Here is a 57,671-nt window from a genome sequence, read left to right on the forward strand (position 1 = left end):
TTCATTGAGCTGAACTACAAGCACCTATTGGGGCGTGCTCCCTATGATCAAATTGAGATCAGCTCTCATCTAGATCTGTATGAGAGCAAGGGCTACGAAGCAGAGATCAGCTCCTATATTGATTCACCTGAATATCAGCAAAGCTTTGGTGAAAATGTAGTTCCCTATTACCGGGATCTAGTAACCACAGGATCTGGTCAGAAAACCCTTGGCTTTACCCGCCTTTTCCAACTATATCGGGGCTATGCCAACAGCGATCGCTCCCAATTGCCAAGTAAACCCCGCCTGACATGGGATCTCGCTAAAAATCTAGCTTCTCCCATCTCGCCGCCCAGCACTGGAGCTTTGAGTGGAGCAGTGGGTGGCCGTCGGGGCGATGTCTATCGAGTCCGGGTCGTTCAAGGGGCTGCTGCATCTGTGCCAGCTTTGATCCGGCGCAGCACAATTGAAGTGCTCGTCTCCTATGATCAGTTGTCGAATAAACTTCAGCAGCTGAATCGGGTGGGCAGTAAGGTTATTAGTATTCAGCCTGTGTAGGCAGGCAAAGGGGAATCTGAGATTGGTCATACCGGTAGAGAAGCATTCCCGTAACTGATAACCACTCTCAGGTTTCTATCTTCATTTCTAACACACTGACTAAAGGAGAGTATTTCGGTGCCTATTACAGCACAAGCATCCCGGTTAGGGACTTCGGCGTTTAGTAATGCTGCTTTGGTTGAACTGCGTCCACATTCAACCCAGGATGATGTTAAAGCCGTTATCCGTGCGGTGTATCGTCAGCTGTTAGGAAATGCCCATTTGATGGCTTCTGACAGTCTGGTCATTCCAGAATCGCTATTGCGGGACGGCAAAATTACCGTTAAAGAGTTTGTGCGGCTGGTGGCTAAATCGGAATTGTATAAAACAAGGTTTTTCTACAATAACTTCCATAGCCGAGTTACTGAGCTTAACTACAAGCACCTGCTGGGGCGGGCTCCCTATGATCAGGCTGAGATCCGGTATCACATGGATCTGTACGAGACCAAGGGCTACGATGCCGATATTGACTCTTACATTGATTCGCCGGAATATGATGCTCACTTCGGCGAAAACATCGTACCCTACTATAACGAGCTGGTGACTACCGGGATAGGTCAGCGAACCGTAGGTTTTGCGCGCTTCTTCTCCCTGTACCGGGGGTATGCCTCCAGTAGTTCCCAATCCCAAGGGGGTTATCCTCGTCTGGTGACTGAAGTGGCCCGTGGTACAGCATCAACAATTGTTGCTCCTGGGAGTGTTTATACTCGTCCATCCCTCCGGGGCGTTCCCGTCAACAGTGCCTTTGGTGGCTCAAAAGCCTTTGGCTCTGGGCGTCTTTATCGGGTAGAAGTAGCAGCTATTGCTGGACCTGGTTATCCAAAAGTTCGCCGTTCCAATAAGGCTGTGATTATTCCTTTCGAAGAGCTGACGAACCACATGCAGCGGGTTCAACGTCAGGGTGGCAAAATTGCCAGTGTTACACCTCTCTAATTGTTAGTGAAGCAGCCCGAACTGCAACTTCTAAGTGTTTAGTTCGGGTTTAAGGATTTCACTTTTATTTCCTTCTCACTCAATCCTTTGGAGCAAGAAGCGCCTATGTTAGGGACTCGATACTTTCGGTATGAAGTGGTTGGTCTGCGCCAGAATGAAGAGACTGACCGGGGGGGGATTTCCCATTCGTTCCAGTGCCAGCGTCTTTTTCACCGTTCCCTATAGCCGGATGAGTGAAGAGATGCAGCGCATTACCCGTTTGGGTGCCCAGATCGTCAACATTACTCCTGTGGAATAAGGTTAAGAATTTTTGCTGATAGTAAAGATAGATTAGTTGAGTTAATGCGATCGATGCAAGAGTCCAGTTTCAAGGATTCTCTAGTCTTGTCACCGGCGGGAGATGCTGTCGGTGATGAGTCTTTTCTCACTGTAGAACAGGCGATCGCGAATTTACGCGGTTCAGATTTGGGTCTGCGTTATTATGCAGCTTGGTGGTTGGGTCGGTTTCGGGTTACCACCCCGGAGGCAATTGATGTCTTGATTGACAGTCTGGGCGATGAGTCAGATCGGACGACGGAAGGTGGATATCCGCTACGGCGTAATGCCGCTCGTGCCTTGGGAAAGTTGGGAGCGACTCGGGCAGTTCCGGCATTGATCCAGTGCTTGGAGTGTGACGATTTTTATGTGCGGGAAGCAGCGGTGCAGTCCCTTGGAATGTTGGGCGATCGCAGTTGTGTGCCCGTGCTGATGAGCTTCTTGGCAAGTGGCTTGGAGTCAGCCCAAGCCGAGTCCGGCGGTATTCGCTTACCTCATCCCTACAATGCCATTCTGGAAACCTTGGGAGCACTGGGAGCACCGGAAGCGATTCCTCTAATCGAGCCATTTCTCAATCATCCCTTCGAGATATTGCAGTATGCTGCTGCCCGATCAATGTATGAATTAACCCAGGATCCAACCTACGCTGATTACCTGGTGCAGGCGTTGTCCGGTGAAAAACTGACATTGCGCCGTGCCGCCCTTGCTGATCTGGGAGCAATTGGCTATCTACCCGCAGCAGAGGCGATCGCCCACACCCTGGCAGAAAACAGCCTCAAGCTTATTGCGCTCAAAGGTTTGTTAGAGAAACAAGTGCAGCGAACAACTCCACCATCCCTCTCTGAAGGTGCAATTCAGGTGATGACCCTAATGGATGAACTACTGTAAGCGTGACAGCTGAGAATGTAGGTAGAAACCAAGCCTCAATCCTCCTCATCCCTCATTCTTCCTCACCTATGTCTGATACTCTTTCTTCCCTCATTCGTGCAGTAGAGCTAGCTAATTCTTCCGGCGAACTAGTCAAAGCGGTTCGGAATTTAGCTGCAACTCGATTGGAAGGAGCGGTTCCTTCGCTGATTGCCGTGCTCAACTACAACAATCCGGGTGCAGCTGTGGCGGCAGTTGATGGCTTGGTGCAGATTGGAGAGCCTGCTGTATCCGCATTGCTGGAGCAACTTGATCAGAACAACTATACTGCTCGCTCCTGGGCAATCCGGGCCTTGGCAGGAATTGGGGATCCCAGAGGATTGCTCACCCTGTTCGGGGGTAGCAACCGCTGATTTTTTCCCTGAGTGTCCGTCGGGCTGCTACCCGAGGTCTGGGGGCAATGAAATGGCATTGGTTCCCAGAACATCTCCTAGAAATTGCCCAGGAAGAAGCCTTGGAAGCGTTGCTGTTTGTGGCGCAACAGGATGAAGAGTGGGTGGTGCGGTACTCAGCCATTTTTGGCTTACAGTCCCTGGCCGCAGACATTGCTATCGCTCATCCCGATTGGAGATCGCGCATTCAGTCCCAATTCGAGGAGATAGCGGTGAACGATGTAAGCTGGGCTGTGCGTGCCCGGGTTTGGATGGCGCAGCAGTATCTCCAGACCGAGAAGAAGGTGAGTTCACCGGAAGTTGAAGCGCAAGCCTCACCGCTGTCGGCAACGGACTGGCAGATGATTCTAGACAAGTTGTACGCACGCAAGGAGCAGGAGCGGGTTGTTTTAGCGGAAGGCGATCCACGCCGATATCGTGACCTGGCAGTCTCAGTCGCTCCCACGACTGCCAGTACTTAGCCAGCCTCTTCCCTGTCATCTGACTCCTGACCAGATACAACCCGCCGTTGCACCCTAAAATAAGTTTCCACCATTGGTTGATAGATTGTGGTTGATTCTTTGATCATCACAGCCAGCAAGGATCCATTTACCCGTGGCTTGGACTATCTATATGGCGTTCGGAGTCTTGCTTTAGATCCTGAGATGGTCAAGCAGGTTCACGACCTCGAGCACCGGAGTCCCATCTGTATCTGGATCAGTGAGCATATTGAAGCGGTCAACACCTACCTCCAAGCTTGCCTCCAAGCTTGCCAGAATTGTTTTGATCCATGGGAGCAACCTACCCTTCAAATTTTTGCGACTCCCCTCGCTCAGTCCTTTGGAGTGGATGGGCTTTGCAATCTTCAGACTCAGCCAATTTCGATCCTGATCGATGTCGGGCGGGTAATGCCTCAGGACTGGCTAAGGGTGGTTGTTCACGAATATGCCCATGCCCATGCGGGTTCTCCCGGACACCATCAACAGTTTGCTCAATCCCTGGGTCACCTATGTTTGGGTTTAGAGATCGCGCCTCCGTTCTATCAACCTGGCATGGAAGATAGCCTCCGATATTATCCTAGCTATCTTCCAACCCAAGATCCGCTGGCATTTTGGCGAGGGGAAGGGGAAGATTGGCGATCGATGATTACAAATTCTTACTTTCCACCTCAGTTTATAAGCTAAAGTACCTATCCAGACGTATTCAGAAGACCCGGTTACCTCGTAGGACTCGCGCACATCGGCGGATAAAAGACAGATTCACCCCACCCTCCTCTCATTGCACCGCCTGGGCGATCGCCTGAAGCGCTTCATCGCACCAAGCAACCCATTCCTCTTGATAGCGAATAGCCCGACGAATGATTAAATGCATATAGAGGTCTTTGAGTTCGAGCGATTTCAGGTGTTGGATAAAATGTTCATCCATCTTTGTCACCTGTTGCACCATCTCTGCATGGAGTTTCCGTCGCCGTTCAATTTCACCCATCACCTCCTGATGAGAAATCAGATGACCCGCTAGACCCATGACACCTAGATCTTCACGAATAGCCGTGGGTTCGCAGGGTTGGGTTAACCAGTCAGTCAGATCCTTCATTCCTTGTGCCGTAATCGAATAAATTTTTTTATCTAGCCGCCCCGGTTGGGGAATCGCCTCATAGGTAACGCTGCCTTGCTGCTCTAGCTTGGTGAGTTCAGCATAAATTTGTTGCTGACTGGCTTTCCAAAAGCAACTGCCAAACCCTTCAGCAAATTCTTTGGCCACCTCATAGCCGCTGAGAGACTGTCTGGACAGAAACGCCAGAATGGTATGTTTGAGAGCCATAACTGATCGCGGGGGTCGTCCAAAAAATGCTTGACGAATTCTCAAGGTTGAGTATACCGTAATTATTGTATTCAAAAATTTGAATACAATTAATGGAATTAAAAATGCTCAACATCAATTTAGGCGCAATCTGGCGATGTCGGGAGAGTTGGCAACAACGGTTGTATACCCGATATGGATCTTGGGCTGTGGTTACGGGTGCTTCCTCAGGTATTGGTGCAGCGATGGTTCGCAAGCTGGCGGAGGCCGGGCTCAATTTGGTTCTGATCGGGCGCAGCCAAACCGTACTGGAGGAGATGGCAGCAGATCTGACCACTCACTACGGTATCGAGGTTCGGGTGATTAGACTCGACTTGGCACTAGAGACGGGGGTAGAAACAATTGGAGCTGCGACGCGTGCTTTGGATGTGGGATTGCTGGTCGCGGCAGCTGGTTTTGGGACATCGGGATCGTTTCTTGACGCCTGCCTGGAAGAAGAAATGGCAATGCTCAATGTCAACTGCCGTGCCCTCTTGGGTTTGAGCTGGTACTTCGGGCGTCGGTTCGCACAGCAGGGTCGGGGGGGCTTGGTGCTAATGAGTTCCATCGTAGGTTTTCAGGGGATGCCGTTTGCCGCCCACTATGCAGCGACCAAAGCCTATGTGCAGGCACTGGCTGAAGCGTTGGATGTGGAACTTGCACCTCTGGGCGTCGATGTTTTAGCTGCTGCTCCCGGCCCAACTCAATCCGGCTTTGCCACTCGCGCTGGGATGCGGATGGGGATGGCTCTGAAACCTGGTGACATCGCTCTGCCAATCCTGAATGCCTTAGGTCGTCGGGCTACGGCACTGCCTGGTTTCCTGTCAAAACTGCTGACATACTCGTTGGTGCTGCTGCCACGTTGGCTGCGAGTACGAATTATGGGGGAGGTGATGAAGGGCATGACGAAGCACAGACTTGGGAAACAAGATCTTGACGCTGACCGAAAATAACCCTGTCAAGACGGAACGACTGGAAACAGCCAACCGCGGTAAGCCATCCATGCCCTTGCGGTTGTGGGGCACCACTACACATACATCTTACTGACATTCATCTCACTGACATTCATCCTTGGAGGCTGTCATGACAAAGTTTGAGGATCATCCTACGGTTCAGTGGTGGCACCAGCAGGCAGCGGGCAAACACCAACCTAGCGCTGCTGTGCCGTTAAACGCAGACAGATTGCGAGAGCTTTGTATGCAGGCAGGTGCCGATGATGTGGGATTTGTGGAGATTGAACGACCCGCGATCGCCAATCAACAAGCTGATATTCTGACAGCTTTCCCGGCGACCAAAACCTTGATCAGCGTCGTCTGCCGGATGAATCGGGAGAATATACGAACCACCTTGCGGTCAATTGCCAATGTTGAATTTCATGCCACTGCTGAGCATATTGATCAGGTGGCGAGAAGCATTGTGAAAACCCTAGAAGAAATTGGTATCCGCGCCTTGAATCCAGCGGCGGGATTTCCTCAAGAAATGGATCAATTTCCTGGAAAAATCTGGTCTGTTTCCCATAAACCGGTTGCAGTTGCCGCCGGATTAGGTCACATGGGAATTCACCGGAATGTGATCCACCCTCAGTTTGGCAACTACATTTTACTGGCAACCGTGCTGATGAATGCGGAGGTTACAGCCTACACCCACCCTATCGACTATAACCCCTGTATTGAGTGCAAACTATGTGTGGCAGCATGTCCAGTTGGAGCGATCGCCGCGGATGGTCACTTCAATTTTTCAGCCTGTTATACCCATAATTATCGTGAATTCATGGGGGGATTTACAGATTGGGCGGAAACGATTGCTGAAAGCAAAAATGCCAATGATTATCGCAAAAATGTCAGTGCTTCTGAATCTGCTTCAATGTGGCAAAGCCTATCATTTAAGGCGAACTATAAAGCAGCCTACTGTATCGCTGCCTGTCCGGCGGGAGAAGATGTAATTGCACCATTTCTGAGCGATCGCAAAGCCTTTATTCAAGATGTAGTCAAGCCATTGCAGGACAAAACCGAAACTATCTATGTGGTGCCAGGATCGGATGCTGAGACCTATGTTGCGAGACGATTTCCCCATAAAACAGTCAAGCTAGTGAGTAATGGTATTCGTCCTCAATCAATTCAAGGCTTTCTCTTTGGGCTGCAATTGCTCTTCCAACGCAATCAATCAGAGGGATTAAATGCAATTTATCACTTCACTTTCACTGGCTCTGAATCCCGTCGTGCAACGGTAACCATTCAAAATAAAACCGTACAAGTTGAAGCAGGTCACATAGGGATTGCCAATCTTTCAGTGACGGCAGATAGCAAAACCTGGTTAGGTTTTCTTAGTAAGCAAGAAAACCTGATTTGGGCGCTGTTGCGACGCAAGATTCGCATTCAGGGTTCTCCCAAATTACTTCAAGCATTTGGCAAGTGTTTCCCTGCCTGAAATCCTCAGTCAGCGCTCATTCATCAACAGAATCTCCAGAGGATTCGGCTGGAATAGGTTCAGGTTTAAAGCCCCATCCAATGATTGGCTATTGATTCTTACCATGGCAAGTGATTAGCAGCTTTAGCTTTCATGTAAATCAGATCAGTAGTTATAGCTACATTCTCTACCGTATTTATTTGACCAGTTTCAGAGGCTAGAGGAACCATAACTGATATCAAGCCTAGGATTGAATCTTAGCCTAGGCTTATTTGGGCTATCTGATTACTTAAAAGACTAGATGTACTTCTTATTAAGAATCGTAAATTTCTAGTTCAACTTATACAATTCTGACAATGTTCAAACCCATTAATATACTTGATTTCAAGCACTCTCATGCCATGCTTAAAAAGTAAGTATCAATCTAATATCCACATGGAGAGAAGCTAAAATTATGAACGCCAGCGATCGCGAAAATTCTGCTCGGGTGATCTATCGAGAGTATAAAGATACTCAAGGGAATATCCGAACCGAGTATAAAGATGCCCAAGGGAACATCCACTCTTATGAAAATAGTTACATGGATAGTCAAGTAGCAGAGGAAAAAATCCAAGATATACGAGTCGAGCGTACGGAAAGAAACCTTTATAAAGGAATACTGATTGGTGTAATTGTCACCTGTGTATCAGGTCTCACTGCGGGGACAATTTACTTTTTAACTCAAGTGAACAAACCCCTGCCTACAACTTTCATCAGTCTGCCAGTTCATCAAAGTACTTCATCCCCTAGCCCTGCTCCTCAACAAGTCCGGTTGGTTCAGAAACCTATTGTTACCATCGTACCAGTACCCCAAGCTCAGGCACCTAGATCAACGGTAAATATCACGACTCAACCTTCTGCAACCAATCCATCTTCTAATCCAGGGAATGTTAGCGCCACTAACCCATCTCAGAACTCTGGCGCAACGGACAGTAACCTCAAAAATGAAATCATGAAGAAGTTTCAAAACAACCTACCAAACAATCAATTGATAGTTGAAGTAAAAAATGGTGAAGTGACGATATCAGGTACTGCCGCATCACCAGAGCAACTGCAACAGATTCAACCATTACTAAGATCAATTCAGGGGATTAGAAAGGTCAATATGGTAGCAACTGCTCCATCAAAAATGTAATGCTTTTAGGCATTTCTGAATCAATAAATAAATCATTGCTAAACTGGGATATCCTGAAATTTGAGATAGTCAAATATCTGGCAGTCGGGCTTGAAATGAATTCAAAATAAGGACTAAAACCCTTATAGAACCGAGCTGATAGTTGATTATGACAAATCAAGAGGCCACTGCCGGAAGTTACAACCTTAAATCATAGAAATAAAGCGATTCTCACTCGCATCCAATACATTCTGAATGAAGAATTCAGGAGTCAGATTCCGGAAGGTTTTTAAAAACTGACTCCTGAATTCTCACCAAGGAGCTGCACCTGGCTCATTGATAAATTGCTACGAGGTAATCCCAAACCTTCCTTTATTTAAATCAGAAAATATTGATTCTGAGGTCTAATAATGAGTCACGATCAGAATGATGAAACCAATCTTGAGCGGCGACAAGAACTGCGACATGATGAAGAAGCCTTTCGACTTCATCAAGAGGAGAAACGCCTGGAATCTGCTAGACGCGGTAATACTTTTATTTGGATAACTAATAGTATTTATTGGCTGTCAGGGATGCTAGAAATACTACTTTTATTGAGGTTTATGCTGCGTTTATTTGGCGCTAACCCCCAAAATGAGTTTGCTCAGTTGATCAATCATCTATCTGCACCTTTTATTGCTCCATTTTCTACCTTGTTTGTTAGTCCCACCTCAGCTGGTGCAGCAAATGTATTTGATATCAACATTGTGATTGCAATATTAGCTTATGCTCTCTTATGCTATTTGGTTGTTTCGCTGGTGAGATTCATCTTCTATCACGAACCTTAAATTCCTACCAAAACTTATACAACTCAGACAATGTTCAAACCCTTTAATATACTTGATTTCACGCACTCAGATGCCATACTTAAAAAGTAGATACCATTAATCGAGAGAAAAGAAAATTATGAACGCAAGAGATCGCGAACAATCCACTCGGGTCATCCATAGACAGTATAAAGATACTCAAGGGAATATCCACACAGAGTATAAAGACTCTCAAGGAAATATTTACACAGAGTACAAGGACTCTCAAGGAAATATCCATCCCTATGAAAATGGGTATGCTGATGGTCAATTGGCAGAGGAAAGAACCCAAGATGCGCGAGTAGATCGTGCTGACAAAAACATATCTAAAGGAGTACTGATTGGTGTAATTGTTACCTGTGTACTAGGTCTAAGTGCGGGAACCATTTACTTTTTGACTCAGCTGAACAATCCACAGTCATTAACTGTCATGAATGTGCCAGCAAATGACAGTACTCAATCCCCTAGTCCTCCTCCTCAGCAAGTCCGGATCGTTGAGCAACCCGTGGTCACCATCGTACCGGTACCCCAAGCTCAGTCAACTGGATCAACGGTAAACATTACTCAGCCTGCTGCATCCAATTCGTCCACTAAGCCTAGAAGTGTTAGCCCTGCTAAGCCGCTCTCTCAGAATTCTGGCACATCGGTTCCAAGATCTATAGTACTTTACCCCCCCTAATAGCAGTGAAACCAGTCCTAATCTGAGTAGAACCGATAGCAATCTTAAAAATGAAATCGTGAAGCAGTTTCAAACCAAATTTCCTAACAATCAATTACAGGTCGAGGTGAAAAATGGGGACGTGACAGTATCAGGAACTGCTACGTCACAGGAGCAATTTCAGGAGATTCAGCCATTGTTGAGAACAATTCAGGGGGTTAAAAAAGTTGAGATGACAGCAACTGTACAGTAGTTTATTAGGCATTAATGAATCAAGCGATGAATCATTCTGTAACCTGAAATATCCTGACATTATTAAGCGTCAAAATCTCCCGTTCAGCTGAACATATTTCGATCTCTGCTCCCCTTGCTTTAGGGGGATTTTGTTGATGGGGGAATTGTGGAAAGGTTCATTGCCAGAGCGTAACTCCTGAAGGCATGATTGACTGCTTTCCCTAAAACTTGCGTCTAAAATTAGCGATCTTAGGTCAGTATTCAAGATCGCCCTAGGTTTTGTTGAGTGTCAGACCCGCAGCACCTCAACCCCATCCTCCAGATGAAAACATTTACGCGGCGCAGTTTTTTCACCACTGTCACGCTGGCAAGGGGTTTTGCCTTAGCAGTGCATCCCATTTCCGTCAATGTCATCCGTACTGATTTACACGAACTCATAGCAGGTGCTGTCCAGATCTCGGTTGCGGACGGGGTAATTCCTGCCTACCGAGCCATGCCCAACACTGGAAACTTCTCCAGTCATGGTTTCATCAACATGGGGTCTAAAGTGATTGCCATCAAGTCATGAAGGTGGTAGAGAAGATCGACGGCGAGAATTATGAGCGACTCGGGAAAATTGTTACATTCCGCTATACTCTCTAACTGGCGAAACCAGCTAAATTGCCTGTTTACATCGATTGGATCAGCCCATCCGCTACCGTTTGTCCCAGGGTAGCCGCTGACCACACCCGCTACTACAGGGAATTTTGAGTCATTTATTCTCAAGGGAACCAGGGAGCCTGACTAGGGAATGACCCAAAGCCACTCCTCAGTCCTGAATTTTATGAAAAATTAAGATTTATCAAAAATAATCTATTAATTTTCCTGCTTATTTGGATGCCATGAGGGTCTTAACCCTTTCCTGTTAAGGCATCCAGTAATTGTATCAATGAGTTAAAAGAAGTTGAATTTTTGAGCCCAACTGGATATACTTGCGACGGTTTTTGTAACTACCACTACATTCAGTCGCTAGGAAAGGAGGTAAAAAGTTTGGCAAGAAGACGTAAACGTAAAAGCCGTCGTCGTCAAGAAGGGCGCAGAATTCTTGAACAAGTGCCTCAGTATAGTATCGAAAGTGGTGAAGATAAGCCGGTCACGGCAGCTCGAAAGTTTATTCAAGCTGAAGGCATTCTTCCCCCTGCTCTCCTGTTAGTGAGACGGAATGAGCACACCACTGATCGCTATTTTTGGGCAGAGAAGGGGTTATTTGGTGCTCAGTATGTCGAAGAAAACCATTTTCTATTTCCTAGCCTGAGAACGTCAGAGGAAGAAGAGGAATGTTTTGTGATGGCTACTCACAGTCGCTAAATTGCCTAAATACCTCTACCTAGATCAAAAATTTATCCCTATCTCGTCCTCCGGGATGTCTAAGGATCTTTTCAGTTGTACTGCCAGTGGTTGGTGAGGAGAGGTCGGTAAAATTATTCGCTTAAAGCATCTATTTTTGGTTCTTAGAGAGGGGTGTCGTTATCGATGCCCCTCTTTTTCAGTGGCAACCCTGTACCTCCTGAACAGAATTGTCATCCATTAGCTGATAATAAAAAGTCAGTTGTCTCAAATAACGCAAAAACGCATGGGTCGCGCCAACAGAGTTGTGCTGGCATATTCCGGGGGAGTTGATACCTCCGTCTGCATTCCCTACCTCAAGCATGAGTGGGGCGTCAAAGAAGTCATTACCCTGGCTGCTGATCTGGGGCAGGGCGAAGAATTAGAACCAGTCCGGGAAAAAGCGCTCAAATCTGGGGCAGAGCAGTCCCTCGTGGCAAACGCAACTGCAAGTTTTGTCACGGACTACGCCTTTCCGGCAATTCAGGCGAATGCCCTCTACGAAAATCGCTACCCCCTCTCGACGGCACTTGCCCGACCCTTGATTGCCAAGCTCTTAGTTGAAGCCGCTGCTGAGTACGGGGCCGATGCCGTAGCCCACGGCTGCACTGGCAAGGGGAATGATCAGGTACGGTTTGATGTCTCGATTACCGCCTTGAACCCAGATTTAAAAGTTCTAGCCCCTGCCCGTGAGTGGGGTATGAGTCGGGAGGAAACCATTGCCTATGGGGAACGCTACGGCATTGCCTCCCCTGTAAAAAAGTCCTCACCCTACAGTATTGACCGGAATCTCTTGGGACGGAGCATTGAGGCCGGCCCCTTAGAAGATCCCAATACAGAACCACCAGAAGAGATCTACGCCCTCACAAAGGCGATCGCCGATACACCCGACCAACCGGCCTATGTAGAAATTAGCTTTGAACAGGGTATCCCCACCCGCCTTAACGGTGAAACCCTAGCTCCTGTGACGCTGATCCAGCAACTCAACGAGGTTGTAGGCAATCACGGCGTCGGTCGCATTGACATGATCGAGAACCGCCTCGTCGGGATTAAGTCGCGGGAAATCTACGAAACCCCAGCACTGCTGGTGTTGATTCAAGCCCATCGGGACTTAGAAAGTCTCACCCTGACGGCGGATGTAACGCATTACAAGCGGGGCATCGAAGAGACCTATTCCCAAATGATCTACAACGGTCTCTGGTATAGCCCGCTGAAAGCAGCCCTTGACAGCTTTATCCAAAAAACCCAGGAACACGTTTCTGGGACAGTGCGGGTGAAGCTGTTTAAGGGTAATGCAACCATTGTGGGGCGAACGTCTGAGTACTCCCTTTACACCCCGGATCTGGCCACCTACGGAGCCGAAGATCAATTTGATCATAAGGCCGCTGAGGGCTTTATCTACGTCTGGGGCTTGCCCACACGAGTCTGGTCACAGAAACGCCGGGGTTAGCCCTCCCTGAGGCTGCTAGCTACCTTAGCTGGAGGGAGAGGGGTGTCGTCGTCTCCCTCTCGTTTCTCCCTCCAGCGAAACGAGATTACTAGCCAACCACGAAGTTCACCAATTTTCCAGGTACCACAATTACCTTCTTGATCTCTTTTCCGGCAATGTGGCGCTGAGCCGCTTCCGATTCCCGAGCATAGCGTTCCAGTGCTTCACGATCGGCATTAGCGGGCACCTGAAGGGTACCTCTGGTTTTACCCAAAACCTGGATCACCAAGGTAATTTCATCAGCAACCAAGGCGGCGGGATCAAGAATCGGCCAGCTTTGCGAGTGAATTGATTCGGTATGTCCCAGGCTGTGCCAGAGTTCTTCGGTGATATGGGGGGCAAAGGGAGCCATCAATATTAACAGCGTCTGCATTCCCTCGGTGAACACCTGCGATCGCTTACAATCGGCATCCGCCAGTGCATTGCTGAGTTTCATCAATTCAGAGACAGCGGTGTTGAACTGATAGTCTCCCTCTAAATCTTCAGAAACGGCCTTGATAGCGGTGTGAATGGCACGGCGCAGGGCTTGCTCCCCTGGGCTTAGAGGGGAGGCGGAGGGCTTGGAGGGCGGGGGGGTAAACTCAGCCACCATCCGCCAAACTCGATTTAAGAAGCGGAATTGCCCCTCCACATCAGCCTCATCCCACTCTAGATCCTTCTCCGGCGGGGCTTTGAACAGAATAAACATCCGCGCCGTATCCGCGCCGTACTTCTCAATTACCTGTTGGGGGCAACGCCGTTGTGCTTGGACTTCGACATGGTTTTGTAGGAAACTTCTAGGGCTTCCCCCGTCTCCGGATCCTTCGGGTGAGCTACATCGACTTGGGCTGAGGGAATCCAGCGTCCCGTCCTAGGGTTGAGATAGGTTTTACCCTGAACCATGCCCTGGGTGAGCAACCGCAGAAACGGTTCATCAAAGTTCAATAGGCCGCGATCGCGCAGCACCTTGGTAAAAAATCGCGAATACAGCAAATGGAGAATGGCATGTTCAATGCCCCCCCACATACTGATCGACAGGCATCCAGTTGTTCGTCTGCGTCGAGTCAAAAACCTCCTGGCTATTCTTGGCATCCGGGTAGCGTAAAAAATACCACGATGAATCAATAAACGTATCCATCGTATCCGTCTCCCGCTGGGCAGAGATCCCGCAGCAGGGACAGGGTACCTTGACCCAAGATGCCAACTTCCCCAGGGGAGAAGGACCTCGACCCGACAGGTCAACAGCATCAGGCAGCACCACGGGTAAATCAGCTTCAGGTACCGGCACAATCCCGCAGACAGGGCAATGGATCACGGGAATCGGTGCCCCCCGAATACCGTTGGCGGGAAATCAACCAATCTCGCAGACGATACTGCACCCTTGCTTTGCCATACCCCCCGGCCTCAGCCTTCTGGATAATCCCCTGTTTGGCTACTTGAGATGCCATGCCATCAAATTCACCTGAATTCACCAACATACCCGGTTCAACATAGGCGGCGGTTAAGGTTGCGGCGGCATTGCCCCCCTCGGGAACAATTACCGTTTTGATCGGTAAATGATACTGGTGGGCAAAGACAAAATCTCGGGCATCGTGAGCTGGAACCCCCATCACAGCCCCCGTACCGTATTCATAGATCACATAGTTGGCAATCCAGACAGGCAGAGCATCTCCCGTAAAGGGATTGACCACCGCAGCCCCGGTCGGAATCCCCCGCTTCGGCTGATCATCAGCGGTACGTTCTAGTTCACTCTGTCCTGTAACTTCTTGGATAAACGACTTGACAGCTTCCCGATGCTCCGGCATCGTCACCTTCAGGGTGAGGGGATGTTCGGGGGCTAACACCAGGTAGGTGACCCCATAGACCGTGTCGGGACGGGTAGTAAAGACAGCCACCTTGTTGTCCATCCCCACAATGGGGAATTCCAGATAGGCTCCCACAGATTTGCCAATCCAATTGGCCTGCATCAGTCTCACCCGCTCCGGCCAGCCCGTGAGCTTATCGAGATCGCTCAATAACTGCTCGGCATAGTCGGTAATTTTCAGGAACCATTGGCGTAGCAGTTTGCGCTCGACCTTGGCTCCTGAACGCCAGGAAAGGCCAGCACTGTCTACCTGTTCGTTGGCCAGGACGGTTTGATCAATGGGATCCCAGTTCACCGCAGCTTCTTTTTGATAGGCCAGCCCTGCCTGAAAAAACCTGCAAAAAGATCCACTGTGTCCATCGGTAGTAGTCGGGGGCACAGGTGGCAACTTCTCGACTCCAGTCGTAGGAAAGTCCCAGTCGCTGTAGTTCCAAGCGCATCTGGGCAATGTTTTGGTAAGTCCATTTAGCAGGTGGGATTCCCCGGTCAATCGCTGCATTTTCTGCGGGCAGCCCAAAGGCATCCCAACCCATTGGGTGCAGCACCCGGTACCCCTGCATCCGCCGCACCCTGGCAATCACATCGGTAATTGTGTAGTTGCGGACATGCCCCATGTGTAGGTTCCCAGAGGGGTAGGGAAACATTGACAGGGCATAGAATTTAGGTTTAGCAGCATCTTCTGGTGTCCGATCGACTCCTAGCTCTGCCCAAACCTGTTGCCATTTTTCCTCAATTGCCTGGGGCTGATAACGGGACTCCACAAAAAGAACTCCTGCTGGAACTGCGTCTGTCTCAATATTTTAATCGCTGGGCAGCAGGCTCGCTTTTCACACAAACCCAATTCAATCACCAAGCTGGGGAGTAACTTCCAGGTAGAAACCTTGGATCGGGCAGCAGGCAAAATCCACAGGGGGAGAATTCACAAATCAGCATCCTGCTTTTAAGGTTTCAGGTGACAGCCTAAACTAAAATTTCGAAGAATAAGATTTTTGGGTGTAAAGAGGGAGTAAGCTGGTGCGCATCCAAGCCACAGATCAATAGGCGTGAAACCCTCCCAGCAAAGTGATCAGCTTGGCAAAATGAATGCCGATTAGCTTATTATCCCAAGGATAATTGAGAAAAAAGTCAATAATTCCGCTGAGTTAATCTCATTTTGGTTTCAGTGATAACTTGTTTACTTATCTCTTTATTAACGAACGGCACCTGGGATGAAAATTACAGGATAATAGATAAACAGGCTGACAATGATAAGGATTTGCTTTTCTTCCCTTCTTGGGCGATCGCTGCCATCGCTGGGGTTTCTCTACACATCAAGTAGCTAGGGAAGGTAAAGCTAGCGTCAGACTGAAATGGAGGAGTGTGGCATTGGGTCAATAACCCAATGAGAGCAGTTGATGCCAACATTGCTGACGCAGGTTACCAGCTATTGAGGTGAGGCAGTTGAGGTCGGGCAAACAGGATAAGTATCCTGATTTTTTGCACCCAATTTTTCATCTTTTGAGTCAGTAGCTTGCACTTATAAACAGGGGATACTAACTATGGACGCTCAGCAATTCCTCAAACTCTATAAGTCGGGAGAGCGAAATTTCCAGGGAATTTGTCTACATGAAGCCGACCTCAGTCAGACAAACCTCAGTGGGTCAAGCTTTAGCCAAGCAGACTTGAGTGGGGCAGATTTAACCGCTGCGAATTTGAGTCGAATTGACTTTAGTCGAGCGAATTTGACCAATGCAGATTTAAGTCGAGCCGACCTCAGTGGCGCAAACCTGCGTGATCTGAATCTGATTGGCGCTGATTTACTCAGCGCCAGCCTGGTTGGGGCAGATTTGAGTCATGCAGATCTACGAAGTGCAAACCTGAGTACCGCAGACTTGCGCGGTGCGAATTTGCGTCATGCTGATTTGAGTGGGGCCAATTTGAGTGGAGCAATCCTGGAAGGTGCCAACTTAGAGGGCGTTGATCTCACAGGCGTCGATCTCACAGGGGTCAACCTGACAGGGGTCGATTTAGGAACGACAGGACTGAGTCAGCCAAAGGTCTTGGAAACCACCTCCCTAAGAATCTCCCATAGTTGGGTGACGTGGGGCAGCCATTGCTGAATCACCTGCAGCCCAATTTACAAATTCTGATCAATCAGCTTCTGATCAATGAGCATGTATCACGAGTGATCTAATCACCGTTCACCCATACATCTCAAAAATCCGTGAGGTACTTAATATGAAACCTATGATTTGGCACCCCGAAGAAAATGACAAGAAAGTGAATCAGTATCTCGACAAAATTAACCATGCCCCCTATGGATTAATCTTAGCTTTAGGGTTGGGGCTATTTTGTCTTTTTACACTTTTGATCTTAATTGGCAGTTTTTAGGGCATCTTGACCCTCAATGTCATCAGCGAAAACCAAGCTAATAGGTACAGGTTGCAAGGGGAAATATGGGTCTTGGAAGGATTCCTGCCCTTGGAGGGAATGTAAGACCAATGGAATTACGGAGTTCCAAAGGCAATTCCCGATGCATTGGGAAGCCCGAGCTGTATTACATCGCATACGCCTTTGGCGGAGCGTTGGCATAGCCTGCCGCAGGCTATGCTCTACACTGTCGGGTAGTTCACATGTTGACACCCTTGATTGTGCCGAGATTTGCGGGGAATCAGATAGTACCGCTCCGCAAATGTCAGGCAGGACTTGATCCGAACCCTGTGAGTCGCACTTTGGCAGGGCTAAGTCGAAGCTCAATCATGTCCAGACCTGGAATGTCCAGAAATGGAAAAGGTTTAATTCGCTGCGGTAGTTCCTCAATGATCAATTACCTTTGTATCGACCCTGCCAAGAATCCTCAAGAGTGACAAGTCCAAGTTGTAGGATCATGAGAGCCTCAATTGACTGGACTTGCAACCTTCTTGCTCTTATGAACATTCGGATTGTTACAACTCAGCCTTTCTGCGACCAAAAGCCCGGCACTTCTGGACTGCGGAAGCAAGTCTCTGTGTTTCAACAGCTTCACTATTTGGAAAATTTTGTCCAGTCTATCTTTGACACGCTGGAGGGCTACCAAGGTCATACCCTGGTTTTGGGAGGTGATGGACGGTACTACAATCGTCAAGCCACTCAAATTATTCTCAAAATGGCTGCTGCTAACGGCTGGGGCCGAGTACTTGTCGGTCAAGGCGGAATTCTCTCCACCCCTGCCGTATCCTGTGTGATTCGTAAGTATCAGGCATTTGGCGGCATTGTCCTCTCAGCCAGTCACAATCCGGGTGGCCCGAAGGGAGATTTTGGCATCAAATATAACATTGGCAATGGTGGCCCTGCCCCCGAAAAGGTGACGGAGGCGATATATGCCCGCAGTCGGGGGATTACCAGCTACAAAATCTTAGAAGCCAACGATATTGACCTGGATCGATTGGGCACAGTGCAGTTGGGTGTCCTTGATGTGGAGGTCATTGATACGGTCACGGATTATGCCCAGTTGATGGAGTCGCTGTTTGACTTTGAGAAGATACAGCAATTACTTATCAATAGCCGCTTCCGGATGTGTATGGATTCCCTGCATGCGGTTACAGGCTCCTATGCCCATCGTTTGTTTGAAGACCGCTTGGGTGCTCCCCTGGGAACGGTCTGTAATGGCACTCCCCTGGAGGATTTTGGGGGCGGCCATCCTGATCCTAACTTGGTCTATGCCCATGATTTGGTTGAGGTCATGTTTGGCAAAGATGCCCCTGATTTTGGTGCCGCCTCCGATGGCGATGGCGATCGCAACATGATTTTAGGGCGTCAGTTTTTTGTCACCCCCAGCGATAGTCTGGCAATCCTGGCGGCCAATGCCAAGTTAGTACCGGCTTACCACGATGGATTAGCGGGGATTGCCCGTTCGATGCCCACCAGTCAGGCAGCGGATCGGGTAGCGGCGGCCTTGGGAATTGACTGCTACGAAACCCCAACGGGGTGGAAATTCTTCGGCAATCTTCTGGATGCGGGGAAGGCCACCCTCTGTGGAGAGGAAAGCTTTGGTACTGGCTCTAACCATATCCGAGAAAAAGATGGCCTTTGGGCTGTGTTGTTCTGGCTGAATATTCTGGCGGTACGGCAACAGTCCGTGGAACAGATTGTCCGAGAACACTGGCAAATTTACGGACGCCATTACTACGCTCGCCACGACTACGAAGGGGTGCATAGCGATCGCGCCCAGACCCTGATTACCCAGTTACGGCAGTTAGTCCCCACCCTTAAAGGTCAGCGGTATCAATCCTACGAGGTCGAGTATGGCGATGACTTCAGCTATACTGACCCCGTGGATCACAGTATCAGCAACCAACAGGGAGTGCGGGTGGGATTTACCGATGGGTCTCGCATTGTCTTCCGCCTGTCGGGCACGGGCACCCAGGGAGCAACCCTGCGAGTGTATCTGGAAAGCTATGAATCAACGGTGGTCAAGCAACAGCTGGAGCCTCAAGTAGCGCTAGCTGACCTGATCGGGATTGCCGATCAACTGGGTCAGATTCGTACCCTCACGGGCATGGCGCAACCCACCGTGATTACTTGAGGCAGCTCCTCTGAAGCCTGAGTGCAGGATTGGGGCGGCCATGATCCTCAATCCTCTCTCAATCCCCCAGATAAATTCCCAACCCTCGGGCGGTTTTCACCAGGGTGCCTTCTGGATTGACAGCCTGATAGTGGGCGATCGCAGCGGCAATGGGAACACTCACCACCTGGCGGTTTTGCCAGGTCACCATGTGGTCGTATTTCTCTTCTGCGATCAAGTCCACCGCCGCAACCCCAAAAGCAGCTGCCACCAGGCGATCCAGGGGGGAAGGGGTACCACCCCGCTGCACATGGCCAAGAACTGTCACCCGGGTTTCAGCGCCACTGCAATCGCAGATGCGATCGGCCAGATAGTCGCCAATGCCACCCAGACGACACTGCCCCAGGCGATTGGTAATGGAAACCACTTCCCCCGCTTCGGTGCGCACGGCCTCAGAGACAATCACCAGGGAATAATTCTTCCCCTGGGACTGCCGTTCCTCCAGCTTGCGACAAATATTAGCAACGGTATAGGGAATTTCGGGAATCAAGATCACATCGGCTCCCCCGGCAATGCCAGCGGAAATCGCAATGTGTCCAGCATCCCGCCCCATCACCTCCAGAATCATCACCCGTGAATGACTTGCCGCCGTAAAGTGCAACCGATCCAAGGCTTCGGTCGCCGTATTTACTGCCGTATCAAATCCGATGGAGTGCTCGGTAATGCCAACATCGTTATCAATGGTTTTAGGAATTCCAACGAGATTCCAGCCCCCGTGTTGTGCCAGCTTGCGGAGAATTGCCATGCTGCCATCCCCGCCAATGCCAATCACAGCGTCGAGGTGCAGTTGGTAATAACCGTCAATAATGTCCTGGGTGCGATCGCAGACGGTACCATCGGGCATGGGAAAGGCAAAGGGGTTGCCCTTATTGGTGGTACCTAGAACCGTGCCGCCAGCAGTTAACAGAGCATCTACCTTCTCAATTCCTAAATCGGTCACTTGGGGAGGATGGGACATTAACCCATGGGTGGCTTGACGAATCCCGATCACTTCCCACCCATAGGTGCCCACGGCTCGGTAGACCACGGCTCGAATCGCAGCATTCAACCCCGCACAGTCTCCCCCACTGGTCAAAATCCCAATCCGCTTCCGCTTACCCATAGATCCTCTACGATCCTTTGCCTGCCCCAGCCAGTCTGTTTGTCACTGAGACCGAAAGGGAATTGTAGCGAATTATGGGAGGGCATTTGGAAATATGTATTAGAGAAAACAAACCTCAATAGAATGAAATCTATGTTGATATAAATTGCTGAATCTAATGCACGGCGTAATCTGGAGCTAACAGCCCCCCATGAACTGGGCTGAATCGATGGAGACACCTATGGCAACGTCGGAATTATACCTGATTCGCCACGGCTTAGCTGGAACGTGGGGAACCTATTCCCGGGATGAAGAGCGGCCTTTGACCGGGGAGGGTCAGCACAAAACTCGCCTGGTTGCTCAACGCTTAAAAGATCTCGGCCTGCAGTTTGACCTGATTCTCACCAGTCCCCTGATCCGGGCTCAGCAAACTGCCACCATCTTGAAAGCAGTAGGACTGAGTCCTCAGATGGAAACTACCCCCTTACTGGCTCCAGAGGGGGCGATCGCTCCCTGGCTCGATTGGTTTGAGCAGTGGCGCGAGGGAAATCCTTCCCCTAATCCGCGCAAACTGGCCCTGGTGGGGCATCAACCCAACCTCAGTCACTGGGCGGAAATGTTGGTATGGGGCACCAGCAGTGGGTCGATTCTGTTGAAGAAAGCTGGAGTAATCGGTCTATTCCTGCCGGAAGCTGGCAATCTCCTTAGTAATTGTCAGATTTTCTGGCTCACGCCCCCGAAGCTGTTACTCTAAGGGTTTTTCTGGTAAGTTAGCTGGAGAGCAAACCCACCATTTTCTAGCCACCAGCCATGTCTGCCGACGCTTATAAACCAGGTCTCGAAGGGGTACCAGCGACTCAATCTAGCATCAGTTTTGTCGATGGGAAACAAGGCATCCTGGAATATCGAGGCATTAGCATCGAAGAACTGGCTGCTAAAAGTAATTTTTTAGAAACCGCCTATTTGTTGATTTGGGGGGTATTGCCGACCCAGGAAGAATTGGATGAATTCGAGCATGAAATTCGCTTCCACCGACGCATCAAATACCGCATTCGGGACATGATGAAGTGCTTTCCCGAAAGTGGTCACCCCATGGATGCCCTCCAAGCATCTGCCGCAGCCTTGGGTCTGTTTTACTCCCGACGGGATTTAGAGAACCCAGCTTATATTCGGGCCGCAGTGGTACGGCTGCTTGCCAAGATTCCGACGATGGTGGCAGCGTTCCAGTTGATGCGCAAGGGGAATGATCCGGTGCAACCCCGGGATGATCTAGGCTATGCCGATAACTGTCTTTACATGCTGAGTGAGCAGAAACCCGATCCTTTGGCAGCTCGGATTTTTGATGTCTGCCTCACCCTCCATGCTGAACACACCATCAATGCCTCTACCTTCTCGGCCATGGTGACGGCCTCAACCTTGACCGATCCCTACGCCATCATTGCCTCCGCCGTCGGCACCCTTGGGGGCCCCCTCCATGGAGGAGCCAACGAAGAAGTGATTGCCATGCTGGAAGAAATTGGGTCAGTGGAAAATGTCCGCCCCTTTTTGCAGCAACGCCTCCAAAGTAAAGCCAAGATCATGGGATTTGGACATCGAGTTTACAAGGTCAAAGATCCCCGAGCCATTATCTTGCAAGGTCTAGCCGAGCAACTATTTGAAAAATTTGGCCGGGATCAGTACTACGACATTGCCGTAGAACTTGAAAATGTGGTTGCCGAAGAGTTGGGACATCGAGGTATTTATCCCAATGTGGACTACTATTCTGGCTTGGTCTATCGGAAGCTCGGGATTCCGACGGATCTGTTTACCCCCGTGTTTGCGATCGCCCGTGTTGCTGGCTGGCTGGCGCACTGGAAAGAACAGATTGAGCAAAATCGCATCTTCCGACCGACTCAAATTTATACCGGTCAACACAATGTTGCTTACACACCCATGGCAGAGCGTTTGACTGCCAGCCTTTAGAGAACCGGGCTGACTCCAGGGGTCGGGCTGTTTTCCAAGGAGATCCGCTGCCCTGTCTCCACAGAGCGACGGGCAGCATCTGCCACTTGGAGGGCATAGAGACTCGCTGCGGGTGCGACATAGAGGGGTTCCCCTTCCAAGAGGTGGGCCAACACCATCTGAGTGTCCTTGGCAAACAGTCCCCGACGGCTACCCACGGTTAATGGCTGGCTGGAGTCTCCTTGCATCAGACGCCCCTCATCCCCGGCAAAGATTAAACTGCCCTGGTCGCCATGCACCGTCAGGGTACGCTCCCCTGACCCAAAATGCTCTCCCTTTCCATAGCTGACCTCAGCCAAGAGACCGCTCTGAAATCGCAATTGGGCATTACAGATACAGGAAGCATAGTAAGGTTCGTCCCCTGGCCACAGCCGTGCTTGAGCCGTCACCGTTTCCACGGCACCAAACACATCTGTCAATCGGTGTACCCGCGAGAGGGCTCCTACCAGGGGAAACCCAAACAGATCGGGCTGGTAGGTCCAGCGCTGGGGAGCGGGATGCTGAGGCGTGATGGTGGCATAACGCGCATAAAATGCACTCCCGACCTGGGGCAGGGCAGCCTGCAAGGCTTGGTGAACCCCACCCAGAAGTTCAATATGTTCCACATGCAGCAATCGCTTCTGGGTGGTAGCAAGGGTGACGAGTTTCTCGGCTTCTCGAAAATTTAAGGCTAAGGGATACTCCACTACTACGTGTTTCCCCGCGAGTAGTGCGGCCTGGGCGATCGCCCCATGATCCCGGTTGATGGTGGCGATGATCACTAAATCCAGATCGGGACGATGGACTAACTCAACCCAGGAACTCAAGACTTCAGCTTGGTAGATTTTGGCAAATTCCTGGGTCTTGGTGGGGGTATAACCCACGACCGCGAGTAATTGCCAGCGGGGATCGGATTGCAGGGCATCTGCGCGCAGTTTTGCGGCATAGCCCGTCCCGACCAAGCCCACCCGGAGTGGCAGCTTGATTCCCATGTCTGCACAATGATTCATTTGCCTGATGGATGGAATTGCAAGATTTAGAGGAGGTGTTTTGGAACACTCTTACGGCAACTGTGTCGGGGACACCTAGGGCTGCAAACGAGGTGCTATCCCAGATCATGACAGCTTCTGAACCCAATCGTTCCAGGGGAATGTGATCTGAACAATCCTATAAGTATAAGTAATCAAGATGGAATTAGAGAATTCCATTACGAATCCCGTTCAAATTATCCACCGAATGGGTGCTAGATATTTTATGGAGCAATAAGCTGAATGAAACCAAGAAACCTTCAGGCTGACCCCGCTCCTGATTAAATGTCCATAGTTGAACACTGCCGTTTCACATTTAGAGAGGAACCTTATGGCGACTTATAAGGTCAGATTAATCAACGAGGCCGAAGGACTAGATACCACCATCGAAGTCCCAGACGATCAATATATTCTTGACGCTGCTGAAGAGCAGGGACTAGACCTACCTTACTCCTGTCGTGCTGGTGCCTGTTCTACCTGTGCTGGCAAGCTGAAGGAAGGAACTGTTGATCAATCTGACCAATCTTTCCTTGATGATGACCAAATTGAAGCTGGGTTTGTGCTGACCTGTGTGGCCTACCCCACCTCTGACTGTTCGATCGTGACTCACCAAGAAGAAGAGTTGTACTAAACGGCTAATTCGTTTTGAATGACCCTTCTATCAGGTGCGTTTTCATAGCGCACCTGTTTTGGTGTTACAACTCACGGAATGGATGGACTGACGGAGGGTAGGGGTTGCGCCAGGGAAGCGCTCCCAGCCTGATCCGGAGGATGCCAAAAGGTAAGGGTAGGGCTAATAGGTTGCAGTGTTGTTCCAGGGAAGTAGAAACTGAGAATGCGCCGATAAGACCACCCCAACCGTCCCAAGTTATAGGACCCTGCCTGACTAAGGCCAACACCGTGCCCCAGCCCTCCACCCACAAAGGCATAGCCCTGAAGTGTCTTATCTGCCCCCCGGAGGGGTTCTAGATAGAAAAGCAAGCTGTTGGGAGCTTCAAAGGCCTGAATAATTTCATCTTTTTCTAGAGAGACGACCCCTAAGTCGGTGGTAACTGCCAGTTTTTGTACCCGTCCCGATGCCCCCCGTTCCACAACGGCGATCGCCTGGATGGTTTTGAAGGTACTCAATGGCCGCTGATTCTGTTGGAGATACGCTTTGAGTTCCTGGGTCAGGGCAGTAAGACTGCTCTCGACTTGCCAGCGAAAGGTGCGCCACCCGACTTCGTTAAAACCCTGACGACGGCTGATGAAGGTGCGGAAATTACCCTCCTGGGATAAACTCTGGCGGGATAGATCCCAAACGGGACGAGGGGCATCGATCACGGCTTTGAGATAGGGGCGATCGGGGCCATTCCAAACATTGCTAAACGGAGCAGTGACTCCACCGCTGGTGGAGGAGTAGAGGGCATCCACTAGCTCGTTACCATAAGCCAAGACTTGTCCACGGGTGATGGCGATCGCCCGGTCTGCCCGAGCCGAGGTTCCCAGCAGTCCCTCATAGACCTGACACTGGGTATCGGCACAGAGTTGGTACTGATCGATCTCAAACCGCCGGAGATTCCGCAGGGCATAGGTGCGGGCTAAAACAGCCTGGGCTTCAATCGCAGATTGGGGAGCCTCATAGCCAATTTCGTGGGGTACCACTCCCCTTAGATAGATTTCCAGGGGCACCCGATTGACCAGGGTATAGGTGCCGTAGGCATTGGGTTGAAGCTTTAAACCCCCGACATAGAGGTGTTCAGTAGGGGCTTTGGTTACGGCTTTGACCTGAATCTGGCCTTTCCCAGCTCGGATATCCAACTGATCCCGGCGATAGCGGAAGTTTCCGGCCACCCAAGCCACCCGTGGCACCTGCTTCAGCAGCTTGCTATCCAGATAGGCCAGGGTATTACCCTGAGCTTGTAAACTTTGCAGCAACAGGCGGCGAAGCAGTGGGGTATTGTATACCTCTCGCTTGGCCCATACCTGCCAGCGCCCTGGTTGGGCAATTTCCACCTCAATGCCCCGCGATCGCCAGCGATTGGCACTGTCTTCAGCACTTTCAAAGCTGCGATGGGAACTCAGCACCAGCCGCTCTTCCAGCACAGGTAAGGGCAGAGGCTGCATTTCAATTTCTAGCTTCACCTGGTTCGTGGTCAGGGTTTGGAGCTTGTCTTGGTTGGAAAACTGTAAGGTCAGGCGATCTCCCGGCGGCGCTTTCAGCACCAAAGTATCACTGGATTGGGTCCCAAAGCGCTGCACTACGCCAATCTTTAATTCCACATCGGGTCTGGGGGCAGCCAGTCCTGGTTGTCCAGGGATGGATATCAAGGACGAGAGACCCACCAAACCTGAGATCGCCCCGATCATGGACAATGACAGGAAATCTCGTGGGCAGTAACAACTCAGGGAGGGACAGGTCACAACTAACGCTCACTGGCGGTTTCTAAACGGGGAATTCCCATGCTGTAATTGACCACCCGGCTATTGAGGTTGTAGCTGATTTCACCCTTTTGCAGCAGAGATCGCACAAAATGCTCTAGATCAGAGCCAATCCGTCGCAGATTATATTCGGTCAAGTCAGCACCCTGGTAATTAGCAACCAAGGCATCGAACTGACGATAGACCTGTTGCAATGCCTCAGAACTCCAGAGGAATTCATTGTCAGGGTCAATATCCAGGGTCAAAACACTGTGATTGGGAACCAACTCATCGTTGATGACTTCTGCGGTAAAGATCCGAATATGGCGAGTGGTGGATTTCAGCAACATAAATCAGTAGGAAGGGGTGGCGCTAGCCCCTATTGTAAGGGCTGCAAGGTTAGATCATGCTGCCAGAACTCAGAAGTTTAGCGGTTTCCTCTTCGCGATCGCTGCTGGCTGGAATTGGACTTACCTATGGGTACTTTTCTGGCTATTGCCATTCTCCAGGGTTGCTAACACCCGCTCAACCAGCTTCTCAGGTACTTCCTGAAGATGGTGATACTGCCAATCAAAAAAGCCAACTCCCAGGGTCAGTGATCGTAACTCTACAATTAGATCCTGCATCTCCGCCTGGGGGAGATAGGCAGAGACCTGATCCCAACCTGACCAGTCGGACTTGCCATCGTATCCCAGAATTTGGCCGCGCCGCCCACTGAGTAATCGCAAGACCTTGGCGGTATAGTCCGTAGGGATGGAGATTGCAACCTGGGAGATGGGTTCCAGGAGGATAGGCTCACATTGACCCATTCCTTCTTGCATGGCAATCCGCGCCGCCTGCTTAAATGCCTGTTCCGAACTATCGACGTTGTGGTAGGAACCATTGGTGAGGGTGACCGCCACATCCACCACCGGAAACCCGAGGGGACCATGCTCCAGATATTCCCGGACTCCCATCTCTACCCCTGGAATATACTGCCGGGGCACTACACCGCCCACAATGGTTTCGTGGAAGCTGAAACCACCCCCCCGCACTAAGGGCTTAATCTCTAAATAGACATCCCCAAACTGGCCATGTCCGCCGGTTTGGTGTTTGTACCGTCCATGAACCGTAGCAGGCTTGCGAATGGTTTCTTTGTAGGGAACCTGGGGGACATGGGTTGTCATTGCCAGGTTATATTTACGCCGTAACCGATCTAAGGCCACTTGCAGATGAATTTCTCCCTGACCCCAGAGAATAATTTCATGGGTATCACCCTGCTGCTGCCAGTAAAGGGAGGGATCTTCCTCCAGCAGTTTCCCTAGGGCAGTACTAATTTTGACGTCGTCACTGCGCTTCTCAGCGGCGATCGCCAGGGGAAACATCGGTCGCAGTTGTTCGGCTCTGGGTAACTCCCGTACCCGCTCGACACAGCCCGCATCGGTACACAGGGTGTCCCCCGTTTTCATCCCCTCCAGTCGCCCGAGGGCAACGATGTCCCCCGCCACTGCGGCGGCAATCGGCTGTAACTGTTGCCCCAGCAGACGGTAGAGTCCAGCGGCTCGTACCCCATTGAGTACGGCTCCATCCGCTAGGGTGCCCTGCCAAACCCGAACCAGGGAGATCTTGCCCCCTTGAGGCGTGGTGTAGTTTTTGAGCACCTGTGCCAAGGGGAGTTGATCATTGAGGATAATGCCCCGTCGCTCTGCGGTGGTACTGGGTTCCGGGGCTTCTCGTAATAAGGCAGAAAGGAGGGGACGTACCCCAAAATCTTGCTCTGCCAAGCCAATGAAGACAGGGACAATCAGATCGGCTCCTAGTTCCATCTTCAGATCTTGCAGGATCTCGTCCGTTGAGGGAGCCAATTCTTCCAACAGCTCTTCCAGCAAATGATCGTCAAACTCGGCGAGTCCTTCTAGCAGTTCAGCCCGCGCCACCTGTTCTTGAGCCTTGAGGGTCTCGGGAAATGGCACCGGATCGGCAGGGGCACCGGCATGATAGTGATAAGCCTGCTCAGTGACCAGATCAATAAACCCAACGACCCGATCGCCGTCACTTATCGGATATTGATGGGGCACTAGAGGCCGGGAGGAAACACTTTTGAGGGCATGGAGAATCTCCATGTAGAGGCCGTTCACCCGATCCATTTTGTTGATAAAAACCAGGTGCGGGATTTCCCAGTCGTCCAGAAACTTGAACAGGGGAGCCAGGGTTAACACCCGATTTGCATCTGGCTCACAGACGACGATGGCCGCATCCACACCAATCAGGGCATTGTAGGTTTCCTGGGCAAATTCAATTGAGCCGGGACAGTCGAGAAAGGTGAAGCGTATCCCCTCATGCTCCAGACTGGCCGTGTTAACTTCAACGCTCATCTGGCGATCGCGGCTTTCCGTGGCAACATCTCCAACGGTATTGCGATCTTGAACCCGACCTTTGCGGGAGATCACCCCCGTGATCAACAATAAACTCTCCAAGAGTGTTGTCTTTCCACTTAAATAAGGCCCGACAATCGCCACATTGCGCGCCCCCGACAAAACTTTTTCGTTCATTGGTTGCTCCTGTGGCAATCAATAGAGGTACAACTCAGAAATCTCCCTGAGCAAACTCAAAGGCTTGGCAAATAACGTTGAAGCTCAAATTTCTGAGCCACTCAGATGAACGAAATCTGTATAACAGAGAACTTACCTTGCCGCTAATCCCAGGAAATGAAAATGACCATTTCTCTTAAGGAAAGCTTTACCAAACATTAAGCAAGGACGGATACGCCTGCTGATCCCAATCCCTGGCGTTGATGTTCTCCCAGGTTTTTACGCCCTAGGGTCAACCAGGATGCCTAGAGATGGGATCCCTGGTGACACGTGAGGTACATTCGGTCGTGCTGCGATCGCAAGAGCTGACCAGGAAGTTGATCGTTACCATTCACCGCTGGGGAAGAAAGTATCTTAAGATTGTCGTAAGAATTCTCGTGTCACGACTTGACATTCGCTAATCATACCAACCAGGAGGAACCCCTATGGCGCTTGTGCCAATGCGACTGCTACTTGATCACGCAGCCGAACATGGTTACGGCATCCCTGCCTTCAACGTCAACAACATGGAGCAGATTCAAGCCATTATGAAGGCTGCTCAAGAGACGGACAGCCCCGTGATCCTGCAAGCTTCTCGTGGTGCCCGCTCCTATGCTGGTGAAAATTTCCTCCGTCACCTGATCCTGGCTGCAATTGAAACCTACCCGCAAATCCCCATCGTGATGCACCAAGATCACGGGAATGAGCCAGCCACCTGCTACACAGCGATGAAGAATGGTTTTACCAGTGTGATGATGGACGGATCCCTACAAGCAGATGCCAAAACCCCTGCTAGCTACGAGTACAACGTTGCGGTTACTACCGAAGTGGTGAAGGTTGCCCATGCGATCGGTGCTTCGGTGGAAGGTGAACTCGGTTGTTTGGGTTCGCTGGAAACAGGGAAAGGCGAAGCTGAAGATGGTCACGGCTTTGAGGGCGAACTCGATCACTCGATGCTGCTCACCGATCCCGATGAAGCAGTTGACTTTGTCGAGCGAACCCAAGTAGATGCTTTGGCCGTTGCCATTGGGACTAGCCACGGTGCTTACAAGTTCACCCGCAAGCCCACGGGTGAAATTCTGGCAATTAGCCGCATCGAAGAGATTCACCGCCGTCTGCCCAATACCCACTTGGTTATGCACGGTTCCTCTTCCGTCCCAGAAGATTTGCTTGCCCTGATCAATCAGTATGGCGGCGCGATTCCTGAAACCTATGGGGTACCCGTTGAGGAAATTCAAAAGGGGATCAAGAGCGGAGTACGGAAGGTAAATATCGACACCGATAACCGTTTAGCCATTACAGCTGCGGTGCGTGAGGCTCTGGCTGCCAATCCGAAGGAGTTTGATCCTCGCCACTTCCTGAAGCCGTCGATTAAGTACATGCAAAAAGTTTGTGCCGATCGCTATCAGCAATTTGGCACCGCAGGCAATGCCAGCAAGATCAAGCAAGCCTCCATGGAAGAGTTCGCTGCTAAGTATGCGAAAGGTGAACTGAATGCGGTCACTCGTAAAGTTGTGAGTGTATAGCAACCTGAATCTTGGGGCGCGCTTCACCGGGATGACCGGGTAGGTCGTTGCCCTATCCTACCTATCCGTGAGGACAGGTGGTTTTTGATGACCTGAGTGGTGCAAAGCTACTCAGGTTTTTTATTGCAGCGGCAATTAGCTCCCGGTGGCGGTTCGATTGCGAACCATGATGGTACGGTTTTCTCCTATACAGCGACCTCATCCCTTTCCAGGAAACTGGGGCATGATGGAGGCATGAATGACATCCCCCCAGGTTGACGCCAAGGTGATGACCGAAAGCTCTTCTTAATCCATTGAACCTTTAATGCTTTACGAAAGTCTACAAAGGTACTACCCTAAAGATAGGTGAACTCATAATGATTTTGAATTATAAGGACTCTATTAATCGCAAGCTCACTCTCATCAATGTTTGAGTGATCCTATTAAAGCAAGATTTCCAGCCAGGTTCAGGGTTAACTAGAAACGCAAGATTTAAGGCGATGTTCAGAGATCGGCCTCCGGCCATCAGTGTTCGTTGAGGGTAGGGGAGTCTACCCACATTCAACTTGATAGTACAAATCCTCTGGGGGAGGACTGTATTCGCGTTTCTCAGTCTATTGAGTCTACGGAGACGACTGTATTCCATGTCCAAATTCCAAGTGTCAAAATCTGCCCCTTCAGCACCGCGAGCTACATTCAATGCCGATATGGTTCGTACCTATCTGCATGAAATTGGGCGTGTCCCCCTCCTGACCCATGAGCAAGAAATTCTCTTTGGTAAGCAGGTACAGCGCATGATTGTGCTGCAAGATACCCGTACTGCTTTGGCATTAAAGCTAGATCGGGAACCAACGCCATCGGAGTGGGCGACCCAGGCTGCTATGAGTGAAGCTGAACTCAAGCGGGTGATGCAGCAGGGTCAGCGAGCGAAGCAAAAAATGATTGAAGCCAACCTGCGGTTGGTGGTTTCCATTGCCAAGAAATACCAGAAACGGAATCTGGAACTGCTGGATTTGATCCAAGAAGGTACTCTAGGACTTGAACGCGGGGTCGAAAAGTTTGATCCAACCCGTGGCTATAAGTTCTCTACCTATGCCTATTGGTGGATTCGTCAGGCCATTACCCGGGCGATCGCCCAGCAAGCTCGCACCATTCGGTTACCGATTCACATCACCGAGAAACTAAACAAGATCAAGAAGGTACAGCGAGAACTGGCCCAACAACTGGGACGGAGTGCCACACCGGCAGAAATTGGTCAAGCATTGGATTTACAACCCGCCCAAATTCGTGAATATTTGACCATGGCGCGTCAGCCTGTGTCCCTTGATCTGAAGGTCGGGGATAACCAAGATACCGAGCTGCAAGAACTCCTCCAAGACGACAGCGCCTCCCCCGATCTCTATACCATCCAGGAATCTCTCCGCCAGGATCTAGCGACTCTATTGGCGGAACTCTCCCCCCAGCAACGGGACGTGTTAACCCTGCGCTTTGGTCTAGAGGATGGACATGAATTATCCCTAGCAAAGGTGGGAGAGCGGTTGCAACTAAGCCGCGAACGGGTTCGACAACTGGAGCATCAAGCCCTCGATTACCTGCGTCGTCATCAGGCCAATATCCGAGAATATTTGGCGAGTTAGGGTTGGGGCGAGGCACAGGGGTTGAGCGGACTGGAGGTATCCAGTAAGGATGAGGGCTGTCCCCATCGTTGTAGGGCAGCCTGAACCGCCTGTAACACAATTGGCTTGGTGAGGTAATCGTCCATGCCAACTGAGAGACACATGGCTCGGTCTTCCTCCATAGCACTAGCTGTGATGGCAATAATCCGAGGTTGGTGTCGATATCGGGACTGCTGCCGAATCTGTCGGGTTGTTTCCACCCCATCCATGACGGGCATCTGCATGTCCATAAAGATCAGGTCGTAGTTCTGGGTGTGCAGTTTCTCCAGAACTTCCAGGCCATTAATGGCGACATCGGCAGTATAGCCAAGTTTCTCCAAAACCTTGAGGAAGATTTTTTGGTTGACTGGATTGTCTTCTGCGAGCAACAGTTGCAGGGGCATGCGGCTGGCTAGCTGGGGGTCTAGGGGGGTAAACAGGGGCGATGGTTGGTCGCTCAGGGAGATTGTGGTGCCAATTTTGGCTCGTAGCGTAAAGTAGAAGGTGGAACCTTGACCCTCGGTACTCTCCGCCCAAATCTTTCCGCCCATGAGTTGGGTCAGGCGATCGCAAATTGCCAGCCCTAGCCCCGTGCCACCGTAGCGACGGGTAATCGAAGCATCAACCTGGGAAAACGCCTGGAATAACTGATGCAGGCGATCGGGGGGAATGCCAATCCCCGAGTCTTGAACAGCAAATTGCAGCTCAATTTCACTTTCTGAGCGGTGCGACTGGACACAGACCGTCAGGGTCACCGAACCCTGGGCGGTGAACTTAATGGCGTTTCCCATCAAGTTGATCAAAATCTGTTGCAACCGCACCCGATCACCCACAATCACGGGGGGAATCTCAGGATGAATATAAGCATGGAGTTGCAAATGCTTTTGATTGGCCACCGGCATTAACAGATCCATGACTTGACGTACACAGTGGTGGAGCATCAAGGGACGGGTTTCGAGTTCTAGCTTGCCAGCCTCTACTTTCGAGTAATCTAAAATATCGTTGAGAATAATCAATAAATTATCAGCGCTGAGCCGAATTGTTTCTGCATACTCCTGTTGTTCTGCATCCAGAGGGGTTTCCAGCAACAGTCCAACGGTGCCGATAATGCCATTCATGGGGGTGCGGATCTCATGGCTCATGGTTGCCAGAAATCTGGACTTGCTGATAGATGCTTTCTCAGCTGCCTCTTTGGACTGCTGCAAGAGGATTTGATTTGCCTGTAACTGATCATTAAGAGCGTTGAGCTGACTGAGATGCAGCCGTAGTTCCATCTGACTGATCACTTGGCGACTCAGTGCCCTTAAGGCATTGAGCTGGTCAGCATTCAGCTCTCGAGGCACATGATCAATCACACAGAGGGTTCCCAGGGGAAAGCCATCCGGTGTCACTAAAGGCGCACCCGCATAGAAATTGACATGGGGTTCTTGGGTCACGAGGGGATTTCCTTGAAAGCGTTCATCCTCATGGGCGTCTTTGACAATAAATAGATCAGACCCCAAAATGGCGTGAGCGCAGAACGCCAAGTCCCGAGGTGTCTCCCGTGCGGCCAGACCAAAGGCTGATTTAAACCATTGCCGCTCCGGATCCAGCAGACTCACCAAGGCTATCGGTGTTTGACAAATATGGGCTGCCAGAGCGGTGAGGTCGTCAAAGGCACCTTCAGATTCGGTATCTAGTACCTGATAGCGATAGAGGGCTGCCAGTCGTTGTCGCTCATTGTCGGGTAGGGGAGGCTTGATCATTGGCGTTGAGTCTCAAAGGGTTCCATCTCGATTGAGGAATTGCATTCCCCAGTCATGCATCGCATCCAAAATTGGCTTCAGACTCTCACCGAGCGGCGTCAGGGAATACTCAACTTTGGGGGGAACCTGTTGATAGACCTGTCGATGTACCAATCTGGCTTCTTCCATTTCCCGCAGTTGTTGGGTCAGCATTTTTTGGGTAACACCAGGTAAGGCTCGGTATAACTCCCCGAATCGTTTCACCCCTACCAATAATTCTCTCAGAATCAGCACCTTCCAGCGGCCACCGATAACCTCAAGCGTAATTTCTACAGGGCAGGAGGCTCGCACCTGCTCAGTGACGGTGCTCATAGTATCTTTTTGGGTAGTATCTTACTTCAAAGTACATACTTTCCTTGAAGCTTATACCTACTTTAAAGTAAAAACTGAACCCATGAAACCTAGCCAATCCGATGAGCAAACCAACCATTGCTGCTAAACGACCGATTGTTGTAGAACTTGATGCTGGAACTTACTGGTGGTGTGCCTGTGGCCAATCCCAGAACCAACCATACTGTGATGGAACCCATCAAGGCACAGATCTCAAGCCCCTCCCAGTAACCCTGACCGAGCAGAAAACGGTTGCGTTCTGCCTCTGTAAGCAAACGGGTAATCCACCCTACTGTGATGGAGCCCATAGCAAACTCTCTTAATCTGAATTGGAGATTGGAAAATGATCACCCTGCGTCCGGCTCAAGAACGGGGTCATGCCCATCATGGCTGGCTCGATTCTTTCCACACCTTTTCCTTTGCCAGTTACTATGACCCACAGCATATGGGTTTTAGTGATTTACGGGTCATTAATGAAGATCGAATTGCTGCTGGGGCTGGTTTTCCCAACCATTCCCATCAAGATATGGAAATTGTTACCTATGTCTTGGATGGGGCGCTGGAACATCAAGATAGTATGGGAAATCGAACGATCATTCGTCCTGGTGAAGTGCAGCGCATGAGTGCCGGCACCGGAGTCACCCATAGTGAGTACAATCCCTCCCCAACAGACGCTGTCCACCTGCTGCAAATCTGGATCTTGCCGGAACAGTTGCACTTACAACCCAGCTACGAGCAGAAATTTTATCCTCCGGCTGAAAAACAAGGCCAGTTGCGGCTGATTGCCTCCCAGGATGGCCGGGAGGAGACTGTGACCGTTCATCAAGACATGAGTCTCTATGCCGCGACCCTGGCACCGGATCAGGCAGTGACCTATGAGATTCCCAGCGATCGCCGGGTTTGGCTACAGGTGGTTCGGGGAGCGGTGACTGTGAATCAAAGCCCCCTGCAGGCGGGGGATGGAGCGGGGATCTCAAAGGAGCGATCGCTGCAAATTGTCGGCCAGCAACCTGCGGAGTTCCTACTGTTCGATTTGCAGTAGCGGCGGTTCGGATGGTTGGTAGCGGGGACTTGTCCCTCGCAGGGAGGTAATGGTGGCGATCACTGTAGTGGCGACGCGGTCAATTTCCGGGGGGGTGTTAAATCGCCCGATGCCAAACCGGAGGGAGGCTGCTGCCAGTTCCGGCGATCGCCCAATGGCCTGTAACACATGGGACGGCTGCGTTTTAGCAGCGGTGCAAGCGGAACCGGACGAGAGGGCTACCACGGGTTGTAAGCCCAGTAGCAGTGCTTGACTATCCACGCCCGCCACACTGAGATTCAGGTTACCTGGAAGTCGCTGGAGGGGGTGACCATTGAGGTGAATATCGGGGAGTTCTTGCAAAGTTTGCCAAAGACTCTCTCGTAATGTAGTCAGTCGCTGGGTCTCGGTGGCGATTTCATCCAGACCCAGAGCCACAGCGGTGGCAAACCCCACAATCTGGGGGGTGTAGAGGGTTCCTGATCTGATTCCCCGCTCCTGCCCCCCCCCGTGCAGTTGGGGAGCCAGACGGACTCTGGGGTGTTGCCGCCGGACATATAGTGCCCCAATGCCCTTGGGGCCATAGGCTTTATGGGCCGTCAAAGACATGAGGTCAATCTGCATGGCCTGGACATCCAGGGGGATTTTGGCGATCGCTTGGGCCGCATCGGTGTGGAACAGGACTTGGTGGCTGCGGCAACAAGCTCCGATGTCTGCTAGGGGTTGCAGGACACCGATTTCGTTATTGGCCGCCATTACCGAAACCAAAATCGTGTCGGGTCGCATGGCCTGTTCCAGATCTGCCAGATTCAGTAAGCCATCAGCTTGGACAGGTAAATAGGTAACTTCAAATCCGAGGGTTTGTAAGTAACGACAGGGATCGAGCACCGCATTGTGCTCTGTCTGCACGGTGATGATGTGGCGTCCCTGACTAAAATAGGCTTCAGCGACCCCTTTAATCGCCAGATTATTGGCCTCCGTAGCACCGCTGGTAAAAACTATTTCTTCTGGGGTGGCCTGAATTGCCTCGGCCAGGGTTGCCCGTGCCTGTTGGATGGCGGCTTCGGCTTCCCAACCATAGGTGTGCCCAACACTGGCGGCATTGCCAAAGTACTGGGTGAAAAACGGCAGCATTGCCTCTAGCACCCGTGGGTCTACTGGCGTGGTAGCGTGACAGTCAAGATAAATGGGGCGATGGATGATCACACAGGTTCAGAAGCGCGTCAGCAGGACAGAATTAGTATCAGTCTATGCGATCGCCCCGGACAGAGTTAATCGACAGGAGAGATGCAGCATGTTTCACCTACATAGCTATTCTTGGAGACTTCGGCCTTGAATCCCTCTCTCTCTCAGGCTGCGATCGCCTTGGGCAGTAATTTGGGAGATTCGTTGCAGATTCTCGAAGCTGCCTTGACCACCTTGGCGACCACCCCTGGGGTTGCTCTTTTGGGGCGATCGCCCTGGTATCGCACCCGCCCCCTTGGCCCCCCCCAACCCGACTACCTCAATGGCTGCGCCACTTTAACGGTACAAATGACGCCACCACAGCTCCTGACAACCTTGCTGGAGATTGAAACCCAGTTTGGTCGAGAGCGTCAGCAGCATTGGGGCGCACGGACTTTAGATCTGGATCTGCTGTTATTTGATGATCTGATTCTCCGAACCCCAGAGCTGCAAATTCCCCATCCCCGGATGAATGACCGCGCCTTTGTCTTAGTTCCCTTGGCAACCATTGCCCCGGATTGGGTCGAGCCGATCTCCGGTCAGGCGATCGCCCATTTGCTCTCAGCACTCGACTGCTCCGGTGTGAATCTGATTGAACAACAGTAGCGGCTCAATGCCAGATAGAGTAAGGAGAGATGAGCCAATGAGTCCTAAGCTATGTTTCTCGGTCAAGAACCTCCCCAACTCCTGAAGCAGCGTCTGGTCTACCAGGGTCGTAAGTTTAATTTTGAAGTCAGCCACCTCCGGTTGCCCAACCAATCGGAGGGGGAATGGGAGTGTATCCGCCATCCAGGGGGAGCTTTGGCGGTGCCCGTGACGGCTGAGGGGCAATTGGTGATGGTGCAACAATATCGGTTTGCGATGCAGCGGCGGGTGTTGGAATTTCCCGCAGGCACAGTGGAACCCCACGAAGATCCTGCAACCACCATCCGGCGAGAAATTGAAGAAGAAACGGGCTACCGGGCCCACCGTTGGCGATCGTTGGGGCAATTTATTCTGGCACCGGGCTACTCCGATGAAATTATCTATGCCTTTTTGGCGGAGGACTTAGAAGCCTTAGAGCATCCTCCGGCGCAGGATGCCGATGAGGACATTGCCACCCTCCTGCTCACCCCCGCTGAATTAGAAGCCAGAATCCATGCGGGAGACCCCATTGATGCCAAATCCATTAGTAGCTTCTTCCTGGCACGTCCGTTTCTGCCCGCAGCTTGAACCCTCTGGGTTTGTCAAGATTTTCTGAGCGGGTGAAAACCCTCAAAACCTAACCCCCTTCCAACTCTTGATCCATCCACTCAAGATTGACAGAGTACTATGTCTGACTTGATTCTGTTTTGGCATCGCCGCGACCTCAGAATTGCTGACAACCTGGGACTGGCCGCCGCCCGTCAGCACAGTGCCCATCTCGTGGGTGTCTTTTGCTTAGACCCCCAGATTCTGCAAGGGAATGACATCGCCCCGGTGCGGGTGGTCTATATGGTGGGCTGTTTACAGCAGCTCCAGCAGCGGTATCACCAGCTTGGCTCCCAGTTATTAATTCTTTCAGGTCACCCGGTTCTAGCCATTCCCCGACTTGCCACCGCCCTCAGTGCTGAAGCGGTTTACTGGAATCTGGATGTGGAACCCTATGCCCAAAGCCGCGATCGCGCGGTTGAAGCAGCCTTACAGCAGGCTGGGATTCCAGTTTATACCCAGTGGGATCAGCTGCTCCATGGCCCCGAAAGCATCCTCACGGGAAGCGGCCAACCCTACACGGTCTACACCCCCTTTTGGCGCAATTGGATCACCCAAGCCAAAGCCGAACCCGTTGCAGTATTAGGCTCTTTCACTGGCCTCACCCCTACGGAAGCCGACCTTGCCTCAACTGCTGGGGCGATCGCCCTCCCAACTGCACCAGATCTCGGTTTTTATCTGGGATCAGGAACTCGTGCTGGAGCCAGGGGAAGTGGCGGCCCAGGAACGCTTGCAGGAATTTTCTGCCCAGGCGATCGCCGACTATCAGGAACAGCGTCATTTCCCAGCTCAAGCGGGCACTTCCCAGCTCAGTCCAGCCCTGAAGTTTGGAGTGATTGGCATTCGTACTGTTTGGGCAGCGACCCAGACTGCTTTGGCAGACTGCCGCAGTGATGAGGTGCGTGCCAGTATTCAGACCTGGCAACAAGAGCTGGCCTGGCGGGAGTTTTACCAACAGGTCATGTATTTCTTCCCAGAATTAGCGGCTGGCCCCTACCGTCCGCTGTGGCAGCACTTTCCCTGGGAGAACAATCCCGCCTATTTCCAAGCTTGGTGTGCTGGTCGCACCGGCTACCCCATGGTTGATGCCGCCATGCGTCAACTGAATGAAACTGGGTGGATGCACAATCGCTGCCGGATGATTGTCGCCAATTTCCTCACCAAGGACTTGCTAGTTAGCTGGCAGTGGGGGGAAAAATACTTCATGCAAACCCTGATCGATGGTGACCTTGCTGCCAACAACGGTGGCTGGCAGTGGAGCACTTCCAGTGGCATGGACCCCAGACCCCTACGAATTTTCAACCCCATCACCCAGGCTCAAAAATTTGATCCCGAAGCCGAGTATATTCGCCAATGGCTACCGGAGTTGCGGAGTCTGGAAACCGCAGATCTGGTGACGGGCAAGATTTCTCCCCTGGATTGCCATCAGTGTGACTATCCCCTGCCCATTGTTGATCACCATCAACAGCAGCGCCTATTTAAGATCTACTATCAACAACAAAAGGATAGAATGCCCAGTTCCTAGGGACAGCAGCTAGACGGTGAACTAATCTTGCACCTGAAAAGACTTCATTTGAGTGCCGGTGGTGTACTCCGTGGGATGGGTGCCGATCCAGTGGGCTAGTTTGAACAGATGCAGTTGTTCGGCCTGCTGAATCACTGCTTGACAATCCCGTAACTCAATATAGGGGATGGCTTTGGTGCGCTCCATATACTTTAAGCCAGCAAAAATATCCTTGGGAATGCGGACGGGGGTTGGAGTAGACATGATAATTTCATTAACCTGACTGATGGGGTAACTTCAGGAATCAAGGTTGCTTTTCCTGATGGTGCGAATCAATATCGCGAATCCAACTATCAATGATATTGATCACATTATGGCGAAAAAATTCCTTGGGCTGCTGACCGAAAAACAAGGCACAAGCCCCTCGCTTCATTTAGAGGCACTGAACTGCTAAGGGAGGATAAAAACTGTAAGGCATTTCTGCATAAGCATTTAAAGCATTTTAGCCGTAACAGTCTGAAACCCCAGTCAATCGAGGTTTTTAGTTGATCATCCTCAGCTTAACCCGATTAAAAGTCAGAACGCCTCCAGTAAAAACGATTTCGCAGTTATCGCCGTATACTGCCAATTGGTGTCTCAGCTCCCTAACTGTCATGCTTTGGTTTTCCTCTGGCATTTCAACTATCTTTAACTTCTACGCCTAGTAGTGCTGGTTTTTGTCTTAGTAGTTTTAGTCGTCGTTGGGGGCTTTGGTGGACTTGGTGGCGGCTCGGGATATGTGAGGAATTTAGCCACCAAAGGAAGCCTTGTAGCAGTAAGACCACATTTAAGCTTAGTTAGAAAACTCAAACTAGCTATAGCTTGCCCCTCTCTATAGCCTATAATTCCATGCGCCACCAAACTAGGATCTATATTTTTCAGTGCTGTATTTTTGGTTTTAAGGATATTCAGGACATCACAAATCTCTTGCTCTGTGGCCTTAGTAATATCAATACTCTCAGGATCTGGTGGACTTGGTGGTGGATCAGGATATGTGAGGAATTTAGCCACCAAAGGAAGCTTTGCAGCACTAAGACCGCAACTAAGCTTGGTTAGGAAACTTAAGCCAGTGATGTCATGCAACATTCTATGGTCTACAATTCCATGCGCCGCCTTACTAGGATCTATCTTGTTAAGAGCTGGATTTTTGGCTTTAAGGAAGCTTAGGACATCAAAAATCTCCTGCTCAGTGCCCTTTGTAATGTCAACAGTCATCAATTCTCCCATTTCAAGCTGAACTTTAGGAAGAATTTGATCATTGATTAAGATGCACCAAGCGAAATCTATTTCCGCCTGCCTAGCAGCCTCTAGAATCTGCAAATTCTGAACTGCCTCATAATCATCTTCACCCAGCACTTTTACCACTATGGGCAGAATATTTCGCTGAAAATCCTTTAAGTGTTGAGCGATATTTTTGATCAGGGCTGGAGAGTCCTCCACCTGACCTTTGATGAACTTAACAGGAATTCTCCGAGTTTCACCAGGCACAAACTCTAATGGCGACCGTTCTTGCTGAAGGATTGACATGGTTAGTGATCCACAAAATTATGCTTGAGGAATATTTCATCTACTAAACTGTCGAAAAGCTTGGTGATGGGTGAGGCCCGCCAACACACAGCAGGCACCTTACGAAACTCGGCAACCTTGGTTTGGGTATATGTCCTTAATCTGACTTTGCATACCTTCCCTGTGAAATTGAAATCCTGAAAATATTGATCAATAAATTTGTCAATGTTTACTCCAACGTCAGCTGGACAGTTAGAGTAAACAAGCCCAAGGTTCCAAGGCCCAACATGAACCGGACTTTGCTTCAGCCTAAACTCTTGAATTTTAGGAACTGTTTTGTTGTACAACGTAATCCCATGATTGAGAGAACGGCGATCATAATCTACAGGAATTAGCAAAAGATCAGAAGCGAATAAAACTCCCTGAGTAAGGTTGTCTACCACTGGCGATGTATCGACAAATATATAGTCATAGCCGCTACTAAGAAGACGAATAAGTTGTTGAATTAGTTGAAGGTGTTTACCTCCAGAAGCAGCATCAGAGTCTCTGAACTTCTCAAGTGCAACCTTGTTCCCAGGTAAGACATCTAGCCCAAAATAGTTTTTTCTCTGTTGTGGGGAATTGTTTGCGCTGGATGAGGTCTTTCAAAATTTGGCTAATCTGCTTATTGTCTTTAAGAGCTACTTGATCCATCAGAGACAGAAATTGATCTGAAAAATCGTCAGGATTTATGCCAAGCCCTTGAGTCAGATCTGTCTGTGGGTCTAAGTCGATTAGCAACACTCTTTTCCCCCGCATTGCCAGTGTTGCGCCAATATTGACGGTGTTGGTAGTCTTGCCGACCCCTCCTTTCTGATTCCATACAGAGATTGTCAAGCCTCTATGAAGGCGACTCAGGCAATATTCCAGTTGACCGATCAAGCTCGGTAAATTATTCTGCGTCACTTTTTGGATTGGGGTTAATGGCATTACCAACCCTTCTACACGCCTCCAAATCTGGAAGAAATCACCATTAAACACCAAGCCAAAAGGAGCCAGATGCTTCTGAGTAACATTTTTCTCGCCTAAGTACTGCTTAATGCCGTTATTGCCCCCAGTGGTTGGATATCCTACTGCATTACGGTAAAGAGGATGTTGCTGGCAGAACGCTGAAAAACCATCTTCTGGAATTGCCGCAATTGCAGCATCTCTCTTTTTAGTCTCAACCGCCAAAATAGGTTGTTGATCGGCCGAGTAGACCATGAAGTCTGGCGAAAGACCCGAACCAATTGTTGGGCCTACCTTGAAAGGTAATTTTAGGTAGTGAAGTAAAGGGATGAAAAAATGGGCATTGAGATCTGCCTCAGCCAAATTTCCTGGTAGAGCTTCCCACTTAGTAAGTAAGTCATCTATATCTTTCTGATCCATCAGTTTGCCCTTAAAGGGTGATGTGACCGCGCCCTAACCTTTCCAGCAGCTCTCCCACAGAAATACCCCTCGCTTCGGCAAGCAACCGCAATCCTTCTTTTGCCGTAGGAGTGATTCGCGCCGATAGGCGGTGGGACTTCTCCTCTCCATATTGAGCGTGTTTGGACTTGGACATTATTCATAGCAGGTGCTTTGCCGGATTGTACATCCATTACCAGGATGTGAACAGATTTATCTCAGGGATGGCTGCGAGGTTACTGGTCTTCTGTGGATTGCAAAACAGATTTCCAAAATTCAACTTGGGCTGAGATTTGATCAATTAGAAACCTAGTTGAGGCGATCAGGTCTCTCAAGCTTCCCCCAGGATCTGAGTGACCTCCTGTTTCTGAAGGTTTCGGAGCTGCTCTCTTGCAAAGCATTCCAGCAGCTCTGACTGGCTTATGCCTATCTCTATTGCCTTTTCCTTCAGCAGAATACTGGTTTTGGGGGTTAGCAGCGCCTTGAACTGGATACTCTTGTTTTCTCCATGAGCTGCATGCTTGGTCTTCATTGACCTCGCTCCCTATATCTTTGCCAGATTAACCATTTTTGCAATTCTACAGCTCCCAAGACCGTCGTGCTAACCAATAGACTCAGCCCTAGCTCCCCAACGGATAGGGCTTTTGTTTGAAAAATCTCTTGCAAAAATGGGAGGTACACCACTGCCAGTTGTAAACCCAAGGTGAGGGTCACTGCTCCCAGCATGGGTTTATTGGAAAGCAACCCAATGTGAAATAGCGAGTCCCGTTCGGAACGAACCCCCAAGGCAATTCCTAGCTCAGAAAAGGTCAGGGTGGTGAACAGGAGCGTCTGCCAGTTAGACTCAGGATCCATCTTCCAGTACCAGTAGCCGATGCCGAGGCAACCTAGGGTGATAATCAGCCCCAGCCAGAAAATGTTCCAGCCCATGCCTCGGGCAAAAATATTTTCAGTGGGGGATTGAGGGGGACGCTGCATGATATTGCGCTCGGCTGGTTCGACACTTAACGCAAGGGCTGGCAAGCCATCCGTCATCAAATTAATCCAGAGGATTTGGATCGGCAGCAGCGGCAGGGGCATACCCACCACAGGAGCTAAGAGCATCACCCAGATTTCTGCGGAATTACTACTGAGCAAATACTTAATACTCTTGCGGATATTGTCATAAATCACCCGCCCCTCTCGGACGGCAGCGACGATGGTGGCAAAGTTGTCATCAAGCAACACCATGTCAGCCGCTTCTTTGGCAACGTCAGTACCCGTGATCCCCATGGCTACTCCAATATCTGCTTTTCTTAAGGCAGGGGCATCGTTGACGCCATCCCCTGTCATGGCAACAATATGTCCTCGGCTTTGGAGAGCCTCAATGATCGCTAGCTTTTGCTGCGGGGACACGCGGGCGTAAACCGACACATCCTCAACCAGGTCTACCAATTCTGTGGCTGAAAGCTGAGCCAACATCTGCCCAGTCTGAATGCGATCGCTGGTAGCAATCCCCAGATCCTGGGCAATATGTTGTGCCGTCAGGGATTGATCCCCCGTAATCATGACCGGACGAATCCCCGCATCCCGGCAAGTTAAGATGGCTCCTTTGACCTCAGGGCGTGGCGGATCTAGCATCCCGATGATGCCGACAAAAATTAAATTCTCCTCGATCTCGTCCCTGAGCCGCTTATGAACAGATGGCTCCAGGAACCGAAAGGCAACCCCCATGACCCGCATCCCATCCTGGGCCAGTTGGTTATTGGTATCCATGATTCTTTGATGCCAATCACCATTGAGTCCTTGGGGTTGCCCCTCCACCCAAACCTGGCTGGAAACCTCCAAGAGACTCTCGACTCCCCCTTTGGTAAAGGCAATATAGGAGGAGCTACCGGAGGCAATCAGCCAGGACTCAGGCAGCTCAAGGGTATCTGGAATTGGGGTACCGGCAGCTAGCAACTGATGAACCGTGGTCATGCGTTTACGTTCGGCATCAAAGGGGATCTCGGCAATGCGGGGAAAAATCGACTCTAAGCGCGCTTTCCAGAGTCCCATCTGGGCAGCAGTCACCACCAATGCCCCTTCAGTTGGATCCCCGATGGCATGGAAATGATGGGGGTGATCGGGATCCGGTTTTAGCAGGGCATCATTGCAGAGAGCCGCACCGATCAGGAGGAGACTCAGGGCAGGATGCCCCAGGAGCAGCGGCGATTGGACGTCACTGGAACTGAGGACGGGCTGATGTTGTTGCAGGTGAGTTGTTAAGTCCAGCCGATGATCGGCGACAGCTAGGAAGGTGACCGTCATCTTGTTTTCAGTCAGGGTGCCGGTTTTATCGGAGCAGATCACGGTGACAGAACCCAAGGTTTCGACAGCTGGCAACTTGCGGATCAGGGCTTGGTGTTTGAGCATTCGTTGCGCCCCAATTGCCAAAGAGATGGTCACAATTGCCGGCAATCCCTCTGGCACCACAGCAACGGCCATGCTCACCGCTGTCAGGAACAAGAGTTGAAACTTTTCACCCCGCAGCAGCCCCAGCGCCAAAATCACCGCAATTAATATCAGGGCTGCCATGACGAGTTTCTGCCCCAACTGATCCAGTCGCTTTTGCAGCGGCGTAGGCTCTGGCACTACCGTCTGCATCAGGTGGGCGATACTGCCCAGTTCTGTGTTCATCCCCGTTGCCGTTACCACTGCCAGCCCCCGTCCATAGGTGGCAACTGTCCCCAGATAAACCAGATTGCGCCGCTCCCCCAACGCCAAGTCAGGCTCTGTAAGGGGTGCGGTATGTTTCTCTACGGGTTGTGATTCCCCCGTAAAGGTTGCTTCTTGAACCCGTAAGTTTACACTCTCAATTAAACGACCATCCGCCGGAACTAAATTACCCGCTTCCAATAGGACGATATCTCCAGGCACGATTCCTCGGGCTGAAATTTCTTGCCACTGCCCGGCTCGCCACACTCTCACCTTGGGTACGGCTAATTTCTTTAGGGCTGCGATCGCCTTGCTAGCTCGGTACTCTTGGTCAAACCCAATCAGAATGGTCAGTACCACGATCGCTAGAATTGCAAGGGTATCTTTGTAGTCCCTCAACAGTGCAGAAATGAAGGCAGCCCCCAGCAAAATCAGGATTGTCGATGCAGTGAGTTGCTCCCAAAGGATTTGCCAGGGACTCTTGAGAGAACGCTCGATCAGATCGTTAGTTCCGTACTCTAACTGACGGCGACTCACCTCTTGCTGGCTCAGTCCAGTGCTTGCATCGGTGCCTAGAAGTTCTAATACCTGCGATATCTCTAGCTGATGCCAGTTGCTCAAGATAGTTGCTCTCGACGTAGTGACGAATCAAGGTTACCTCCAGAATTTACCAGGAGTGGAGTGCCCACAATCCTCACAAAACTCGTCGCGCCCCCTGTGAGGGATATTTGTGTTCAACCCTCCACAGCAACCGCGAAGGATTGAGCACAAAAGCATCACCCCCTTCGGGAGACCCCATGATTCGGTGTCAAAGGATCCTACCCGATGGGCTGCTGAGAGGATTTTAGGCTTCTGGAACCCTAGGATTGCGCAGGGATACCCCGGCGATCGAGAATGTCTCGTAACTCTGCCTCTTGGGTTTTTGTCAGCGATGTTTGCAGGACTTTCCCCCCAAAGGGAGCGACTTCCTCCAACACCTTATCGGGGGTAACCTTACTGACTAGGACAAAGAGCGCCGAAGTACTGGGTTGGAGGGTTGCGCCTAATTCTTTCATAAAGTTGTCATCAATGCCAATATCGGTCAAAGCCCCTGAGATCGCTCCGGAGGCTGCACCTACAGCAGCACCTAGAAGCGGGACAAAGAACAATGTGCCAATCAATAGACCCCAGAATCCCCCGCTGACTGCTCCAGCGGAAGTCAGGTCGATCGCTTGTTTGAGCTTAATTTTGCCATCTTTGTCTTTGACGACAACCGCTGCATCTGCTAGTTCAATCAGGTGCTCCTTTTGCAGCCGGGCCAAGGTAAGACGAACTTCCTCAGCTTTGAATTCATCTTCGTAAGCAACCACAAATAAATCAGCCACGTTCTACCTCTTGAATGAGTATTCTGGAAAACCCAAAGGGCTATGTTCAGCGTGGGATCAGTATGCTCTGTGCCAGTGCTATCAATCGGGCTTTCTACTCTCAACTGCTACGTAGAGATCCGGTTGGACACGGGCAAGAACAAAGATAACGCCATTTGATCTTAACGCTTTGGCTTTGCTTCTCGTCTACGTTGCTCAGCTTTGGCTTGGGCTGTGTTTGGTAAATAACTCCCATCCTGAAATTGATTGCGTTTAATCTCCCGTGATAGGCTACTTTGGGAGCAATTCATCCTTTGCGCGATCGCCCGCAGAGATAGATGTGTCGTTGTCCGTAGCTGGTATAGCTCAAACCGTTCGGAATCTGTAAAATGTTTATGGCTCATAGGGTTGTCCCAATGTTGTGGTAAACATCAGACTATTCCTATGAGTCCCTCCTGGAAAAATCTCTAGGGGATCAACTTCACCCTTGAATGGGCGGTTATCAGCAAACCCAGAACAGCAGTGGTAAGCTTTACATCTAAACAAAATGGGTTTAAGTAATCATCGACAATCGATGCGATCAAATAACTTTATCATGGTTGCCTTCATTGCTTGTGTTTTGCTTATGACTGGATGTTCTGGAAAATCTTCATCAGAACTTAAAGCCCTGAATCCCTATGCTCAAGCTACGCTCACTCCTGGAACTGGTCTGGGAGATCTGCAATTAGGGAAAACGACCTTAGGTTGGTTTGTCCAAAACATCGGATCGGGAACTATATCAGTTATCGCTGGCGATGAAACTGCAATAGAATTAAGTTTCCTGAACGGTGAAGTTTCGTTTCTCTTTGTTATTTCAAGCAGCTGTCAAAATGAAACAGATGCACCTGGGAAACGATTAGATCTAGGTCAAGATATCAAGTCATTCCTGTCCCGATATCCTGGATGCAACGATCTACCGTTATCTAGCCTATCGGTAGCGACTCAACAAAGCAGTCAGGCGGACACCTTTTTCAAGGGCAGTACGGATCGCGGTGTGCGACTCTGGTCACCAAAATCTGATGCTTATCAACATGGAGCCGAGTTAAATCATGCAGGTCAATTGGTTGCTGGTGAGGATCAGCAGCGGGAAAATCTAGGTCGCCTTGAATTTCCAGTAGGTATTTATCTCTACTATTCAGAAGGCGAAGGGGCAACACCAGAGGAAGTGCAGTCAGGTGCGCCCCTATCGCCTGAGAGAATACGTGAGATAGAAGCGTCAGCAAGGGAAGCGGCCAAGAATGCTGTGATTAAGCGCATGACAATTTTCATGCCAAATAGATGAGAGGAATCATTATTACCGGTCTCATACGCGTCAACGATTTATGAGGACGTTTTAAAAGGGTAGGCTTTAGCCTCAAATACAACTCAGAGGCGCGATGGTCTCCGACCAGCCTTCGGCTATCGCAAACCCTGGAACCCTGATTCTCTCGAATTAGCTTCTAGGTAGCTAGGGGGGTGAAACACACCCTGAAAGACTTTTAAAACATCCTCTAAGGCAGGGTTAATCATCTCGGCAAACACGGACAGGTACCATCGGACTAAAGCGACGATACTCTGCTAGATATTGCTCCAGTACCACCAATTGCGGCAAATTCAAGCTGTAGTAAATCCAGCGTCCCTGTTGTCTCGCTCTCACGAGATCTGCTTCCTTGAGGGCTTTTAAATGAAACGAAAGCTTAGACTGAGTGACTTCCAGCGCCTCACACAGGTCACAAACACACCGCTCTTGCGATCGCAGCAGATCCAGGACTTGCAGGCGGAGCGGGTCTGAAAGGGCGTGAAACCCTAAAACAATTAAAGTTAATGGTTTGGTTTCTAGTTTTTGCATAGGGTTGAATGACGACCAATCATGACTCTAAATAAGCTGACAGCAAGTATTACACAGTCTTCGAATCCGCCAGCCGAGAATAGTGAAAAGCGGCTAAGAGCGGGTCGGCATCCCCCCGGAGTACCCAATTAGCTACCAGGGATGCCGTGATCGGGGCAAGTAAGATGCCGTTGCGATGGTGCCCAGTGGCCAAAGTTAAATTCCCGTAGGGACTCTCACCAAGGAGGGGCGACTCATCAGGTGTCGTAGGCCGATACCCCCACCATAACTCGGTGATCGGGAAGTCTTGTAGGCTGGGGAAGAGCCGGATGGCGTTGGCTAAGAGTTGTTGCACACCAACGGGGGTATTGCTGGGAGTAAAACCGACATCCTCACTGGTTGCTCCAATCACAAGCTGGCCATTTTGCCGAGGCACAATGTAAATTTCTTGCCCAAATAAGACGGTTTGCAATGGCAAGAGATGGCTGTTTTGTAGCGGTATTTGTAGGGAGAACATTTGTCCCTTCCGGGGATAGGTGGGAATGGGCAACAGATCCCCTGACCAGGCACCCGCTGCCAAAACATAATGACTGGCCTGCCAGGTACCCGCAGCGGTGTCCACCCCAATCACGGATGAACCCTGGTTCTGAATCGCAGTCACCGCAACACCTTCTTGAATTCTGACCCCAGACTGTTGAGCCGCTGCCCAAAGACAATGGGTCAAAGCGCGGTTATCTACTTGGGCATCTTGGGGGAACCACCAACCGCCGATCACCTCAGCGCTCAATCCTGGATACTTTTGCTGCACCACCGATGCGGTTAACCACTGGGCGGTTGGCTGGGAACTGGCATGGGGTTCAGGAGGGGCGGGCAGGTCTGCATACACTGGGGCGAGAATGCCACAGGGCCAGTAGCCCGTAGGCTGTCCGGTGATCTCGGTAAGTCTCTCAGTCCACGTGGGGTAGAGATCGCGACTTCTGATCGACAAGTCCCATAGGGAACCGAGGGGCAAAGCTTCTGCCTGGGGTGCTAGCATTCCCGCTGCAGCATGGGAGGCGGCTTGTTTGAAGTTGCGACTGAGAACGGTAACCGATGCGCCTTGTAATCGCAACTCTAGGGCGATCGCCAACCCAATTAGACCACCGCCAATAATTAGGACATCACAACTTGCGTTCACGGATACTATCTATGCAGACCTCTTTCCCAGTCTAGACAATAGTGGGGGAATACTAGGGATAGAGCTGCGATGATCATTGGCGTCAACCCTCCGCTGGGGCTGACCGATTTCCGGCGATCGCCCATGACAGAGCCCTACGGGTGAAGATCAGCCCGTTTCTGCCAGAGATCATTCAAGCAATGGGTTGCCTCTTAGAGGATGTTTTAAAAGGGTAGGCTTTAGCCTTAAATACAACTCAGAGGCGCGATCGCAAACCCTGGAACCCTGATTCTCTCGTATTAGCTTCTAGGTAGCTAGGGTGGTGAAACACACCCTGAAAGACTTTTAAAACATCCTCTTAAAACAACCAGGTGAAGTCGCTCCACTAGATGCAGCAGTAAAGGTCATGAAAGAAGCTGATCTAGTGGAGAAATATCTAATGACGCTGGGAGAATAGTTAGATTAATTAGCGTTATTGTCCCAGCTAATTCGTCAGTTTAATACAGGGTAGTTCCTGATTGGTAAGCGCTGAGAAAGCTGTTGTAATCATTTTCTACCTGCGTCGTGTAATCTAAGGTAAAGGCAATCATTTCATCCTTGAATGTTCCTCGGTTCCCATCCACAATATCGGTAACTTCTTTATCCTGGCTGTAGGAAACGATCGCCGCATTGTAATCCTTATCAGCGAGGGCATGATCTTTAGCCATGGCCTTCCCCATATAGGTTACGGCATCGGTAAATTTTGATTTGCTGGTCAGTTGTGTGTAGTCAAAATCAACCTGGTAGGGTGACTTTTCCCGCACCATATAAGGTACACCGCTAATAGTGGCATACCCTAATAACACATCTGTGTTCGTAAGCATGGCCTTGGTACTGATCGTCACCCGTTGCCCCTCATGGTAGCCATATTGTGAAGCTGGCAAGCGACCGGGAGCCGCGATCGCAACTGCACTGCTAGATTCCTGTTTCATTTGCAGAATCACATCATCACTAGTAGAGGCACTAGGGCCTTCGATCAGGACATAGTAACGATACTTACCCAGACTGCCAATTCCCGATCCTAGCTTCAGACGGATATCTTTAACCGTATAGTAACTGCTGCTATAACGCTTACTACTGGGAATGGAATTGACATAGCCCGTCATCGCCGCCAGAATACTACTGGAGGTTGAACTAGAAACATATTCTAGCTCACCAGGAGTTACCTTAAATAGGCGACTCCCTGAAGCATTTACTGTTGTATATTTACTCAGGAAACTGCTGCGACTTTCCCCAGCAACCCCTTGAATTAAATCCTTGACATAACCGCTCGTATTGCCCGTATTCAGGCGATAGGAAAGTTCATCATTGGTACCCTTAAAGTCCTTGATCTTGTCAAAGTAAGCATCTAAGAAGGATCGCACCACATCCTGGCGATCACTACTGCCAATCCCATTGGCCTTTGCTGCCAGCATAATACTAACGGCCATCCGGCGCAGATCCCAGGTATAAGATCCGAGATAGGCTTCATCAAAATCAGTGACATCAAAAATATCATTGTCACTACTATCTCGAAACGCACCCATGTTTTGCAGGTGCATATCCCCTTCTAACCAGACATAATTGGTAGAACTGTTGACAAAGCTAGAGGCTGGTAGCGTCGTCATGTCTTTGTAGAAGAGGTGAGCCGTACCTCGATAAAATGCAAAGGCATTTGTACTCATTCGTTGCATTTTAGTTGCCAGTTCTTGGGGGAGCTGAGCCTTATAGGGGTGGTTAAAGTTATAAATCTCGCTCACAACCCAGGAATATCGAGAGGAGGCGGCATTCGCAGGCCAAAGATACCAGAGCAGCAGTGCTAGCAAACTGAGGAAGGCGATCGCCAGAAACTTCTTAGGAGAGAATTTGATTCCCATAGGATTAAGGTGAAAATACAGGGTTGAAATAAGTTTGAATGTTAGCCAGCAATCAACTGCAAGCAAACAATAATCAACCTAGAAATAACACGGATCATGTACTCACCCAGCGTCTTCTAAATCACCTGAGTGATCCTTTTTTCGATAAGAATTATAAAAATCATGGCTGCAAATCTAACCCTTGGTTTTGGGGATGGCTCACGGGAAATTGCGCCATAAAGCGCCGATCAACCCAGTCTTTCCAGCACCAGAGAGCCGTGCTTGGCCCCCAGCCCCACCCTCCCCAAGAAGCCACCGCCATCGGAGAAGAAACCAATGGCGACCGACCCTGAGTCCCAATACCAATCAAGCTGAGGGCCTGTTGTTGTGGACGATAGGGTCGTAGGGGTTTCCCGGTCAGCAGGCAGCGCAGGTTATCAAACAAGGGTTTCCCCTGGCGCACGGCAAACACTCCCGATTTCGGGCAGGGACGATTGACCAGAGTAGCAATGTCCCCGGCGGCCAATACCTGGGGGTGAGACACTGATTGCAGCGTGTCCTGCACCCAAATAAATCCTAAAGGATCAACCATCAACCCAGAGGCTCCTAACCAAGCCGGAGCTGCTGCCTGGGTGACCCAGAACAGGCGATCGCAGGGGACGGTGAGTCCAGACTCACAGGCAACCTCCAAGGGCGGGAGATCCCCGAGAGAGTTGACCTGGGTCACCGTTTCACCCAGGTGCACTTGAATGCCGCGATCGCAGAGAATCTTGTACAGAGAGCGTTGCACCCAGGGATTGTGATGCGACAACAGTTGCTGCGAACGGTGAAACAAATGCAATTCTGGCTGAGTCGTACCTGCTTCTGGCAACAATTGCTGGAGCTGGGTTTGCATCGCCAGCGCCAGCTCCACCCCCCCTGACCCCCCCCCCGACAATGCCGATACAGTGAGGGGGAACCTGATGTTGGGCCTCTGCTTGGGCGATCGCCTGCAAAAACTGTTGCCAGCCCTTGAGAAACTGGGGAACAGGCTTCACCGGGAGACTGTACTCCCCAGCGAACTCCTGGGGATAGGTGGGTGTACTGCCAATATCAATGGAAAGGATGTCAAAGCTGATCCCAGGATGATGGACACACAGCACCCGTTGGTTAGCTAAATCCAACCCCATTGCCCGATCAATCATCAGGCGTGCCCCAGCAAACTCAGCCAACGCAAGCAGGTCAATGTGACAGGCTTCCTCGGGGTAAAAACCCGCCACGTACCCCGGTAACATGCCGGAATAGGGGGTGCGAGTTGCGTCACTGATCAGGGTCAACCTTACCCCCGGCAGCGGAGCGGCTCCCCACCGTCGCAGTAAGATCGCATGACTATGTCCCCCTCCCACCAGCACCAGATCTTGACTCATTGTCTGTCGCCCTGCAACTGCCATGTCACCCTAGGAATGGCTCAGGAGAGCCGATAATTTTGCTACAATGGCTACAAAATTAAGTCCCAAAAATTCTTATAAGGGTAGATAGACCCTTCTCAAGTGTTCTCAACATAATTTGTTGATTGAAGGTTGAATGCAATCGAGCGGCTCAGCTATTTACAGGGTTACGGTTCAGTAAGCCTGGGTCTAATACAGAAAAGCTACGGAGTTTTTTGCGTGATTGCCATCTCCCTAGGTTCGACGGGGCGAAACTGGAGTACGGTTAGTTTTGCTTCCACCTTGTACCTCTGCCCGGTTCTAGACTTGCTGCTCTCTGGAATTCCAGAACGCTGGCAACCTGAAATCAGATTAGGCTTACAAGAAGCCTTGGTGAACGCTGCCAAACATGGCAACAACCTTGATCCCAGCAAGACGGTGCTGGTTCGTTATTCGGTTAAAGAAGGAACTTGCTGGTGGGTGATCTCAGATCAGGGAGGGGGATTTGACCCACCCGAATGCTGGAGGGGTCACGGTACCTGTAGTCTGCCCCAAGCAGAACAAGAATCAGGACGGGGTCTGTACATTCTTCACCAGATTTTTGACCAAGTTCACTGGAACCAAGCCGATCGAGAGTTACGACTCTGTAAACAAGTGACGCGCTTTTCCCGACTGCCGCTACTTTACTAAAGCCTAGCCTGCTTCCAGGGAGCGATGATCGGAGTGCGGTGTTGGTTGCTTGTGACCGTGGGTGGGGCAAGGGGGCGCAGAAAGGGAGCGATCGAGCCATCCACAAGCTTGTTGCAGTCGCAACAGGGCTTCCTCTGGTTGGGTACTCAGCAAGAAAACCAAGGCGGTTGCAGCCTGTTCTTGGGCGCGTGCCTGACGATTGGACTTCAATCGGTGCCAGTCCCGATCCGTAATCATTAATCGCTCTGCTAATACTTGGGCCACTTCGAGGGCACTGAGTTCTGCAACCAGACGATCTGGCCGAACGGTGGTGGAATCAATGGTCATGGCTCTGGATACTCCTTGTATGGATTGCCGGGGCTAATGACACCCAGCATTGAATTTTCAAACAAGTTCTCATGGTTAGCTCATCCCCACAGCTCCCGAGTAAACCAGCCCTCGCTGCATATCCAGGGTCAGGATCTCACCGTCTCGAATCACCGTCGTGGCATTCTTAACCCCAACAATTACAGGGACACCCAACCGCAGACCAATCACCGCAGCATGGCTGGTCAAACTATCATCTTCGGTAATAATCCCCGCTGCCTTCCGAATCGCCTCCACGAAATCTGCACTGGTGGAAGGGACAACCAGGATCTCCCCAGGGTGGAAGTTACTGATCTCCAGGATATTATGGGCCACTCGCGCCCGTCCACTGACTGACCCCTGCCCCAAGGCCAAGCCTTTACCCAGAATGGCCGTCACGACTTCTACCTTAATCAAATCCGTCGAACCAGAAACACCTTGGAGAGTGCCCGCTGTCATGACCACCAACTCTCCCTCAGCCAACAAGTGTTTCTCCTGAGCAACATTCAACGCCGCCTGGAAGGTTTGCCCCGTGGAGGGTAAATCCAGAACTAGCAGCGGTTTCACACCCCAAACCAGTTGTAGCTGTCGAGCAACATCCACATGGGGAGTAATTGCGAGAATCGGTGTCTTGGGTCGGAACTTGGAGACATTACGAGCGGTAGCGCCTGTCTTGGTTAGGGTCATAATTGCCGCAGCCTCCAGTTGGCTGGCAATTTCCCCCACAGCACGGCTGATGGCATCCGGGATGGCAACCCGTCGACCCTTAGGCCGCTCCTGGCCGACGCGCCGATGGCTACGGTCTAGGATCGGGTAGGCAACCTCTTCCCGGGATTTGGTGGCGGGAGAATGATATTCTTGCTCGATGCGTTCAGCAATGCGAGCCATGGTAGCAACCGCTTCCACAGGATAATGACCGACCGCAGTCTCGTTAGAGAGCATGACTGCATCCGTCCCATCCAGAATGGCATTGGCAACATCAGAAATTTCCGCACGGGTCGGTCGGGGATTGCCCACCATGCTATCCAGCATTTGTGTAGCGGTAATCACCGGAATTCCCAGGCGGTTGGCCGTTGCAATCAGGCGTTTTTGTAAGATCGGTACCTCTTCTGCGGGTACCTCTACCCCCAGATCGCCTCGGGCAACCATCACCCCATCACACACCGAGAGGATAATCTCCATCTGCTCGATCGCTTCATGCTTCTCGATCTTGGCAATCACGGGCACATTTTTACCAGCACTGGAGATCAATTCCTTAATTTCCAGCACATCTTGAGGATTGCGCACAAAGCTGAGGGCCACCCAGTCCACCCCCTGATCTAGCCCAAAAACGAGATCCTTCCGGTCTTTATCCGTTAATGCCTTGATGGAGAGATAGACCCCTGGGAAGTTAACACCTTTGTTATTGGACAGCGTCCCACCGACGGTGACACGACAGTGTAATTCCCGCTGGCTGCGGTCTACCTTTTCCACCGACATTTCCACCCGACCATCATCCAGCATGATCTTTGACCCTTCAGGCACTTCGTCTGCTAGCAGCTCATAGGTGACGGAACTGATAGTTTGGGTTCCCGCAACCCGCTGACTCGTCAAGATGAAGGGGTCTCCCGTTTTTTAAGACGATCGACCCGGTTTCAAAACGACCCAGACGAATTTTCGGCCCCTGCAAGTCTTGGAGAATCCCAACAGGTTGGTTGAGTTCAAAGGATGTTTGCCGAATCAGCCGGATACATCGCTGATGGTCATCATGGGTACCGTGGGAGAAATTGAGACGGAGGGTCGTTGCCCCTGCCTCGACCAGAGCCCTGAGAACTTCTGGGCTACTGGTTGCTGGACCAATTGTGGCGACAATTTTTGTCCGACGCTGAGAGTTTGACCGTTGCATGGAAAAAGCCGAAAATCAGAAACAGAACTCAGACTGTGAAACAAGCCGATCTGCCGAGCTTTACTCTACAGCTTCGGGGTTACCTCAAACAACACTGGTAATAGAATTGTATTCGGGTTCCAGGAACCCTCGATAATAAAGCAGCAGAACTCCCAGTCCGATTTCGTCTCGGCAACTATCTCTGTAACGCTTCCACTTGAGACTGCTGAGATTGCCGCAGCTTCTGAGAGTAGAAGGAGGCTGACTCCTCCCCTCTAGCGCACTCCTGGGAAAATTTAATCAGATGATGGGCGGTCAGACCTATCTTGATCACCTGTTCAATCTTGCCAGTTTTCAGGGCGGGGGCAGCCATCTGCCAGAACGTCTGGCGATAGTCACTCAACAGCCCCACTCGTAGGAGAATGTTACCCAATAGCATCAGCCCCCGACGAATATTGGTCCAGGAAACCCGGGCGGGACTGTTGGGAACGATGATACGGTTGGCATAGGTATGCTCGACGTTGTAAGCAAACCGCTGATAGAGAAACTCTGGCTCGTAGGCTGTGGTAATACAACGCCGCCACATTTCAATCACTTGCTCATAGGGCATCAAAAATTCGACATTGGACTCTCGTCCTTCCTCTGACACCAGACGTCCTGCCTGTTCCAGTCGCCGCCACAGGGGGGTACGCGGTAGGGCTTGCAGGACATTGATGGTCAACATGGGGATATTAGAAATCCGGATGAAATCGAGGATGCGATCGGCGGTTTCTGGTGTGTCGGTATCCAGTCCTAAAATGATTCCCGAAACCACCTCCATGCCATAGCGGTTCAGGATCTTCACCGCGTCCAGAATCGGCATACTGAGATTATGGTCTTTGGAGATCGACTGCAGCGCCTCTGTTTCAGGGGTCTCAATTCCACAAAACACCGTTGTAAAGTAGGCTTCTCGCATCAGCTCTAGAAGCTTCGGGCTTTGAGCGAGATTGAGGGTGGCTTCGCAGGCAAATTGGAGTGGATACCCGTTTTGTTTTTGCCAGCGGACGAGGTGAGGCAATAACTCCGTCACCGCACGGCGGTTGCCGACGAAGTTGTCATCCACAAAGTAAACCGCACCGGGGTTGCCCGACTCCAGCATGGCATCTAATTCCCGCAATACCTGTTCCGGTGCCTTCAGGCGGGGATTACGGCCGTAAAGTTCCGGAATATCACAAAATTCACAGCGGTAAGGACAACCGCTAGAGAATTGCACACTGGCAATAAAATACTGGTTGAGGTTGAGTAAGTGGTAGGCCGGAACTGGAAACTGGTCGAGGGGCAGACGTTCTTGGGTCTCAAATCGCAGTTGTTGCGGGGGGCGCTCGACCTGCTGATCAAGATACTCAATCATTTGATCGGTGGCATCTCCCAACTCCCCTAAGTGCAAAATATCGAAGTCCGGGTAGTATTCCGGACAGCCGGAAACAGAAGGGCCGCCGATCACTGTAATCTTGCTAAAGCGATGGGCGAGGGTATTGATTTGATTCATTTGGGGACGCTGGATATGCATCCCACTAACAATCACCACATCCGCCCATTGGTAGTCTGCACGAGTGGTCGGGCGAATGTTTTCATCAACGAAGCGGACGTTCCATTCTTGGGGCAGATAGGCAGCAACCAGTAGAATTCCCTGGGGCGGCATAAAAGCCCGAACCCGACCCATCAAGGGATAGGCATGGTGAAAGGTTCCAAAGGAACGGCTGTATTTTGGAAAAATGCAGAGGACGTTTCGATGATTTCGGGGACGATAGGGGACGCGATCGCCAGTACGTTCCGGCACTGACTGCTCAAAGGATTGCAGGTCATGAGTCATTCAGGATTTCTCCTACTTAACATCAGAATCTAATGACGCTTGCCAACGGCATTTGAGCCACAGAACTTAACAAATTATCAGTCGCAACATCCCTGCCAATGACCGATCTCACCTGTTCCGGGTGCTTTGGCGATGTGATTGGCTGGTGGCGTCTACCCAGTCGATGACAGTCCAATTGGCATTATCCCTCTTGTAACACTATGAAGCCTGAAAGCAACCCTTCCCCTGTCAGCTTACCCATGGTTTTAGCTGGCTGTAGCAGGGACTGATGAATGGGGTGGCCGATCTCGGGACGCTGATAACCTCTAACCGCTGGACAGGAATCCAGTGACGACTCCATGTCAGACAGCAGTGGGCAGCAGGGGAGCACAGGAGACATCCAAGCATTTTCCACCTGGAACGCAGGTTGGAAGTTGGAAGTGTCTAACAGTGATCGGAGTGCTGACGTCGCTGACTCACAAAGGTTTACTGGCAAGAGACCTGTTCAATCAGTGCCATTACTGCACTGCGACTGAGCTTATCCTGACCCTGAACCAGGGCATCCAAGGTGGCATAGGCCAAGGTCAGGGGAATTTGGCAAAAGTCCAGTGCTGGCCCCAGAGGGAGCGATCGCGTATAGGCATCAGCCAGATCCAAATTGCGGCGGGTGTAGTCATGAACCTGGGCTTCCGTCCAACCATCGGGGAAGAAGTCAACGCCCCGTGCCAGATCTTCGCGACGGTTCCGAAGAATATTCACCGCTTGCAAGCCCCGACCGAAGCCAACTGCATAGCTGCGATTGGTCTGGGTACCGTCATACCAGCCCCACAAATCAGAGAGCAG

General features: G+C 50.7%; 49 protein-coding genes and 6 pseudogenes (2 of these 55 cut by a window edge). 29 read left to right on the top strand and 26 right to left on the bottom strand.

Annotated features, from left to right (window positions below):
* The 7 genes and pseudogenes from DO97_RS30710 to DO97_RS03745 form a co-directional block, all read left to right on the top strand.
* Window positions 1-537, top strand: a pseudogene (locus DO97_RS30710) (phycobilisome rod-core linker polypeptide); it begins 283 nt to the left of the window's first position.
* A 117-nt stretch (window positions 538-654) separates the two neighbouring features.
* Window positions 655-1,509 carry a phycobilisome linker polypeptide gene (locus DO97_RS03725; RefSeq protein WP_036531218.1) on the top strand — a complete coding sequence of 285 codons (855 nt, stop codon included), beginning with the start codon at window positions 655-657 and terminating at the stop codon, window positions 1,507-1,509.
* Window positions 1,510-1,614: 105 nt separating this feature from the next.
* Window positions 1,615-1,807: pseudogene (locus tag DO97_RS03730) on the top strand (phycobilisome linker polypeptide).
* Between the two features lie 53 nt (window positions 1,808-1,860).
* A complete protein-coding gene (locus tag DO97_RS03735; protein WP_036531344.1) occupies window positions 1,861-2,712 on the top strand; it encodes a HEAT repeat domain-containing protein in 852 nt (283 codons plus the stop codon).
* A gap of 68 nt (window positions 2,713-2,780) precedes the next feature.
* Window positions 2,781-3,104, top strand: coding sequence for a HEAT repeat domain-containing protein (locus DO97_RS25825; protein ID WP_239651422.1), 324 nt, complete (start codon window positions 2,781-2,783; stop codon window positions 3,102-3,104).
* A gap of 47 nt (window positions 3,105-3,151) precedes the next feature.
* Complete coding sequence (locus DO97_RS25830; protein ID WP_239651423.1) at window positions 3,152-3,604, top strand: hypothetical protein; 453 nt, start codon at window positions 3,152-3,154, stop codon at window positions 3,602-3,604.
* A gap of 87 nt (window positions 3,605-3,691) precedes the next feature.
* Window positions 3,692-4,306 (top strand): hypothetical protein, encoded by a 615-nt coding sequence (locus DO97_RS03745; protein ID WP_052128342.1) that lies wholly within the window; start codon window positions 3,692-3,694, stop codon window positions 4,304-4,306.
* Window positions 4,307-4,397: 91 nt separating this feature from the next.
* On the opposite strand, the gene DO97_RS03750 is transcribed toward DO97_RS03745, so the two are convergent.
* Window positions 4,398-4,943 carry a PadR family transcriptional regulator gene (locus DO97_RS03750; RefSeq protein ID WP_036531220.1) on the bottom strand — a complete coding sequence of 182 codons (546 nt, stop codon included), beginning with the start codon at window positions 4,941-4,943 and terminating at the stop codon, window positions 4,398-4,400.
* A 104-nt stretch (window positions 4,944-5,047) separates the two neighbouring features.
* On the opposite strand from DO97_RS03750, the gene DO97_RS03755 reads away from it, so the two are divergent.
* From DO97_RS03755 to DO97_RS03790, 8 genes are all read left to right on the top strand, one after another.
* Window positions 5,048-5,914: an SDR family NAD(P)-dependent oxidoreductase gene (locus tag DO97_RS03755; protein ID WP_052128343.1), complete on the top strand. Its 867-nt coding sequence runs from the start codon at window positions 5,048-5,050 to the stop codon at window positions 5,912-5,914.
* Between the two features lie 130 nt (window positions 5,915-6,044).
* The gene (locus DO97_RS03760; protein WP_036531222.1) at window positions 6,045-7,388 is read left to right on the top strand and encodes an SCP2 sterol-binding domain-containing protein; all 1,344 of its coding nucleotides are present in this window, start codon (window positions 6,045-6,047) and stop codon (window positions 7,386-7,388) included.
* A gap of 433 nt (window positions 7,389-7,821) precedes the next feature.
* Window positions 7,822-8,541 (top strand): BON domain-containing protein, encoded by a 720-nt coding sequence (locus DO97_RS20550; protein ID WP_052128344.1) that lies wholly within the window; start codon window positions 7,822-7,824, stop codon window positions 8,539-8,541.
* A gap of 389 nt (window positions 8,542-8,930) precedes the next feature.
* Window positions 8,931-9,347: a YggT family protein gene (locus tag DO97_RS03770; protein WP_036531224.1), complete on the top strand. Its 417-nt coding sequence runs from the start codon at window positions 8,931-8,933 to the stop codon at window positions 9,345-9,347.
* A gap of 719 nt (window positions 9,348-10,066) precedes the next feature.
* Window positions 10,067-10,276: a BON domain-containing protein gene (locus DO97_RS30040; RefSeq protein ID WP_081980605.1), complete on the top strand. Its 210-nt coding sequence runs from the start codon at window positions 10,067-10,069 to the stop codon at window positions 10,274-10,276.
* Window positions 10,277-10,579: 303 nt separating this feature from the next.
* Window positions 10,580-10,825, top strand: coding sequence for a hypothetical protein (locus DO97_RS03780; RefSeq protein WP_162182935.1), 246 nt, complete (start codon window positions 10,580-10,582; stop codon window positions 10,823-10,825).
* Window positions 10,826-11,286: 461 nt separating this feature from the next.
* Window positions 11,287-11,604 carry a DUF3155 domain-containing protein gene (locus DO97_RS03785; protein WP_036531227.1) on the top strand — a complete coding sequence of 106 codons (318 nt, stop codon included), beginning with the start codon at window positions 11,287-11,289 and terminating at the stop codon, window positions 11,602-11,604.
* 265 nt (window positions 11,605-11,869) lie between these two features.
* A complete protein-coding gene (locus tag DO97_RS03790) occupies window positions 11,870-13,072 on the top strand; it encodes an argininosuccinate synthase (RefSeq protein ID WP_036531349.1) in 1,203 nt (400 codons plus the stop codon).
* 88 nt (window positions 13,073-13,160) lie between these two features.
* Here the strand turns inward: DO97_RS03790 and leuS are convergent.
* A pseudogene (gene leuS, locus DO97_RS30715) lies at window positions 13,161-15,715 on the bottom strand (leucine--tRNA ligase).
* Window positions 15,716-16,492: 777 nt separating this feature from the next.
* Between leuS and DO97_RS03800 the strand changes: the two are divergent.
* Both DO97_RS03800 and DO97_RS03805 read left to right on the top strand, forming a co-directional pair.
* On the top strand, window positions 16,493-17,053 hold the full coding sequence (locus DO97_RS03800) for a pentapeptide repeat-containing protein (RefSeq protein WP_036531228.1): 561 nt from the start codon (window positions 16,493-16,495) through the stop codon (window positions 17,051-17,053).
* Between the two features lie 809 nt (window positions 17,054-17,862).
* Window positions 17,863-19,497, top strand: coding sequence for an alpha-D-glucose phosphate-specific phosphoglucomutase (locus tag DO97_RS03805; RefSeq protein WP_036531229.1), 1,635 nt, complete (start codon window positions 17,863-17,865; stop codon window positions 19,495-19,497).
* Window positions 19,498-19,555: 58 nt separating this feature from the next.
* Here DO97_RS03805 and DO97_RS03810 read toward each other — a convergent pair whose 3' ends face one another.
* On the bottom strand, window positions 19,556-20,638 hold the full coding sequence (locus tag DO97_RS03810) for an ATP-dependent 6-phosphofructokinase (RefSeq protein ID WP_036531230.1): 1,083 nt from the start codon (window positions 20,636-20,638) through the stop codon (window positions 19,556-19,558).
* A gap of 220 nt (window positions 20,639-20,858) precedes the next feature.
* Between DO97_RS03810 and sixA the strand changes: the two genes are divergently transcribed.
* Entirely contained in the window at window positions 20,859-21,371 is a 513-nt protein-coding gene (gene sixA / locus DO97_RS03815) for a phosphohistidine phosphatase SixA (RefSeq protein WP_036531232.1), read from the top strand.
* A 56-nt stretch (window positions 21,372-21,427) separates the two neighbouring features.
* Window positions 21,428-22,579: a citrate synthase gene (locus tag DO97_RS03820; protein ID WP_036531233.1), complete on the top strand. Its 1,152-nt coding sequence runs from the start codon at window positions 21,428-21,430 to the stop codon at window positions 22,577-22,579.
* Here the strand turns inward: DO97_RS03820 and DO97_RS03825 are convergent.
* A complete protein-coding gene (locus tag DO97_RS03825) occupies window positions 22,576-23,607 on the bottom strand; it encodes a Gfo/Idh/MocA family protein (RefSeq protein WP_081980606.1) in 1,032 nt (343 codons plus the stop codon). The two genes, DO97_RS03820 and DO97_RS03825, sit on opposite strands and share 4 nt — an antisense overlap.
* A gap of 349 nt (window positions 23,608-23,956) precedes the next feature.
* Here DO97_RS03825 and DO97_RS03830 point away from each other — a divergent pair, with 349 nt between their 5' ends.
* Entirely contained in the window at window positions 23,957-24,256 is a 300-nt protein-coding gene (locus DO97_RS03830) for a ferredoxin (RefSeq protein ID WP_036531238.1), read from the top strand.
* Between the two features lie 71 nt (window positions 24,257-24,327).
* Here the strand turns inward: DO97_RS03830 and DO97_RS03835 are convergent, their stop codons facing one another.
* The 3 genes from DO97_RS03835 to DO97_RS03845 all read right to left on the bottom strand — a co-directional run bounded on the left by DO97_RS03835 (window position 24,328) and on the right by DO97_RS03845 (window position 28,556).
* On the bottom strand, window positions 24,328-25,974 hold the full coding sequence (locus DO97_RS03835) for a SpoIID/LytB domain-containing protein (RefSeq protein ID WP_081980607.1): 1,647 nt from the start codon (window positions 25,972-25,974) through the stop codon (window positions 24,328-24,330).
* Window positions 25,975-26,030: 56 nt separating this feature from the next.
* On the bottom strand, window positions 26,031-26,375 hold the full coding sequence (gene ndhM / locus DO97_RS03840; RefSeq protein WP_036531240.1) for an NAD(P)H-quinone oxidoreductase subunit M: 345 nt from the start codon (window positions 26,373-26,375) through the stop codon (window positions 26,031-26,033).
* Window positions 26,376-26,495: 120 nt separating this feature from the next.
* Window positions 26,496-28,556: an elongation factor G gene (locus tag DO97_RS03845; protein WP_036531242.1), complete on the bottom strand. Its 2,061-nt coding sequence runs from the start codon at window positions 28,554-28,556 to the stop codon at window positions 26,496-26,498.
* 464 nt (window positions 28,557-29,020) lie between these two features.
* Here DO97_RS03845 and fba point away from each other — a divergent pair, with 464 nt between their 5' ends.
* Complete coding sequence (fba, locus tag DO97_RS03850) at window positions 29,021-30,100, top strand: class II fructose-bisphosphate aldolase (RefSeq protein WP_036531243.1); 1,080 nt, start codon at window positions 29,021-29,023, stop codon at window positions 30,098-30,100.
* A gap of 623 nt (window positions 30,101-30,723) precedes the next feature.
* Window positions 30,724-31,716, top strand: a complete 993-nt coding sequence (locus tag DO97_RS03855; protein WP_052128346.1) for an RNA polymerase sigma factor, RpoD/SigA family — start codon at window positions 30,724-30,726, stop codon at window positions 31,714-31,716.
* Here the strand turns inward: DO97_RS03855 and DO97_RS03860 are convergent.
* On the bottom strand, window positions 31,713-33,479 hold the full coding sequence (locus DO97_RS03860; RefSeq protein ID WP_052128347.1) for an ATP-binding protein: 1,767 nt from the start codon (window positions 33,477-33,479) through the stop codon (window positions 31,713-31,715). The genes DO97_RS03855 and DO97_RS03860 overlap by 4 nt on opposite strands.
* Window positions 33,480-33,491: 12 nt before the next feature.
* Complete coding sequence (locus tag DO97_RS03865; RefSeq protein WP_036531244.1) at window positions 33,492-33,830, bottom strand: winged helix-turn-helix transcriptional regulator; 339 nt, start codon at window positions 33,828-33,830, stop codon at window positions 33,492-33,494.
* A 101-nt stretch (window positions 33,831-33,931) separates the two neighbouring features.
* Here DO97_RS03865 and DO97_RS03870 point away from each other — a divergent pair, with 101 nt between their 5' ends.
* Window positions 33,932-34,171: a CDGSH iron-sulfur domain-containing protein gene (locus DO97_RS03870; protein WP_036531246.1), complete on the top strand. Its 240-nt coding sequence runs from the start codon at window positions 33,932-33,934 to the stop codon at window positions 34,169-34,171.
* A gap of 20 nt (window positions 34,172-34,191) precedes the next feature.
* A complete protein-coding gene (locus DO97_RS03875) occupies window positions 34,192-34,890 on the top strand; it encodes a pirin family protein (RefSeq protein ID WP_036531247.1) in 699 nt (232 codons plus the stop codon).
* Here the strand turns inward: DO97_RS03875 and DO97_RS03880 are convergent.
* Window positions 34,870-36,072: a cysteine desulfurase family protein gene (locus DO97_RS03880; protein ID WP_036531353.1), complete on the bottom strand. Its 1,203-nt coding sequence runs from the start codon at window positions 36,070-36,072 to the stop codon at window positions 34,870-34,872. The genes DO97_RS03875 and DO97_RS03880 overlap by 21 nt on opposite strands.
* Window positions 36,073-36,201: 129 nt before the next feature.
* Between DO97_RS03880 and folK the strand changes: the two genes are divergently transcribed.
* From folK to DO97_RS30720, 3 genes and pseudogenes are all read left to right on the top strand, one after another.
* The gene (folK, locus tag DO97_RS03885) at window positions 36,202-36,699 is read left to right on the top strand and encodes a 2-amino-4-hydroxy-6-hydroxymethyldihydropteridine diphosphokinase (protein WP_036531249.1); all 498 of its coding nucleotides are present in this window, start codon (window positions 36,202-36,204) and stop codon (window positions 36,697-36,699) included.
* Window positions 36,700-36,750: 51 nt separating this feature from the next.
* The gene (locus DO97_RS03890; protein WP_036531251.1) at window positions 36,751-37,305 is read left to right on the top strand and encodes an NUDIX hydrolase; all 555 of its coding nucleotides are present in this window, start codon (window positions 36,751-36,753) and stop codon (window positions 37,303-37,305) included.
* 99 nt (window positions 37,306-37,404) lie between these two features.
* A pseudogene (locus DO97_RS30720) lies at window positions 37,405-38,848 on the top strand (FAD-binding domain-containing protein).
* 21 nt (window positions 38,849-38,869) lie between these two features.
* Here DO97_RS30720 and DO97_RS03900 read toward each other — a convergent pair.
* From DO97_RS03900 to DO97_RS21905, 8 genes and pseudogenes are all read right to left on the bottom strand, one after another.
* Entirely contained in the window at window positions 38,870-39,091 is a 222-nt protein-coding gene (locus DO97_RS03900) for a hypothetical protein (RefSeq protein ID WP_036531252.1), read from the bottom strand.
* Between the two features lie 423 nt (window positions 39,092-39,514).
* Window positions 39,515-40,393, bottom strand: coding sequence for a hypothetical protein (locus tag DO97_RS20555; protein ID WP_052128348.1), 879 nt, complete (start codon window positions 40,391-40,393; stop codon window positions 39,515-39,517).
* Between the two features lie 2 nt (window positions 40,394-40,395).
* A pseudogene (locus DO97_RS27295) lies at window positions 40,396-40,899 on the bottom strand (ParA family protein); the annotation flags it as partial.
* A 28-nt stretch (window positions 40,900-40,927) separates the two neighbouring features.
* Window positions 40,928-41,779: a ParA family protein gene (locus DO97_RS28520; protein ID WP_036531255.1), complete on the bottom strand. Its 852-nt coding sequence runs from the start codon at window positions 41,777-41,779 to the stop codon at window positions 40,928-40,930.
* Window positions 41,780-42,128: 349 nt separating this feature from the next.
* Window positions 42,129-42,329 carry a hypothetical protein gene (locus DO97_RS03920; RefSeq protein WP_036531257.1) on the bottom strand — a complete coding sequence of 67 codons (201 nt, stop codon included), beginning with the start codon at window positions 42,327-42,329 and terminating at the stop codon, window positions 42,129-42,131.
* Window positions 42,326-45,094 (bottom strand): cation-translocating P-type ATPase, encoded by a 2,769-nt coding sequence (locus tag DO97_RS03925; protein WP_036531258.1) that lies wholly within the window; start codon window positions 45,092-45,094, stop codon window positions 42,326-42,328. Before DO97_RS03925 ends, DO97_RS03920 begins: the two co-directional genes overlap by 4 nt.
* A gap of 239 nt (window positions 45,095-45,333) precedes the next feature.
* The gene (locus tag DO97_RS03930; RefSeq protein ID WP_036531260.1) at window positions 45,334-45,837 is read right to left on the bottom strand and encodes a DUF1269 domain-containing protein; all 504 of its coding nucleotides are present in this window, start codon (window positions 45,835-45,837) and stop codon (window positions 45,334-45,336) included.
* A gap of 161 nt (window positions 45,838-45,998) precedes the next feature.
* Entirely contained in the window at window positions 45,999-46,220 is a 222-nt protein-coding gene (locus tag DO97_RS21905) for a helix-turn-helix domain-containing protein (RefSeq protein WP_072016349.1), read from the bottom strand.
* A 143-nt stretch (window positions 46,221-46,363) separates the two neighbouring features.
* Here DO97_RS21905 and DO97_RS03935 point away from each other — a divergent pair, with 143 nt between their 5' ends.
* On the top strand, window positions 46,364-47,137 hold the full coding sequence (locus tag DO97_RS03935) for a hypothetical protein (protein ID WP_204368465.1): 774 nt from the start codon (window positions 46,364-46,366) through the stop codon (window positions 47,135-47,137).
* A 219-nt stretch (window positions 47,138-47,356) separates the two neighbouring features.
* Here DO97_RS03935 and DO97_RS03940 read toward each other — a convergent pair whose 3' ends face one another.
* The 4 genes from DO97_RS03940 to DO97_RS25840 form a co-directional block, all read right to left on the bottom strand.
* Window positions 47,357-47,683, bottom strand: a complete 327-nt coding sequence (locus DO97_RS03940; protein ID WP_036531262.1) for an ArsR/SmtB family transcription factor — start codon at window positions 47,681-47,683, stop codon at window positions 47,357-47,359.
* Between the two features lie 49 nt (window positions 47,684-47,732).
* Window positions 47,733-48,839, bottom strand: a complete 1,107-nt coding sequence (gene thiO / locus DO97_RS03945) for a glycine oxidase ThiO (RefSeq protein ID WP_036531263.1) — start codon at window positions 48,837-48,839, stop codon at window positions 47,733-47,735.
* Window positions 48,840-49,315: 476 nt separating this feature from the next.
* Window positions 49,316-50,713: a DUF2252 domain-containing protein gene (locus tag DO97_RS03950; RefSeq protein ID WP_156120424.1), complete on the bottom strand. Its 1,398-nt coding sequence runs from the start codon at window positions 50,711-50,713 to the stop codon at window positions 49,316-49,318.
* 160 nt (window positions 50,714-50,873) lie between these two features.
* On the bottom strand, window positions 50,874-51,587 hold the full coding sequence (locus DO97_RS25840) for an FAD-dependent oxidoreductase (protein WP_239651424.1): 714 nt from the start codon (window positions 51,585-51,587) through the stop codon (window positions 50,874-50,876).
* Window positions 51,588-52,338: 751 nt separating this feature from the next.
* Between DO97_RS25840 and DO97_RS03960 the strand changes: the two genes are divergently transcribed.
* Complete coding sequence (locus tag DO97_RS03960; RefSeq protein ID WP_036531265.1) at window positions 52,339-52,788, top strand: ATP-binding protein; 450 nt, start codon at window positions 52,339-52,341, stop codon at window positions 52,786-52,788.
* 3 nt (window positions 52,789-52,791) lie between these two features.
* On the opposite strand, the gene DO97_RS03965 is transcribed toward DO97_RS03960, so the two are convergent.
* The 4 genes and pseudogenes from DO97_RS03965 to DO97_RS03980 all read right to left on the bottom strand — a co-directional run.
* Complete coding sequence (locus DO97_RS03965; protein WP_052128349.1) at window positions 52,792-53,115, bottom strand: DUF6439 family protein; 324 nt, start codon at window positions 53,113-53,115, stop codon at window positions 52,792-52,794.
* Window positions 53,116-53,190: 75 nt separating this feature from the next.
* A pseudogene (gene pyk / locus DO97_RS03970) lies at window positions 53,191-55,018 on the bottom strand (pyruvate kinase).
* A 175-nt stretch (window positions 55,019-55,193) separates the two neighbouring features.
* Entirely contained in the window at window positions 55,194-56,849 is a 1,656-nt protein-coding gene (locus DO97_RS03975) for a B12-binding domain-containing radical SAM protein (RefSeq protein WP_036531267.1), read from the bottom strand.
* Between the two features lie 465 nt (window positions 56,850-57,314).
* Window positions 57,315-57,671, bottom strand: the final stretch of a protein-coding gene (locus tag DO97_RS03980) for a squalene/phytoene synthase family protein (RefSeq protein WP_036531268.1). 459 nt of this gene lie beyond the right edge of the window; 357 of the gene's 816 nt are visible here — the last part of the coding sequence; its start codon lies off the right edge, out of view; it ends in the stop codon at window positions 57,315-57,317.

This window comes from Neosynechococcus sphagnicola sy1, from assembly GCF_000775285.1.
In the GTDB taxonomy this organism is placed as follows: domain Bacteria; phylum Cyanobacteriota; class Cyanobacteriia; order Neosynechococcales; family Neosynechococcaceae; genus Neosynechococcus; species Neosynechococcus sphagnicola.

What these genes read in the sequence shown, in the direction of transcription:
- DO97_RS03750 (WP_036531220.1), bottom strand. Translation starts at nt 4,943, where the DNA reads ATGGCTCTCAAACATACCATTCTGGCGTTTCTGTCCAGACAGTCTCTC.
- DO97_RS03755 (WP_052128343.1), top strand. Translation starts at nt 5,048, where the DNA reads ATGCTCAACATCAATTTAGGCGCAATCTGGCGATGTCGGGAGAGTTGG.
- DO97_RS03870 (WP_036531246.1), top strand. Translation starts at nt 33,932, where the DNA reads ATGAGCAAACCAACCATTGCTGCTAAACGACCGATTGTTGTAGAACTT.
- DO97_RS03735 (WP_036531344.1), top strand. Translation starts at nt 1,861, where the DNA reads ATGCAAGAGTCCAGTTTCAAGGATTCTCTAGTCTTGTCACCGGCGGGA.
- ndhM (WP_036531240.1), bottom strand. Translation starts at nt 26,375, where the DNA reads ATGTTGCTGAAATCCACCACTCGCCATATTCGGATCTTTACCGCAGAA.
- DO97_RS03800 (WP_036531228.1), top strand. Translation starts at nt 16,493, where the DNA reads ATGGACGCTCAGCAATTCCTCAAACTCTATAAGTCGGGAGAGCGAAAT.
- DO97_RS03780 (WP_162182935.1), top strand. Translation starts at nt 10,580, where the DNA reads ATGAAAACATTTACGCGGCGCAGTTTTTTCACCACTGTCACGCTGGCA.
- DO97_RS03760 (WP_036531222.1), top strand. Translation starts at nt 6,045, where the DNA reads ATGACAAAGTTTGAGGATCATCCTACGGTTCAGTGGTGGCACCAGCAG.
- DO97_RS03835 (WP_081980607.1), bottom strand. Translation starts at nt 25,974, where the DNA reads ATGATCGGGGCGATCTCAGGTTTGGTGGGTCTCTCGTCCTTGATATCC.
- DO97_RS03825 (WP_081980606.1), bottom strand. Translation starts at nt 23,607, where the DNA reads ATGAATCATTGTGCAGACATGGGAATCAAGCTGCCACTCCGGGTGGGC.
- DO97_RS25840 (WP_239651424.1), bottom strand. Translation starts at nt 51,587, where the DNA reads ATGCAAACCCAGCTCCAGCAATTGTTGCCAGAAGCAGGTACGACTCAG.
- DO97_RS21905 (WP_072016349.1), bottom strand. Translation starts at nt 46,220, where the DNA reads ATGAGCCATAAACATTTTACAGATTCCGAACGGTTTGAGCTATACCAG.
- DO97_RS03865 (WP_036531244.1), bottom strand. Translation starts at nt 33,830, where the DNA reads ATGAGCACCGTCACTGAGCAGGTGCGAGCCTCCTGCCCTGTAGAAATT.
- DO97_RS20550 (WP_052128344.1), top strand. Translation starts at nt 7,822, where the DNA reads ATGAACGCCAGCGATCGCGAAAATTCTGCTCGGGTGATCTATCGAGAG.
- DO97_RS25825 (WP_239651422.1), top strand. Translation starts at nt 2,781, where the DNA reads ATGTCTGATACTCTTTCTTCCCTCATTCGTGCAGTAGAGCTAGCTAAT.
- DO97_RS03940 (WP_036531262.1), bottom strand. Translation starts at nt 47,683, where the DNA reads ATGCAAAAACTAGAAACCAAACCATTAACTTTAATTGTTTTAGGGTTT.
- DO97_RS03855 (WP_052128346.1), top strand. Translation starts at nt 30,724, where the DNA reads ATGTCCAAATTCCAAGTGTCAAAATCTGCCCCTTCAGCACCGCGAGCT.
- DO97_RS03950 (WP_156120424.1), bottom strand. Translation starts at nt 50,713, where the DNA reads ATGGGAATCAAATTCTCTCCTAAGAAGTTTCTGGCGATCGCCTTCCTC.
- DO97_RS03770 (WP_036531224.1), top strand. Translation starts at nt 8,931, where the DNA reads ATGAGTCACGATCAGAATGATGAAACCAATCTTGAGCGGCGACAAGAA.
- DO97_RS03845 (WP_036531242.1), bottom strand. Translation starts at nt 28,556, where the DNA reads ATGAACGAAAAAGTTTTGTCGGGGGCGCGCAATGTGGCGATTGTCGGG.
- DO97_RS03805 (WP_036531229.1), top strand. Translation starts at nt 17,863, where the DNA reads ATGAACATTCGGATTGTTACAACTCAGCCTTTCTGCGACCAAAAGCCC.
- DO97_RS20555 (WP_052128348.1), bottom strand. Translation starts at nt 40,393, where the DNA reads ATGTCAATCCTTCAGCAAGAACGGTCGCCATTAGAGTTTGTGCCTGGT.
- DO97_RS03900 (WP_036531252.1), bottom strand. Translation starts at nt 39,091, where the DNA reads ATGTCTACTCCAACCCCCGTCCGCATTCCCAAGGATATTTTTGCTGGC.
- DO97_RS03860 (WP_052128347.1), bottom strand. Translation starts at nt 33,479, where the DNA reads ATGATCAAGCCTCCCCTACCCGACAATGAGCGACAACGACTGGCAGCC.
- DO97_RS03920 (WP_036531257.1), bottom strand. Translation starts at nt 42,329, where the DNA reads ATGAAGACCAAGCATGCAGCTCATGGAGAAAACAAGAGTATCCAGTTC.
- sixA (WP_036531232.1), top strand. Translation starts at nt 20,859, where the DNA reads ATGGCAACGTCGGAATTATACCTGATTCGCCACGGCTTAGCTGGAACG.
- fba (WP_036531243.1), top strand. Translation starts at nt 29,021, where the DNA reads ATGGCGCTTGTGCCAATGCGACTGCTACTTGATCACGCAGCCGAACAT.
- DO97_RS28520 (WP_036531255.1), bottom strand. Translation starts at nt 41,779, where the DNA reads ATGGATCAGAAAGATATAGATGACTTACTTACTAAGTGGGAAGCTCTA.
- DO97_RS03935 (WP_204368465.1), top strand. Translation starts at nt 46,364, where the DNA reads ATGGGTTTAAGTAATCATCGACAATCGATGCGATCAAATAACTTTATC.
- DO97_RS03790 (WP_036531349.1), top strand. Translation starts at nt 11,870, where the DNA reads ATGGGTCGCGCCAACAGAGTTGTGCTGGCATATTCCGGGGGAGTTGAT.
- DO97_RS03830 (WP_036531238.1), top strand. Translation starts at nt 23,957, where the DNA reads ATGGCGACTTATAAGGTCAGATTAATCAACGAGGCCGAAGGACTAGAT.
- DO97_RS03875 (WP_036531247.1), top strand. Translation starts at nt 34,192, where the DNA reads ATGATCACCCTGCGTCCGGCTCAAGAACGGGGTCATGCCCATCATGGC.
- DO97_RS03810 (WP_036531230.1), bottom strand. Translation starts at nt 20,638, where the DNA reads ATGGGTAAGCGGAAGCGGATTGGGATTTTGACCAGTGGGGGAGACTGT.
- DO97_RS03890 (WP_036531251.1), top strand. Translation starts at nt 36,751, where the DNA reads ATGTTTCTCGGTCAAGAACCTCCCCAACTCCTGAAGCAGCGTCTGGTC.
- DO97_RS03820 (WP_036531233.1), top strand. Translation starts at nt 21,428, where the DNA reads ATGTCTGCCGACGCTTATAAACCAGGTCTCGAAGGGGTACCAGCGACT.
- DO97_RS03975 (WP_036531267.1), bottom strand. Translation starts at nt 56,849, where the DNA reads ATGACTCATGACCTGCAATCCTTTGAGCAGTCAGTGCCGGAACGTACT.
- DO97_RS03965 (WP_052128349.1), bottom strand. Translation starts at nt 53,115, where the DNA reads ATGACCATTGATTCCACCACCGTTCGGCCAGATCGTCTGGTTGCAGAA.
- DO97_RS25830 (WP_239651423.1), top strand. Translation starts at nt 3,152, where the DNA reads ATGAAATGGCATTGGTTCCCAGAACATCTCCTAGAAATTGCCCAGGAA.